At 70.7% G+C, this 57,671-nt stretch carries 44 protein-coding genes (2 of these 44 only partly in view); 37 read left to right on the top strand and 7 right to left on the bottom strand.

Annotation, left to right across the window (positions count from 1 at the left end; translation table 11 throughout):
• From fdhD to LXT23_RS07550, 11 genes are all read left to right on the top strand, one after another.
• Positions 1–1,159 carry the 3' portion of a formate dehydrogenase accessory sulfurtransferase FdhD gene (gene fdhD / locus LXT23_RS07600; protein WP_253979391.1) on the top strand. It extends 257 nt beyond the left edge of the window, so the window shows 1,159 of its 1,416 coding nt (coding positions 258–1,416); the start codon falls outside the window, past its left edge; the stop codon is at positions 1,157–1,159.
• Between the two features lie 312 nt (positions 1,160–1,471).
• A complete protein-coding gene (gene epsZ, locus LXT23_RS07595; protein WP_253979551.1) occupies positions 1,472–2,950 on the top strand; it encodes an exopolysaccharide biosynthesis polyisoprenyl-phosphate hexose-1-phosphate transferase EpsZ in 1,479 nt (492 codons plus the stop codon).
• A 110-nt stretch (positions 2,951–3,060) separates the two neighbouring features.
• A complete protein-coding gene (gene wzx, locus LXT23_RS07590; protein WP_253979390.1) occupies positions 3,061–4,611 on the top strand; it encodes an exopolysaccharide biosynthesis flippase in 1,551 nt (516 codons plus the stop codon).
• Positions 4,612–4,630: 19 nt separating this feature from the next.
• Entirely contained in the window at positions 4,631–5,269 is a 639-nt protein-coding gene (gene epsY, locus LXT23_RS07585) for an exopolysaccharide export protein EpsY (RefSeq protein ID WP_253979389.1), read from the top strand.
• Between the two features lie 3 nt (positions 5,270–5,272).
• Positions 5,273–6,517, top strand: a complete 1,245-nt coding sequence (gene epsX, locus LXT23_RS07580) for an exopolysaccharide export protein EpsX (RefSeq protein ID WP_253979388.1) — start codon at positions 5,273–5,275, stop codon at positions 6,515–6,517.
• 12 nt (positions 6,518–6,529) lie between these two features.
• Positions 6,530–6,706, top strand: a complete 177-nt coding sequence (locus LXT23_RS07575; RefSeq protein WP_253979387.1) for a hypothetical protein — start codon at positions 6,530–6,532, stop codon at positions 6,704–6,706.
• Between the two features lie 32 nt (positions 6,707–6,738).
• Complete coding sequence (gene epsW, locus LXT23_RS07570; RefSeq protein WP_253979386.1) at positions 6,739–7,143, top strand: exopolysaccharide biosynthesis response regulator EpsW; 405 nt, start codon at positions 6,739–6,741, stop codon at positions 7,141–7,143.
• Between the two features lie 2 nt (positions 7,144–7,145).
• Positions 7,146–8,657, top strand: coding sequence for a PCP family exopolysaccharide biosynthesis protein EpsV (epsV, locus tag LXT23_RS07565; protein ID WP_253979550.1), 1,512 nt, complete (start codon positions 7,146–7,148; stop codon positions 8,655–8,657).
• Between the two features lie 22 nt (positions 8,658–8,679).
• Positions 8,680–9,903: an exopolysaccharide biosynthesis GT2 family glycosyltransferase EpsU gene (gene epsU, locus LXT23_RS07560; RefSeq protein WP_253979385.1), complete on the top strand. Its 1,224-nt coding sequence runs from the start codon at positions 8,680–8,682 to the stop codon at positions 9,901–9,903.
• Positions 9,904–10,053: 150 nt separating this feature from the next.
• Positions 10,054–10,641: a carboxypeptidase-like regulatory domain-containing protein gene (locus tag LXT23_RS07555; protein ID WP_253979384.1), complete on the top strand. Its 588-nt coding sequence runs from the start codon at positions 10,054–10,056 to the stop codon at positions 10,639–10,641.
• 7 nt (positions 10,642–10,648) lie between these two features.
• Positions 10,649–11,059, top strand: a complete 411-nt coding sequence (locus tag LXT23_RS07550) for a carboxypeptidase-like regulatory domain-containing protein (protein ID WP_253979383.1) — start codon at positions 10,649–10,651, stop codon at positions 11,057–11,059.
• Between the two features lie 55 nt (positions 11,060–11,114).
• On the opposite strand, the gene epsH is transcribed toward LXT23_RS07550, so the two are convergent.
• Complete coding sequence (gene epsH / locus LXT23_RS07545; RefSeq protein WP_253979382.1) at positions 11,115–12,422, bottom strand: exopolysaccharide biosynthesis glycosyltransferase EpsH; 1,308 nt, start codon at positions 12,420–12,422, stop codon at positions 11,115–11,117.
• A gap of 53 nt (positions 12,423–12,475) precedes the next feature.
• Between epsH and wzy the strand changes: the two genes are divergently transcribed.
• A complete protein-coding gene (wzy, locus tag LXT23_RS07540) occupies positions 12,476–14,083 on the top strand; it encodes an exopolysaccharide repeat unit polymerase (RefSeq protein ID WP_253979381.1) in 1,608 nt (535 codons plus the stop codon).
• 7 nt (positions 14,084–14,090) lie between these two features.
• Here the strand turns inward: wzy and epsF are convergent, their stop codons facing one another.
• The gene (epsF, locus tag LXT23_RS07535; RefSeq protein ID WP_253979549.1) at positions 14,091–15,605 is read right to left on the bottom strand and encodes a response regulator EpsF; all 1,515 of its coding nucleotides are present in this window, start codon (positions 15,603–15,605) and stop codon (positions 14,091–14,093) included.
• A 295-nt stretch (positions 15,606–15,900) separates the two neighbouring features.
• Positions 15,901–17,136, bottom strand: coding sequence for an exopolysaccharide biosynthesis GT4 family glycosyltransferase EpsE (gene epsE / locus LXT23_RS07530; RefSeq protein WP_253979380.1), 1,236 nt, complete (start codon positions 17,134–17,136; stop codon positions 15,901–15,903).
• Positions 17,137–17,360: 224 nt separating this feature from the next.
• Between epsE and LXT23_RS07525 the strand changes: the two genes are divergently transcribed.
• The 9 genes from LXT23_RS07525 (at position 17,361) to LXT23_RS07485 (ending at position 28,069) form a co-directional block, all read left to right on the top strand.
• On the top strand, positions 17,361–17,762 hold the full coding sequence (locus tag LXT23_RS07525) for a hypothetical protein (protein ID WP_253979379.1): 402 nt from the start codon (positions 17,361–17,363) through the stop codon (positions 17,760–17,762).
• 16 nt (positions 17,763–17,778) lie between these two features.
• Positions 17,779–18,321 (top strand): hypothetical protein, encoded by a 543-nt coding sequence (locus tag LXT23_RS07520; protein WP_253979378.1) that lies wholly within the window; start codon positions 17,779–17,781, stop codon positions 18,319–18,321.
• Between the two features lie 136 nt (positions 18,322–18,457).
• Positions 18,458–18,985, top strand: a complete 528-nt coding sequence (locus LXT23_RS07515) for a hypothetical protein (protein ID WP_253979377.1) — start codon at positions 18,458–18,460, stop codon at positions 18,983–18,985.
• Positions 18,982–20,010, top strand: a complete 1,029-nt coding sequence (epsD, locus tag LXT23_RS07510) for an exopolysaccharide biosynthesis glycosyltransferase EpsD (protein ID WP_253979376.1) — start codon at positions 18,982–18,984, stop codon at positions 20,008–20,010. The genes LXT23_RS07515 and epsD overlap by 4 nt, the downstream gene beginning before the upstream one ends.
• Before the next feature lie 9 nt (positions 20,011–20,019).
• A complete protein-coding gene (gene epsC / locus LXT23_RS07505; RefSeq protein WP_253979375.1) occupies positions 20,020–20,574 on the top strand; it encodes a serine O-acetyltransferase EpsC in 555 nt (184 codons plus the stop codon).
• Between the two features lie 41 nt (positions 20,575–20,615).
• Positions 20,616–22,835: a GH44 family glycoside hydrolase EpsB gene (gene epsB / locus LXT23_RS07500; protein ID WP_253979374.1), complete on the top strand. Its 2,220-nt coding sequence runs from the start codon at positions 20,616–20,618 to the stop codon at positions 22,833–22,835.
• Positions 22,832–23,635: an exopolysaccharide biosynthesis glycosyltransferase EpsA gene (gene epsA / locus LXT23_RS07495; RefSeq protein WP_253979373.1), complete on the top strand. Its 804-nt coding sequence runs from the start codon at positions 22,832–22,834 to the stop codon at positions 23,633–23,635. The genes epsB and epsA overlap by 4 nt, the downstream gene beginning before the upstream one ends.
• Before the next feature lie 147 nt (positions 23,636–23,782).
• Complete coding sequence (locus LXT23_RS07490) at positions 23,783–25,756, top strand: serine/threonine-protein kinase (protein ID WP_253979372.1); 1,974 nt, start codon at positions 23,783–23,785, stop codon at positions 25,754–25,756.
• Positions 25,757–25,930: 174 nt separating this feature from the next.
• Positions 25,931–28,069 (top strand): serine/threonine-protein kinase, encoded by a 2,139-nt coding sequence (locus LXT23_RS07485; protein WP_253979371.1) that lies wholly within the window; start codon positions 25,931–25,933, stop codon positions 28,067–28,069.
• A 41-nt stretch (positions 28,070–28,110) separates the two neighbouring features.
• On the opposite strand, the gene LXT23_RS07480 is transcribed toward LXT23_RS07485, so the two are convergent.
• Both LXT23_RS07480 and LXT23_RS07475 read right to left on the bottom strand, forming a co-directional pair.
• Positions 28,111–28,677, bottom strand: coding sequence for an imm11 family protein (locus tag LXT23_RS07480; protein WP_253979370.1), 567 nt, complete (start codon positions 28,675–28,677; stop codon positions 28,111–28,113).
• 10 nt (positions 28,678–28,687) lie between these two features.
• Positions 28,688–30,031 carry an AHH domain-containing protein gene (locus tag LXT23_RS07475; RefSeq protein ID WP_253979369.1) on the bottom strand — a complete coding sequence of 448 codons (1,344 nt, stop codon included), beginning with the start codon at positions 30,029–30,031 and terminating at the stop codon, positions 28,688–28,690.
• A gap of 144 nt (positions 30,032–30,175) precedes the next feature.
• On the opposite strand from LXT23_RS07475, the gene LXT23_RS07470 reads away from it, so the two are divergent.
• The 9 genes from LXT23_RS07470 to LXT23_RS07430 all read left to right on the top strand — a co-directional run bounded on the left by LXT23_RS07470 (position 30,176) and on the right by LXT23_RS07430 (position 40,455).
• Positions 30,176–31,387, top strand: a complete 1,212-nt coding sequence (locus tag LXT23_RS07470) for a hypothetical protein (protein WP_253979368.1) — start codon at positions 30,176–30,178, stop codon at positions 31,385–31,387.
• A 149-nt stretch (positions 31,388–31,536) separates the two neighbouring features.
• Positions 31,537–32,100: an RNA polymerase sigma factor gene (locus LXT23_RS07465; RefSeq protein ID WP_253979367.1), complete on the top strand. Its 564-nt coding sequence runs from the start codon at positions 31,537–31,539 to the stop codon at positions 32,098–32,100.
• A complete protein-coding gene (locus LXT23_RS07460; protein WP_253979366.1) occupies positions 32,097–32,864 on the top strand; it encodes an anti-sigma factor in 768 nt (255 codons plus the stop codon). The genes LXT23_RS07465 and LXT23_RS07460 overlap by 4 nt, the downstream gene beginning before the upstream one ends.
• Entirely contained in the window at positions 32,861–34,408 is a 1,548-nt protein-coding gene (locus tag LXT23_RS07455) for a caspase family protein (protein WP_253979365.1), read from the top strand. Before LXT23_RS07460 ends, LXT23_RS07455 begins: the two co-directional genes overlap by 4 nt.
• Before the next feature lie 53 nt (positions 34,409–34,461).
• Positions 34,462–38,208 carry an FG-GAP-like repeat-containing protein gene (locus LXT23_RS07450; protein ID WP_253979364.1) on the top strand — a complete coding sequence of 1,249 codons (3,747 nt, stop codon included), beginning with the start codon at positions 34,462–34,464 and terminating at the stop codon, positions 38,206–38,208.
• 114 nt (positions 38,209–38,322) lie between these two features.
• Positions 38,323–39,006 carry a class I SAM-dependent methyltransferase gene (locus LXT23_RS07445; RefSeq protein ID WP_253979363.1) on the top strand — a complete coding sequence of 228 codons (684 nt, stop codon included), beginning with the start codon at positions 38,323–38,325 and terminating at the stop codon, positions 39,004–39,006.
• A 64-nt stretch (positions 39,007–39,070) separates the two neighbouring features.
• Entirely contained in the window at positions 39,071–39,658 is a 588-nt protein-coding gene (locus tag LXT23_RS07440) for a DUF7691 family protein (RefSeq protein WP_253979362.1), read from the top strand.
• A gap of 61 nt (positions 39,659–39,719) precedes the next feature.
• Positions 39,720–39,995 (top strand): hypothetical protein, encoded by a 276-nt coding sequence (locus LXT23_RS07435; RefSeq protein WP_253979361.1) that lies wholly within the window; start codon positions 39,720–39,722, stop codon positions 39,993–39,995.
• A 25-nt stretch (positions 39,996–40,020) separates the two neighbouring features.
• Positions 40,021–40,455, top strand: a complete 435-nt coding sequence (locus LXT23_RS07430) for a DUF4326 domain-containing protein (protein WP_253979360.1) — start codon at positions 40,021–40,023, stop codon at positions 40,453–40,455.
• Position 40,456: 1 nt separating this feature from the next.
• Here LXT23_RS07430 and LXT23_RS07425 read toward each other — a convergent pair whose 3' ends face one another.
• The gene (locus LXT23_RS07425) at positions 40,457–45,490 is read right to left on the bottom strand and encodes a C39 family peptidase (RefSeq protein WP_267146678.1); all 5,034 of its coding nucleotides are present in this window, start codon (positions 45,488–45,490) and stop codon (positions 40,457–40,459) included.
• 114 nt (positions 45,491–45,604) lie between these two features.
• Between LXT23_RS07425 and LXT23_RS07420 the strand changes: the two genes are divergently transcribed.
• Together LXT23_RS07420 and LXT23_RS07415 are read left to right on the top strand one after the other, a co-directional pair.
• On the top strand, positions 45,605–47,278 hold the full coding sequence (locus LXT23_RS07420) for a sigma 54-interacting transcriptional regulator (RefSeq protein ID WP_253979359.1): 1,674 nt from the start codon (positions 45,605–45,607) through the stop codon (positions 47,276–47,278).
• A gap of 105 nt (positions 47,279–47,383) precedes the next feature.
• Positions 47,384–47,899, top strand: coding sequence for a hypothetical protein (locus LXT23_RS07415; protein ID WP_253979358.1), 516 nt, complete (start codon positions 47,384–47,386; stop codon positions 47,897–47,899).
• Here LXT23_RS07415 and LXT23_RS07410 read toward each other — a convergent pair.
• The gene (locus LXT23_RS07410; protein WP_253979357.1) at positions 47,886–51,755 is read right to left on the bottom strand and encodes a serine/threonine-protein kinase; all 3,870 of its coding nucleotides are present in this window, start codon (positions 51,753–51,755) and stop codon (positions 47,886–47,888) included. The two genes, LXT23_RS07415 and LXT23_RS07410, sit on opposite strands and share 14 nt — an antisense overlap.
• 143 nt (positions 51,756–51,898) lie before the next feature.
• Between LXT23_RS07410 and LXT23_RS07405 the strand changes: the two genes are divergently transcribed.
• The 5 genes from LXT23_RS07405 to LXT23_RS07385 form a co-directional block, all read left to right on the top strand.
• Positions 51,899–52,354 carry a hypothetical protein gene (locus tag LXT23_RS07405; RefSeq protein WP_253979356.1) on the top strand — a complete coding sequence of 152 codons (456 nt, stop codon included), beginning with the start codon at positions 51,899–51,901 and terminating at the stop codon, positions 52,352–52,354.
• A gap of 4 nt (positions 52,355–52,358) precedes the next feature.
• Positions 52,359–52,733, top strand: coding sequence for a DUSAM domain-containing protein (locus LXT23_RS07400; protein WP_253979355.1), 375 nt, complete (start codon positions 52,359–52,361; stop codon positions 52,731–52,733).
• 44 nt (positions 52,734–52,777) lie between these two features.
• A complete protein-coding gene (locus LXT23_RS07395) occupies positions 52,778–53,737 on the top strand; it encodes an ornithine cyclodeaminase family protein (protein WP_253979354.1) in 960 nt (319 codons plus the stop codon).
• A 300-nt stretch (positions 53,738–54,037) separates the two neighbouring features.
• On the top strand, positions 54,038–56,884 hold the full coding sequence (locus tag LXT23_RS07390) for an Ig-like domain-containing protein (protein WP_253979353.1): 2,847 nt from the start codon (positions 54,038–54,040) through the stop codon (positions 56,882–56,884).
• A 303-nt stretch (positions 56,885–57,187) separates the two neighbouring features.
• Positions 57,188–57,671, top strand: the start of a protein-coding gene (locus LXT23_RS07385; RefSeq protein WP_253979547.1) for an Ig-like domain-containing protein. Its footprint extends 2,375 nt past the window's final position; 484 of the gene's 2,859 nt are visible here — the first part of the coding sequence; its start codon is at positions 57,188–57,190; its stop codon lies off the right edge, out of view.

Raw genomic sequence — 57,671 nt, 5'->3', positions numbered from 1 at the left:
CGCCCGCCTCGCCGGCACCGTGGACCTGGTGCTGGTGGAGGGCTGGAAGAACGGCCCGCTGCCCAAGCTGGAGGTATGGCGCGAGGGCCTGGGCCCGCCGCTCGCCTCCTCCCATCCCGAAGTCCTCGCCGTGCTCTGCGCCTCCCCCACGCTGCCGGCGGACTTCACGCGCGACATTCGCATCATCGACAGCTCGGACGTGCGCGCGGCGGCGGACCTCCTGCTCACCTTCGTGAAGCCCGGCAGGCGCGCCCCCCTGCCCCCGGCCGACGCGCGCGGCGTGGCGCGGCGCCCCGTGCAGCGGTGGGACGGCGCACGGCTGCTGCCCACGGAGGAGGACGACCTCGCCGTGGAGGAGCCGCTGGAGATTCGCGTCAGCGGCGACGCCGTGGCCACCACCATGCGCACGCCCGGACATGACCGCGAGCTGACCGCGGGCTTCCTCCTCGCCGAGGGCCTCATCCACGGCGTGGAGGACCTGGGCGGGCTGGCGCACTGCGGCCGGCCCGGTGAGGAAGGCTGGGGCAACGTCATCGAAGTCACCCCCGCGCCCGGCGCCATGCTGGACGTGGAGCGCCTGCGCGCCACCCGCCGCGGCACCCTCACCACCTCCGCGTGTGGCGTGTGTGGCCGCCGCAGCGTGGAGGACCTGCTCGCCGCCTGCCCGCCCCTGCCGCCCGGGCCCGTGCTGTCCCCGGACGCCGTGGCCCGCGCCACCGAGCGCCTGTGGGACGCGCAGCGCAACTTCGCCCGCACCGGCGGAGTCCACGCCGCCGTCGCGCTCGATGCGGACGGCCAAGTGCTCGCCTCATTCGAGGACGTGGGCCGCCACAACGCCGTGGACAAGGTGGTGGGCGCGCTCGTCCTCGCCGGCACCGTGCACGGCCCCCGAGTCAGCCGCACCCCACTGACGCGTCAGCCGGTGCTGCTCGGCGTCAGCGGACGCGTCAGCTTCGAAATCATCCAGAAGGCCGCCATGGCCGGCATCCCTGTAGTGGCTGGAGTTTCTGCAGCCAGCTCGCTCGCCGTGGACCTGGCTTTGCGTTCTGGAATGACGCTGGCTGCGTTCTCCAGAAACGGCCACTTCAACGTCTATTCAGGCCAGGAGCGCCTCGCGCGTCCCCAACCTCCTGGAACTTCATGCCCCCCGCTTTCATGACACCCCGCGTCCCAGCGCGACGCGCAATCCAACGTCAGACCGGCACCGTAGATGCACGCTGCAGGCGCGGCGCAAGGCCGAACCCGGCAAGGAGAAGTGACGCGTAGACGATTCGTGGGGCGGAATCGACCCGGAACTGGGTTGAAGGCGATCCCAAGAATTCACCTCGTGTCACGTCTTACTTGCGGAGCGGCGGTTGCAACGCGACGCACCATCAGCAAAAATGTAGTTCCTTCCGACTTGAAGATTTTTAGCCTCAACGGCATCCTCTGAACCGAACTGAGCGAAAGCATGCATTCGGCACAGAGGGGGGTGGAGACGATGAGCAGCGCAAGTGCAAGTGCGGCGGTCGGGGCTCCTGGGAATGCGTCCCCTCAGAGCGACAGCGTGGAAGAGGTCCAGGGGCCGAAGCTGGCGCCGGGGTTCGCGGCGAAGCTGAACCTGACGGTGGACCTGATCCTGATGACGGCGGTGCTGGGGACGGCCTCGTGGCTGGACGGCCAGCTGACCCCGGAGTCCGGCTGGGTCGTCCCCAGCCTCGTCCTCACGTCGCTGATGACGTGGATCATCACGGGCACGGCCCTGTGCCTCTATGACTCGCGCTTCGTCGAGCGCAGCAAGCTGGACCACGTGGCGCTCGTGTCGGTGGCGACGCTGGCGGTGGTGACGGTGCTGGCGCTGGTGAGCCTGGCGCTGCCAGAGCGGGTGACGGTGACGGGCGTGGCGCCGCTGCTCATCATCTTCTGGCCCGTGGCGCTGCTGTTGCGCCTGTTCGTCTTCCGTCCGGTGGCCGCGCAGGAGCGCCCCATGGACTCGGTGCTGATTGTCGGCACGGGCGCCATGGGCCGCTACACGGGCGAGGACCTGGTGCGCCGCGGGCGCCGCCAGGTGCTGGGCTACGTGCGCTTCCACGACGACACGGGCTCCATCGGCGAGCTGCCGGCGCGAATCATGGGCTCGGTGGAGGACCTGGAGCACATCCTGCGCAACACGGCGGTGGACGAGGTCTACATCGCGGGCAACACGCTGAAGCAGGGCGAGTCCATGCAGGGGGCCATCAAGCTGGCCGAGCGCTTCGGCGTGCCCTTCGCGCTGCCGGCGCACAGCTTCCGCCTGGACCGCGCGCGGCCCATCGAGCGGCGCGCGGTGTCCGACGGCTTCCTGCACTTCGCGGCGGTGAGCCCCAAGCCGCACCAGATGGCGATGAAGCGCCTGTTCGACATCTGCGTGTCCGCGGTGGCGCTGTGGATGCTGCTGCCCCTGCTCGCCTTCGTGGCGCTGGCGGTGAAGCTCACCTCCAAGGGCCCCATCTTCTTCAAGCAGCTGCGCGTGGGGCAGAACGGCAAGTCGTTCTACATGCTGAAGTTCCGCTCCATGGTGGTGAACGCCGAGGAGCTGAAGGCGAAGCTGGCCGCGCAGAACGAGATGTCCGGCCCGGTCTTCAAGATGAAGAACGACCCGCGCATCACCGGCATCGGCCGGTTCATCCGCAAGTTCTCCATCGACGAGCTGCCCCAGTTCATCAACGTGCTGCGCGGGGAGATGAGCATCGTCGGCCCGCGTCCGCCGGTGCCCAGCGAGGTGGCCAAGTACGAGACGTGGCAGCGCCGCCGGCTGTCCGTGCGGCCGGGCCTCACCTGCATCTGGCAGGTGTCCGGGCGCAACCAGATTTCGTTCGAGGAGTGGATGTACCTCGACATGCAGTACATCGACCACTGGAGCCTCACGAGCGACCTGACGCTCCTGTTGCAGACGGTGCCCGTGGTCCTCACGGGGCGCGGGGCCAGCTAGGCTTCCAGGCAACCTGACTTCCCGCGGGGGCGGCATTGACGTGCCGCCCCCGCTCGTCTTCTATGCACCCGGGCATGACCGGCCGGGGCCGGGGGGCGCCCGCTTCCACCGTGAACAGTCCCAGCCAATCCATTCCGCAGGACGCCCAGCAGCCCGAGGGTGCGCACGAGGCCATGGGCGCGGTCCGCAATGGGCTGCAGCTCGGCGGCTCGCTGCTCGTGACGTACGCCATCGCCATGGGCGTGCGGTTCCTCCTGCCGGCCTACCTCGGTCCGGAGAACCTGGGCCGCTTCAACTGGGGCGACAGCTTCTCCGCGGTGTTCTTCCTCGCCACGCAGCTGGGCCTGGAGATGTACATCCGCAAGGAAGTGGCTCGCCGGCCCGCCCACGCCAGCGACTTCTTCGGCACCACGCTGCTCTTGCGGCTGGGCCTCACGGTGGTGCTGATTGGCGTGCTGGCGCTCGTCATGGCCGGCCAGGGCGACCCGCCGGAGGTGCGGTACCTCGTCTACGTCTTCGCGGTGGCGCAGTCGCTCACCATCATCAACGCCTCCATGGCCGCGCTGCTGCACGCCAAGGGCAAGGTGGCGGGGCTGTCGGTCTCCAACGTCGTCACCAAGCTGGTGTGGGGCGGCGGGCTGCTCGCCGTGTGCCTGGCGCGCCTGCCGCTGCCGTGGCTGGCGGTGCCGCTGGTGGCGTCCGAGGCGGTGAAGCTCGCGGTGGGCTGGCGCCTGGCGCACCAGCACATCGGCCTCACCTTCCGCGTGGACGTGCCGGCGACCATGAAGGTCCTGAAGGCGAGCCTGCCCTTCTTCATCACCGGCGTGGCGCTGGGGGCCAACGGGCGCCTGGACGTGATGATTCTGGGCTTCACGGCCACCCATGAGGAGGTGGGCTTCTACGGCGCCGCGTGGAACATCGCGGGCCTGACCTTCTTCCTCAACCCCGTCTTCGGCTGGGTGCTGATGCCGCTGGCGTCCCGCGCGGCCGCGCGCTCCGAGGAGGAGCTCACCCGGCTCACCCGCCGCGCGCTGGAGGGCACGCTGGTCATCACGGTGCCGCTGATGATGCTCATCGTCCTGGGCGCGCCGCTGTGGGTGGGGCTGATGGGCGGGGAGTTCGCCCCGTCCGCCACGCCGCTGCGGCTGATGTCGCCGCTGTTCGTGCTGGCCTTCATCACCATGACGTCCGGCATGTGGCTGACCATGACCAACCGCGAGTGGTGGGTGACCATCACCAGCGTCGTCGGCAGCCTGGTGCTGATTCCCATCTTCAACCTGACGCTGATTCCGCTGCTGCACTCGGCCCTGGGGCCCGGCGGCGGCGCGGCGGGCACGGCGCTGTCCATCCTGCTGATGGAGGTCGCCGTCACCATCAGCCTGTTCGCCCGCATGGGCCGCGCCGCGTTCGACGCGCGCCTGCTCTCCATGGTGGGCAAGACGGCCGCGGTGTGCCTGGCCATCGCCGCGCTGGACCAGACCGTCCTTGCCCCGCTCGGCCCGTGGGTGCGGCTGGGAATCGAGGCGGCGCTGTACGTGGTTGGCGTGCTGGCCACCGGCGCGGTGCGCCCGGGTGAGGTGCTCCAGGTGGTGCGCCTGGCCCGCCGCCGCGGCAACCCCGAGCCCGAGGCCACGCCCGTCGCCGTGGCCCCCACCCCCTGAGATGAGACCCTTGCCGCTCATGCCGTCCCCGCTCCGTCATCGACAGCCCTCCTCGAGCCTCCCGCTCCGCGCGCTCGCCTGCGCCGCGCTGCTGCTGCTGGTCTCCGGCTGCCGCGGGCTGGGCAAGTACGTCTGGGTGGACGAGTACCAGGAGAAGCCGCCCCCGCCCGACGCCAGCTACCGCATCGCCGCGGGCGACCTGCTCAACATCCGCGTGTGGAACCAGGAGGCGCTCACCACGCAGGCCCGCGTGCGGGACGACGGGCGCATCAGCCTGCTCTTCCTGGACGACGTGGAGGCGGCCGGGCACTCGCCGGCCATCCTGTCCCAGCAAATCCAGACGCGGCTGAAGGACTACATCAACCACCCCGTCGTCACGGTGGCGCTGGAGCAGGCGAAGCCCATCAAGGTGACGATGGTGGGGGAAATCAACCGCGTGGGCCCGCTGGAAATCGAGCCCAACTCCACGCTGCTCCAGGTGCTCGCGGGAGCGGGCGGCTTCACGGAGTACGCCCACAAGGACCGCGTCTTCGTCATGCGTCAGGACGAGGGCGCCGCGCCGGTGCGCATCCGCTTCCGCTACGACGACCTCATCCACGCCGAGGGGCGCGCGCCGGCCTTCCGCCTGCGCTCCGGCGACGTGGTGGTGGTGGAGTAGTCCGTGCTGGGGGCCGCCCTCACCGCCGTGCTGCTGGAGGTGTCCTCCGCCGCCGTGACGTACGGCGTGGCGGCGCGCGTCGACTCGCGCGTGCGCTCCAACGAGGACCCCGCCGAGGACGCACCTTCCGTGGCTGGCGACACCGACGTCACCCCCACGCTGGGCCTGGAGGTGCGCGACGGCAACACGTCGCTGCAGGTGGAGTACGCCCCGCGCATCAGCCTGCGCGAAGTCACGGTGCAGCCGCGCACCGAAGTCCAGCACATGGCCCGGCTCGCGGGGAACTGGCGCCCCGAGCGCGGCCTGTCCTTCCGCCTGGGCGAGGAGCTGGTGCTGGGCAGCGTGGACCTGTTCACCACGGACGTGCTGCCCCTGCCGGACCCGGGCGGCGACGAGCCGGACGGCCCGCTGCGGCCTCCCGACGGCGGCGGCCCCCTGCAGCCGCTGCCGACGGAGGACACCGTCTACTTCCTGTCCTCCGCGACGACGCTCAACGTGGACACCGGCTGGCTGGGGCGGCGCTGGCAGCTGTCCGGCTCCACCGGCTTCTCCATCAGCGGCGGCCTGGACGGCCCGGCCCGCGAGGCGGTGCCCATGCAGTACGGGCCCCGCTTCGACGTGTCGCTGAGCCACGCGCTGTCGTCCCTGAGCGCCATCACCACGTCCGTGGCCGTGGCCCACTCGCGCTTCTCCACCGGCGCCAACAACACGGTGCTGACGCTGACGGAGGCCTGGGGCCAGCGGGTGGACCGGCGCACCTCGCTGGAGGCCGGGGTGGGCGTCAGCCTGGTGCGCGCCCTGGAGGCGCCCCCCGAGGAGCCCGTGGAGGGAGAGGCCGCCCCCGAGCCCCGCACGGAGCTCTTGCCCAACCTCACCTTCGCGGTGGGGCACCGGATTCCCTCGCGCACGGCGGACTTCAACGGGCGGGTGGGGGTGCGCGTCACCCCTTTCGTGGACCGGCTGACGGCACGGGTGTACCCGAGGGCGGATTTGACGCTGTCGGGCACCTGGGCGCTGGGGCCCCGCGTGCGGGTGTCCACCACGGCCGGCACCGCCTTCGCGGTGGGCGGGGCCAGCGGAGACCGGATTGTGTCCGGAGGCGTGACGGCTTCGTGGATTCTCACACGCTGGATGTCGGTGGACGCCGATACCCGGAGTACCTGGAGCCGCTCGCCCGAGCTCCCGACAGCCCGGCTGACCTGGGCCGCGTCGCTGGGGCTGTCCGTGCGCCAAACTGGTATCCTCTGAGGGGCTGGAGCCATGGCCAAGCTCATCCTGATGTCCGTCCTCATCCTCACCGTCGCCCTGCCCGCGAAGGCGGCGAGGGATCCGCACCCCGTGCGGGGGTTCAAGAAGGCCATCCTCTGGTTCTTCCTCTTCAACGCGGCATACACGTACGGCGTCCTCGTTTGGGTGCCGAGGCTCGGGTTCGGCTGAGCACAAGGTTCGAGAAGAAAGGCTGACGAAGGATGGAGCCCCAACTGCAGACCGTGTTCCTGGTGGAGGACGCCCCCTTCTTCCGGAAGATGCTGGGTGACTACCTGCGCGACATGGGTTTCGAACAGGTCATCGAGCTGCCCAGCGGGCGCGCGGCGCTCAAGCACATGGAGGGCGCCAGCGCTCCGGACCTCGTGTGTCTGGACCTGACGCTGCCGGACATCTCCGGCTATGACCTGTGCGAGCACATCCGCCGCTCGCAGACGATGAAGGACGTGCCGGTGCTGGTGGTGAGCGCGCGGGACTTGCCCGAGGACAAGGCACACGCCGAGGAGGCCGGCGCCAACGGCTACCTGGGCAAGCCCTTCACGCAGGAGGAGTTCACCCGCCGCGTGCAGCAGGTGATGAAGGACTACGGGCCGAGGAGGAAGTCGTGACGATGCCCGCGCCCGGCACTCCCGGGCCGCGCCCCCAGCCGGTGCCTCCCCCCCAGCCGCTGTTCGTCCCGGAGCGCGCGGAGACGAACGCGCCCGCGGACCTCATCGACTGGGGTCTGCTCATCGACGCCGTCTTCTTCGTGAAGAACGCGGTGGTGCGCCACTGGTTCCTCGCGTTGCTGGTGATGGGGACGGTGTCCGCCCTGGCGGTGGGCGTGAGCAAGATCATGCCGCGCAAGTACCGCGTGGAGACGCGGATGCTGACGCAGCGCAACTTCATCATCTCCTCGCTGGCCAACCCGGGGCGCTCCATCCCCGTGGACGCGGACCAGCCCACGCGCGCCGCGTGGGAGATGGTGATGAAGTACGACAACCTGAAGACCATCGTCGAGCAGGCCAAGCTCGTGGAGTACTGGGAGCTGGGCCGCTCGCCGATGAGCAAGCTGAAGCAGAAGCTGACGGGCAAGCCGCCGGCCCCCATGTCCGACGAGGACAAGCGCGACGCGCTCACCGCCATGCTGGAGCAGGCGATGATTGTCGGCGTGGAGGGCGGCACCGGCACGGTGTCCATCGGCGTGGAGTGGAGCGATCCGCAGCTGGCGCTGAACATCGTGCAGGCGGCGCAGCAGAACTTCCTCGACATGCGGCAGGCGGCGGAGATGGGCGCGGTGTCCGAGGCCATCACGATTCTGGAGAAGCAGGTGGTGGACGAGGGCGAGGGCATCAGGAAGGCCATCGCCGAGCTGGACGCGACGGTGAAGCGCATCGAGCTGCGCAAGCGCAAGGAAGAGGAGAAGGCGGGGCGCAAGGGCACGCCCACGGCGGCCGGGGGGATGATCAACACCGACCACCTGCTGGCGCAGATGCGCTTCATGATTCAGACGAAGCGCCGGGCCATTGGCGACGTGGAGGACTTCCGCGCGCGCCGGCTGACGGAGCTGCGCAACCAGCTGTCCGAGCAGCGCGTCATCTACTCGCCGCAGCACCCGGTGATTACCGACCTGGAGCAGCGCATCGTCGCGCTCCAGGAGGACTCGCCGCAGCTGGTGGCGCTGCGCTCGGAGCTGAACGAGCACATCAACGAGTACATGCGCAACGGCGGCAACCCGGGGGAGCTGGAGTCCGGCATCAGCACGGCGGGGCTGCCCACTGCCACGCTGGGCGGGCAGGCCACGTCGGACAACCCGGAGGTGTCGGTGGCGGCGGACCGGGTGCGCATGCTGGTGATGCGGCACCAGGAGAAGATGCGGCGGCTGGACCAGGCGCGCACGGAGCTGGAGATTTCGCGCGCTTCGATGAAGCACCGCTTCAGCGTGCTGTCGCCGCCCACCTTCCCGGAGAAGCCGTCCAAGCCGAAGGTGCAGCTCATCGTCGCGGCGGGAGTGATTGGCGGCATCGGCCTGGGCATCTTCGCGGCCGTGGCGCTGGACATCATCCGCCGGCGGATTCTGGAGAAGTGGCAGGTCGAGCGTTTGCTGAAGCTGCCGGTCCTCGCGCAGCTGGAGCGGCGCTGACGCGCCCTCGGGGGAGACAGTCGTGACGGTGTGGACCTGGGTGGATGTGGCGCTGTGCGTGGGGCTGCTGCCGGTGGTGGTGGCCTGCGGCTACCTGCTGCTCCTGACGTTGCTGTCGTGGCGGCGGACGGCACCGGTGCCTCCGGCGCCCGTGCGCAGGTTCGACGTGGTGATTCCCTCGCACAACGAGGAGCTGGGCATTGCCCGGACGGTGGCGAACCTGTCCGCGGTGGACTACCCGGCGGCGATGCGGCGCATCCTCGTGGTGGCGGACAACTGCTCGGACGCGACGGCGCAGAAGGCGCGCGAGGCGGGCGCCACGGTGCTGGAGCGCCACGACACCGAGAAGCGCGGCAAGGGGTACGCGCTGGCGTACGCCTTCGAGTTCAGCCAGAAGGACGGCTTCGCGGACGCGGTGGTGGTGGTGGACGCGGACACGGTGGTGACGCCCAACCTGCTGCACGCGTACGCGGCCCGGCTGGAGAAGGGCGCGCAGGCGGTGCAGGCGCACTACGGGGTGATGAACCCGAAGGCCTCCTGGCGCACGCGGCTGATGACGATTGCGCTGGGCATGTTCCACAAGGTGCGCTCGCTGGGGCGCGAGGCGCTGGGCGTGTCCTGCGGCCTGCGTGGCAACGGCATGTGCTTCACGCACGCGGTGCTGCGCGAGGTGCCGCACGACGCCTTCAGCGTGGTGGAGGACCTGGAGTACGGCATCCGCCTGGGCCGCAAGGGCCACCGCGTGCACTACGCGTGGGAGGCGGAGGTGCTCGGGGAGATGGTCTCCGCGGAGAAGCAGAGCCGCTCGCAGCGCCAGCGCTGGGAGGGGGGCCGCGCGCAGATGCGCAAGCTGCACGGGTGGCCGCTCTTGAAGGACGCGCTGAGCCAGCGCAGCGGGCTGCTGCTGGACTTGTCCATGGACGTGCTGGTGCCGCCGCTGGCCCAGCTGGTGCTGGCCACGGTGGCCGGCGCGGTGGCGGCGGCGGTGGTGGCGTGGCTGTCCGGGGGCACGGCGGTGCTGGCCTCGAGCCTGGCGGGCTTCGGCCTGGCGTCGCTGGGCGCGTACGTGCTGCGCGGGTGGTGGGTGTCCGGCGTGGGGCCTCGGGGCCTGTTGGACCTGGCCTGGGCGCCCGTCTACGTGGTGTGGAAGGTGTGGCTGATGCTGCGCGGCCCCGGCGCGGAGAAGCGCGGCGAGTGGGTGCGCACCACGCGCGAGGCGGAGGGCGGCGCGGACGCCCAGCGGTGACGGCGCGAGCTCCGAGGCCTGGAGAACGTCCGCGAGGCCGGTGACGTACCGGCCGTGATGAAACCATGATGAAGCGCTGAGCCCTCCATGCAGCATGTGGAGGGCCGTCTTCGGATGATGGCCACCTCCCGACGCACGGAGGTGGCACTGATGAAGCCTGTCGCTCGTGGCGTGCTGTGCGGTGTCCTGATGCTGCTGGCCGCTCCCACCGGGGCGCAGCCGGAGGCCGACACCGGTTCGAGCGTCCTCACCGGGACGGTCATCGACAGCGAGAGCCGGCTGCCCGTCCCCGAGGTCATGGTGGTGGCGACCTCGTCGGCGCTCCCGGAGGGACGGGGGGTGGTGACGGATGGGAGGGGGAACTATCGCCACTCGCGGCTGCCGCCGGGCCTCTACACGCTGCGGTTCGTGCGGGAGGAGTACGTGCCCCGCGTCCGGGCGGACCTCCGCTTGCGCGAGCGGCGCACGCTGCGTGTCACGGCGGAGCTGCTGCGTGGGGAGGGCCAGGCAATGGCCCGCGGGCCCATCACCGATGTAGGGGCCGCGAGCCCGAGCGTCAACGTGGACGCGGAGTTCCTCCGGCGCATCGCCATGGCCCGGCCCACTCGCGCGGACGATGAGCGGTGTCATGGCGGGTCCATCAGCGGTGTGGCCTCGGCCCCGGACGCGCCCACGGAGGAAGGCGGGGCTCCCCCCGGCCGCGACGCGGGCCGTGAGGAATTCATGATGAAGCGCTGAGTCCCGCATGAAGTTCGTGGGGCCGGCGTTCTGGATGATGGACCCCTCCTGCGTCACCGGAGGGCTCCCCATGCAGTTCACCGTCTTCCCGTACCTGCTATGCGTCCTGGTGGTGTTGCTGGCCTTCCCGGTGCTGGCGCGGCCGGAAGTGGCTGCGCGCCCCGGTACGCTCATCGGCACCATCATCGACGTCCGGGCCCAGCAACCCGCGGCGGGCGTGGTGGTGATTGCCACGTCCCCGACCCTCTCCGGCGAGCGGTCCGCGCGGACGGATGAGCAGGGCCACTACCGACTCCAGCGCCTGCCTCCGGGAACGTACACGCTGCGCTTCGAGCACCCGGACTACGAGGCCTGCGCGCGCGAGGAAATCCAGCTCCGCGCCGCGCGCACCGTCCGCCTGGAGGTGGAGCTGCTCTAGCAATGGCTGCCGCAGGCGCTCGCGGACCGGAAGAGAGGCCCCGGAGCGCCCGAAGTCAGTCCGCCAGCGGCATGCCCCAGTCGGGCTGGCCGCGCTCGCCCTGCAGCCAGCGGTACACCTCCAGCACCTGCTCCGCCTTCGCCTTCCAGGTGAAGTACTTGAAGACGCGCTCCCGGGCGCGCTCACCCATGGGGCGGATGACGGACGGGTCCGCCGCCAGCTTCGCCAGCACCTCGCGCACCCGCAGCACGATTTCTTCCGGCGTCCCCATCTGAATCGCGAAGCCCGTCGCCGGGCTCACGATTTCCCCCGGCCCGCCGTAGTCCATGACGATGGGCACCAGCCCCAGCGCCATCGCCTCGCACACCACCGCGCCGCCGAACTCGCGCACGCTGGGGAAGCCGAACACGTGGTTCTTCGCCAGCCGGCCCTGCAGCTCCTGGTGCTTCACCCACCCGGCGAACGTCACCCCGGCCTCAATCCCCTCCCGCGCCGCCTGCGCCTTGAGGTTGGGCATCTCCTGCCCGTCGCCGATGTACTCCAGCACCACCTTGCCCTCGCGGATGAGCGGCGCCGCCGCCTCCATCAGCATGGCCATGCCCTTGTACGGCACGAAGCGCCCCACGAAGGCCACTCGCAGCGGCAGCTCCACCGGGCCCTCCGACTTCGCCGAGCCGAAGCGCTTCGGGTCGATGGCGTTCTCCGGGATGTACACCGTCTTCGGCTGCCACCGCTCCGCCACCTGCCCCCGCGTCGCCCGCGAGCCCGTCAGGATGGCCGACGCGCTCTCCCGCGTGGACGTGTAGAAGGGCATCAGCTTGTACGCCTCGCGGATGTAGCTGAGCCACTCCTTCTCCCGCCGCCGCGCGCCGCCGAAGCCCTTGGGCCACGGCAGGCCGCCATTCAGCGGCCCCATCATGAAGGGCACCCCCGCCGCCTTGCAGCGCGCCGCCAGCGTGCTGGGTGTCGTCGGGCTGATGGGCGTGTAGCGGTGCACCAGGTCGAACTCGCGCGCCTTGATGCGCGCACCGAAGCGCTGCCAGAGCACCTCCTCGAAGTAGTAGTACGGCAGCGCGCTCAGCGCCGTGGCCGTCGTCCAGCCAACACCCGCGCTGCCGCGCAGCAGCGAGCCCACCTTGTCGAGCGGCTTCTCCACCGGCGTGGAGTCCAGCGCGGTGAACTGCGAGCCCTCCTGCACGCCCTGCTTGAGGATGTTCTCCCGGTTGCGCACGTGGGTGACCAGGTGCACGTCCGCCACCTCGGCCAGCGCCCGGTAGAGCGACCAGCCTTCCAGCGGGACGCTCACCCAGTCGGGGTTGCACAGCTCGGCAATCAGGAGGACACGAGGGCGGGAAGCAGGCATACGTGCCGCTCCATCTATCCCAACCTGACCTCCAGATGTAGCCTCCCCCCGCCGTGACGTACACGCCACCCCGGCCACCCTACCTGCGCTTTGCCGCGCTGCTCGGCTTCCTGGTGCTGGCCACCTTGGGGGGAGCCCTTCTGCACCCGGTGGTCGCCGTGGCCCCGGTGCTGGCCTTCACCGTGGTGTGGGTCGTCCTGAAGGTCCCCCTCCGCTACCCCGTCCTGGCGCTGACGTACCTGGTGCTGGCCGTGGACTACGTCGCCGAGCGGCCCCAGTCCGGCCTCTGGCCCTCTCCCCTGTTCCCCCTGGGAGAGCTGATGTTCGGCCAGCTCAGTCAAATCACCAAGATTGGGGCGCTGCGCTTCCCCCTGGTGGACGTGCTCATCATGAGCCTGCTGGGGCTGGGCATGTACCGGCGGGTGGTGAAGTCCACCATCGACCCGCCGACGCCGCCCATGCCCCGGCCGCTCGTCTTCGTGACGGCCCTGTCCCTCGTCGCCATCCTGTGGATGGAGGTGCGAGGCATTGCCCGGGGCGGGGACTTCAAGAACTCGCTGTGGCAGTGGCACCAGGGCGCGATGCTGCCGTTCATCGTGGCCATGTACCACTACGCGTTCCGGGGGCCCCAGGACTGGCCCGCGCTCGCGAAGACCATCGTCGCCGCCGGCATCACCAAGGCGCTCATCGGCTCCTACTTCGCCCTCGTCATCGTCCCGGCCCTGGGCGTGTTCGTCGAGTACACGACGTCCCACTCGGACTCGATGACGTTCATCTTCTGCATGCTGGTGGCCATGGTCCGCTTCATCGAGAAGCCCAAGGCCGCCCATGTGATTCGGGGCCTCGGCATCATGGCCATCATCCTCATGGGGATGGTGTTCAATGACAGGCGGCTGGCCTACGTCAGCCTCGGGGGCTGCCTGCTGGCCGTCTTCCTCATCAGCCCGTGGACGCCGCTCAAGCGCTTCGTGGTGCGCCTGGTGCCCTTCATGGCGCCCATCATCGCCGTCTACATCGCGATTGGCTGGAACCGGCCCACGGGCCCCTTCGCGCCGGTGGAGACCATCAAGTCGCTGATTGAGGGCCAGGGCGGCGAGGGCAACCTGGACTACCGGGACATCGAGAACCTGGACATGATTGCCACCTGGGCCCAGTTCCCCATCCTGGGCACGGGCTACGGGCACGAGTTCCTGGAGCCGATTCCGCTGCCGGACATCGCCTTCGTCTTTCCCACCTACCGCTTCCACCCGCACAACTCGCTGCTGGGGCTGTTCGCGTTCGGTGGGCTCATCGGCTACACGGGCGTGTGGATGTACCTGGCGGCCACCGTGTTCTTCGCGGTGCGCGCGTACCACCGCTCGAACGTCTCCGAGCACCGCGCCGCCGCGCTCATCATCGTCGGCATGGTGGCCACGTACATCAACCAGGTGTTCGGGGACATGGGCATCATCTCGTACCTCTGCACCTTCACCATGGCGGCGTCCGTGGCCATGGCGGGCAAGCTGGCCGTGTACACGGGCGCGTGGCCCGTGCCGAACAGCACGCTGATGAACCTGTCTCCGTCCGCGCCCGTGCCGCCGCCCGGCGCCATCTCCTATCCCAACGCGGACGGCGCAACAGCGCCGCTCCCCGCGCGGCAGGGCAACAACGCCACCGGCTGAGCACGCCTCACCCGGAGGCGGCGTCCGACTGCCGCGGCGCACCCGGCAGCACGACGTGGAAGGTGCTGCCCTGGCCCGCACGCCCGGGGGACTCCGCCCAGATGCGCCCGCCGTGCTGCTCGACGATGCCCCGGGAAATCGCCAGCCCCAGCCCCAGCCCGCCATAGGAGATGCCGTGCGCGCGGCTGAAGCGCTCGAAGACGTGCTCCAGCTGGCCCGGCGGAATCCCCAGCCCGCGGTCCGTCACCTCCACGTGCACCTGGCCCGCCTCCTCGCGCGCGGTGAGCCGCAGGTGCGCCTCCCCCGGCGAGTAGCGCAGCGCATTGGCCACCAGGTTGGTGAACACCTGGTCCAGCCTGTCCCTGTCCGCGTGGAGCACCAGCCCCCGCGGGACGTCCAGCTCGATGCGCTGCCCCTCCGTCAGGGGCTGGAAGTGCTCCACCACCTCGCGCAGCAGGGCGGTCAGGTCCACCTCGCCCGGCTCCAGGTGCAGCTCGCCACGCTGGAGCCGCCCCACGTCCATCAGGTTCTCCACCAGCCGCGCCATGCGATTCACGCTGCGGTGGACCCCTGTGAGGGCCCGCTCCAGCCCCGGCTCCACCTGCTCGCCGGCCTTCACCTTCGCCAGGTGCGCGTAGCTGCGCGCGGCCTGCAGCGGCGTGCGCAGCTCGTGCGCCGCCATGGTGAGGAACATGTCCTTGGCCTCGCTGGCCGCCTGCAGCGTCTCCACCGCCCGCCGCGCGTCGTCGATGTCCGTCGCCGTGGAAATCCAACCGACGATGCGGCCCTCCTCGTCCCGCTCCGGCAGCGTGCGGGCGAGGAACCAGCGGTACTCCCCGTCCCGCGCCCTGCGCAGCCGGTACTCCTGCTCCAGCGGGCGCCCGGTGTGCAGCGACGCGTCCCACGCCTTGCGGACGCGAGGCAGGTCCTCCGGATGGACGCAGCGCTGGTACTCCTCCCACCGGCGCCCCTGCTCGGGCGTCAGCCCCGCGTAGTCCAGCCACCCCCGGTTGGCGTAGCTGATGGTGCCGTCCACCAGCAGCGCCCAGACGAGCTGCGGCATGGAGTCCACCAGCCGCCGGAAGCGCAGCTCGCTCTGCCGCTCGAGGATGTGGCGCTCACGCTCCCACAGCGCGGCCTCCTGCTGCTGCAGGCGCTGCTGCTGGCGGTACAGCGCGACGAAGGCCTCCACCTTCCAGCGCAGCACGTCCGGGTGGAAGGGCTTCACCACGTAGTCCGCCGCGCCCATGGCATAGCCGTGCACCAGGTGCGCCTCGTCCCGGTTGGTGGCGGTGAGGAAGATGATGGGCGTGTAGCGGGTGCGCTGGCGCTGGCGGATGAGGCGCGCCGTCTCGAAGCCGTCCACCCCCGGCATCTGCACGTCCAGGAGGATGAGCGCGAAGTCCTCGCGCAGCAGCCAGCGCAGCGCCTCGGGCCCGGACGACGCCTTGACGAGCCGCTGACCGAGCGGCTCCAGGATGGCCTCCAGGGCGAGCAGGTTCGCCGGGTGGTCGTCCACCATGAGGATATTGGTGAGGGCCTCCGCCTCGACGGAAGCATGCGCGGTCACCTGCTGGGACGCTTCCACCGGCACGGCCTCCTTTCTCGCCTGTGACCCCACGCGGTAATCAACGCGAGGTCCCCTGACAACGGCCCCCCGAGGCTCCGGCCCGGCGGCGGCCGGGGCGGGGAGGACTGCCCGGTCAGGACACCCACATCATGGCGTCAGCCCCAAGCGCCAGCCAGTTCAGCAAGGGCGGGGCGTTCACCAGGGTGCAACCCGGGCCCCCGGACGCACAGGCAGAGTGGAAACGGCTTCACCCGGCGGCACGCTGGAGCATCTGCGCGAGCATGTCCGCGCTGCGCTCGCTGCTGAACGTCGTCTCCACCTTGCGCCGGCCGGCCTCGCCCAGGCGCGAAGCCTCCTTCGCGTCGCGCGCCACGGCCTCCAGCTTCTCGGCCAGCACCTGGGGCTGCTGCGGGGGGACGAGGACGCCGTCCACGCCGTCATCCACCAACTCCGGCACGCCGCCGGCGCCCGTCACCACCACCGGCACGCGCATGGCCATGGCCTCCATGATGGCCACGCCCAGCGGCTCCTGGAGGCTCGCCAGCGAGAAGATGTGTGCCTGCTCGATACCCGAGCGGACCTTGTCCTCGCTCACCGCGCCCAGCAGCGTCACCGCGTCGCCGAGCTTCGTCTCCGCCAGCTTCGCCTCCAGCACCTTGCGGTACGTGGTGCCGCCGGCCTCGTCCTCGCCGGCGATGGCCAGCCGCGCGTCGATGCCCTTCGCGCGGAGCAGTCCCACCGCGTCGATGAGGTCCGCGTGCCCCTTGCAGGGGTTGAGGCGGCCGCAGGAGAACAGGCGCAGGGGCCCCTCGCCCGTCCACGGCGTGTACGGCACGGAGCGGTTGAACTTGTGCAGCTCCACGCCCATGGGCGCCAGGCCGATGTCCTTCGGCAGCGCGCCGGCCAGCTCCTGGTTCACCTCATGGAGGAGCTTCTTGGTAATCACGAAGGCGAACTTCGCGTGGCGCCATTTCTCGCGCTGGTTGGGGCCGTAGTCGTCCAGGGGCCCGTGCAGCGTCAGGCTGTAGGAGAGGCCCGACAGGAGGTTGGCGAAGAGGGCCACGTGCGCGGCGTTGGCGCACGAGTGCACGTGGACGTGGGACCAGCCGCGCTCGCGGGCCAGGGCCGACAGGCGGCCGCCCATGACGGCGAAGGCGAGCAGCTGCGCGCGGCCCTTGGCGTCGAGCCCTTCCGCGCGGGCAATGGAGGCGAGGCACCGGGCCCAGCCGGTGGGCATGGCGCGGGCCACCTCGGCGGCGGCCCGGGCGAGGCCGAGGGCGCCCTTCGCGCCCGGGGGTGCGAGGTACTCGGTCCGCGACATGGCCTCGCGCGCCCAGCTATGCGAGATGATGCGCGCGGGCGGCGGACGCGTGGACACCAGCTCCGGCGTGACACCCTTCCCCGGCAGCGCCTGCAGCTCGCGCCAGAAGAAGATGTGCGTCTGTCCGGGGAACTCGGGAATCAGGTAGCCAATCTTCTGCACGCACTTCCCATAACACGGCTGGCCGTCACCGCATGCCTGCCTGCCCGATGTCACTGGAGACCCTCGCACCGGGACCGCTGAGCTGTCCCGATGTCGGACCCCGGAGGTAGGACCTCTGCTGCCCACCGTGCCGCCTCGGAGGGTGGGCAGCAAGCGCGCTCCGAGGCGTGGGCCCGGGGACTTGTGTTTGGACTCAGTCCAAACCAACATTGGGGGAGGGGAGGGTGCGGCGTCCATGGTTCGAGCTGGAGGAAGTACGACGGCTGGCGGAGGAGGACCGGTTCGAGCTGAATCAGGGGCCTGCCTGTGCCGGTGCGCTCAACGTCTACGTGCTCGCGGGGTTCGGCCACTACCGGACCTTTGCCCAGGCAGTGGTGCTGACGTTGAGGCTGGAGGACTTCTGGCGGACGCGCCGCTGGCCCGAGCCCGACGGAGCGCTGGCGGACGAGTACGGTCTGCGCCTGCCGCGCGCGCTGCTGGAGACGTACGAGGTGGGTGTGTCCACCTGGTACGTGAAGCTCTCCGTGCTGAGTGGCCGCCGGGGAGAACAGCTGTTCTTCCTGTCGCTGCATCCACTGGCCTTCGACATGGAGCGAAATGGAGGGCTGCTGCGCCCCGGGCACTAGAAGCGAGGACCTGCCCATGAAGGAGCTGGAGTTCGACTCGGTGGGGTACCCCTGCCCGTGCGGGCGTGGCGAAATCGAGGCCAGGGCCGTCCCGGGCCGCCGCATGGGCTACCTGCAGATACCCGACCTGGAAGTTCCCTCGGACCTGCCCATTCCCACCTGTCCCGCCTGTGGCGAAGCGTGGATGGGCGCCGTCACCACGCGCCGCCTGGAGGACGCGCTCCGTGCCGCTCATGGCTGTGAGCTCACCAGGAAGGCCGAGCGCGCCATCGAGACCCTCCGCGCGCACATCCCCCAGCGGAACCTGGAGCAGCTCATCGGGGTATCTGGCGGGTGGTTGTCCAAGGTGAAGAACGGGCACGAGCCCTCCGCCTCCCTCACCGCCCTGCTCATGCTGCTCGCCGCGGATCCACGCCGCGTGGAGGAGCTCCAGGCACTCTGGACCGCTCAGCCTCCGTCCTCCCGACGTGGCCGGGGTATGTCCACGGTGGCCCGCGCCGGCCCGCCACGCCGGCCGCCCTCCAGGTCCCGCTCCCAGCGAGGGCCAGCCGGGCGCTGAGCACCGCGCAGGCTCCGGCGCGAGGGGAGAACCCCGCGGAATCCCAGGGGGCAGGTCTGGGGACACCCGCTCCCCTGCCCGGCCGGGCAGGCCGGTGGGCCGGCGTCACGCGTTGCGCTATACCGGGCGCCGCCCCATGGCCGCCGACTCCAGCGCACCTCCCAATCCCGTGGAAGCCGCATCCGCCGACAGCACCTCCGTGCCGTCGCCGGAGCTGCAACGGCTGTGGTTCGCGCTCGAGCGCCGCGCCTGGGCCTTCCTCACCGTCGTCCCCGCCCACCCCGGCGCCCCCGCCCTGGAGACCGCCACCGCCATCCTCGAGGCCGGCGCTCCCTACGCGTACTCGCAGAAAATCCACCTCCAGGACGCCACCGGCATCACCCCCGCCGACGCCCCGCGCCTCGTGCTGGAGCTGCGCGAGCGCGTTGCCCGGGGCGAGCGCGTCGTCGTCGTCCTCGACTCCCTCCTCACCCACCCCGCAAGCCTCCCCCTGGCGCTCGCCGCCGACGGCGTCCTCCTGTCCGTCGCGCTCGGGGAGACGGACTTCGGCTCCGCCCGCAAGACGCTGGAGTACGTGGGCCCCGAGCGCTTCGTGGGCAGCGTCATCTTCCCCAAGCAGAAGAAGAAGGCCCGGGCCCCGAAGGACAAGAAGAAGAAGCCATGAGCTCCGCCACCCGCCCCGACGCCCCCACACCCCGCATCAGCGTCGTCATCGCCACCTACAACCGGCTGCCCCTCATCACCCGCCTGGTGTGGCAGCTCGCCGGCCAGACGCTGCCGCCCGAGGACTTCGAGGTCGTCGTCGTCGACGACGGCTCCAAGGAGCCCGTGCGCGAGCCGCTGCTCGCCCAGAAGGTGCCCTACACCCTGCGCGTCGAAGTCCAGCAGAACGCCGGCGCCGCCGCCGCCCGCCACCGGGGCGTGCTCGCCGCCCGGGGCGAGGTGGTGCTCGTCACCGATGACGACATGCAGGTGGCCCCGGACTTCCTCGAGCGGCACCTGGCCCACCACCCGCCCGGCTCGCGCAACGTGGCGCTCGGCCGCATCCGCCCGGACCCGTCCATTGGCGACATGCCGCTGTTCGAGCGCTGGTACGCCTACCTCAACAACCGCATGGCCGAGGAGCTGTCCGTCCCCGGCGCCCGCGCCCGCGGCAACCACCTGTACACCGGCAACGTGTCCTTCCCCCGCGCCGACTACGTGGGCGTGGGCGGCTTCGACAAGTCGCTGGGCCAGTCCGAGGACGTGGAGCTGGGCGTCCGCCTGGAGAAGGCCGGCTGCACCTTCGTCTTCGCCAGCGACGCGTACGTGCTGCACGGCAGCGACCACGTGTCCTTCGAGCGCTGGCTCAAGCGCGCCAACCGCTACGGCATGTTCGACACGCACGTGGCCCGCAAGCACCCGGACGTGAAGGACCTGAACCCGTGGCGCCTGCTGTTCGTCACCAACCCGCTGGCCCGCCCGCTGCTCGCCGCCTCCGTCGTCGCCCCCGAGGCCACGCGCAGGCTGACAAACACGGTGATGAACGTGGCCAAGGCCGCGGACAGGCTCGGCCTGGAGAAGGCCGCCTTCGCCGGCACCTCCGTGGTGTACGGCATGGAGTACCTGCGCGGCGCCCGCAACGAGGCCGGTGGCTGGACGGGCATCGCCCGCGAGGTCGCCCGCTACCTGCAGGGCCGGGGTGAATAGGTGGACTCCATGAAGCCGAGGACCTCCATGATTGGCTCGCTCATCACCGACGCGCTGGAGCTGGCGAAGGCCGCCAATGGCACCACGGACGCGAAGTCCATCGCCAAGGTGGTCCTCACCAGCGACTCGTACCGCATCACCGCACTCAACCGCGCGCGCGAGGCGGCGCTCGCCTTCCGCATTCCGCTGGTGAACCACGTGCTGCGCGTGACGCAGACGGCGGTGATGGGGATTGAAATCGGCAAGGACGTGACGCTCGGCAGCGGCGTGTACTTCGTGCACAGCCTGGGCGTCGTCATCGGCGGTGACTCGAGGATTGGGGACCGCGTCCGCTTCTACGGCAACAACACCGTGGGCACCGCCAAGGACAACGGCTACCCCGTCATCGAGGATGACGTGTGGATTGGCGCGGGGGCCCGCATCCTCGGACCGGTGCGGATTGGCGCGCGCTCGCGCATCGGCGCGAATGCGGTGGTGCTCCAGGACGTTCCTCCCGACAGCGTGGCCGTGGGCATTCCCGCCCGCATCTTCCCGCGCAAGGACAAGGACGACGTGGTGCTCTGAGGCACCCGCGCTCACACGTGTCACCGGGGGAGACGAAGCTCATGGAGGATGGTGTGAAGCGTGCGCGGATGAAGGCTGGCGCGGCCGTGCTGTCGTGCGCCCTGCTGGCGGGCGGCTCGGTGGCGGTGGCGCGGGCCACCGGCCTGGCGGGGACGGGCGGCTCGGGCGAGGCGGGGCAGGACGGCGCGGCGGCTCCCGGCACGGCGGCTCCGGCCGCTCCGGCGGGTGAGAAGGCCGCGGCCTCCACGGCGCCGGTGATGCTCTACGACGGGGGCCTGGCGCCGGACTGGAAGGACATCGGCTGGGCGCAGCGCGAGCTGCCGAAGGGCGCGCCCGCGCGGATGCGCCTGTTCAACTACGCCGGCTGGATTCTCTACAAGCCCAAGCTGGAGGGCAGCTTCGGCGCGCTCTCGTTCCGCTTCAGCGCCCCGGAGTCCTTCGGCGAGTTCCTGGAAGCCCGCCTGGACGCGCACGGCGCCGTCTCCTTCCCGCGCATCCCGATTACCTCCGAGCTCCAGGTCCGCAAGGACGGCGAGTGGACGGAGGTGCTCATCCCCATGGAGCTGCTCAACCCGCGCGGCGAGCCGTTCGACCGCGTGGTGCTGCGCGCGTCCAAGGGCGTGGCCCGCGACTGGGTGCTCTTCGACAAGGTGGCGCTCGTCCCGCTGCCGCCCGACGTCGCCGCCGCGCTGGCCGCCGGTGGAGGCCGCTCGGGCAAGGGCAGCGGCCGCGAGGCGCGCATGTCCATCGACTGCACCGCGCCCGGCCACCGCATCAGCCCGCTCATCTACGGCATCGCCTTCGACGGCCTGCGCGAGAAGCAGGACAAGCACCAGTACAAGCTGGGCGCCACCACGCGCCGCTGGGGCGGCAACCCCACCTCCCGCTTCAACTGGAAGCTGGGCAGCACGTGGAACACCGCCAACGACTGGTTCTACCGGAACGTGGACATCGGCTTCAGCGCCGATGACTTCCTCGATGCCAACCGGAAGAACGGCATGCAGTCCGCCCTCACCGTGCCCATCCTGGGCTGGGTGGCCAAGGACTCGACGTCCTACGGCTTCCCGGTGTCCCGCTTCGGCCCGCAGCAGGGCGAGGACAACGGCGCCGGCAACGGCAACGCGCGCGACGGCACCCCGCTGAAGCCCGGCCCGCCGACGCAGACGAGCATCGAGGCCCCGCCCGAGTTCGTCGCCGAGTGGGTCCGTAGCATCCGCGAGAAGGACCAGAGCCGCGGCGCTCGCAGCGTCCAGATGTACATCCTGGACAACGAGCCCATGCTCTGGAACTCCACGCACCGCGACGTGCACCCGGAGCCGCTGTCGTACGACGGGCTGATGCAGCGCACGATTGCGTACGGCACCGCGGTGCGGAAGGCGGACCCCGAGGCCGTCATCGCCGGCCCCGCCGAGTGGGGCTGGACGAACTACCTCTGGTCCGCCGCCGACTTCGCGCCGGGGAAGATGAACCACTCGGACCGGCGCGCGCACGGCGACCTGCCGCTGATTGCCTGGTACCTGCGGCAGCTGCGAGAGCACGAGAAGAAGACGGGCGTGCGCATCCTCGACGTGGTGGACCTGCACTTCTACCCGCAGAGCAACGTGGGCGTGGGGCTGGAGGGCAACACGGACCCGGAGACGAACGCGCGCCGCATCCGTTCAGTCCGAGGGCTGTGGGACCCGACGTACAAGGACGAGTCCTGGATTGGCGAGCCGGTGCGCCTCATTCCCCGCATGAAGGAATGGATTGCGGAGAACTACCCCGGGCGGGGCATCTCCATCGGCGAGTACAACTTCGGCGCCTTCCGGCACATGAGCGGCGGCCTGGCACAGGCCGAGGCGCTGGGCCGCTTCGCGCAGGAGAACATCCTCGCTGCGTTCTTCTGGCAGTACCCCACGGACGGCTCGCCGGTGTACTGGGCGTTCCGCGCGTTCCGGAACTTCGACGGCAAGGGCGGGCGCTTCCAGGACACCTGGGTGCCGGCGAAGGCCTCGGAGAACACCAGCCTGTTCGCCTCGAGGGATGACTCGGGGAAGAAGCTGGTGGCGGTGGTGCTCAACCTGGACCCTGACCAGGCGGCGCAGGCGCAGATAGAGCTGAAGGGCTGCGGTACGCTCGACAGCGTGCGCGTGCTGGGCTACTCGGGCGCGCCGGGGGGGTTCACCGAGCAGACTCCCGGTGCGAAGGCGGCTGGCACGCTGACCCAGCGGCTGCCGCCCTATTCCATGACAGTGCTCGACTTGACGGTGACGAAGCCATGAGCGCCGCTGCTCCCTCGACGTCTTCCTTTTCCACCGGCCGCCCGCGCCTGCGCATCGGCCAGCTCTCCATCGACCAGCTCACCTTCGAGGACGCCATCCGTGAGATTGGACGGCTGGTGGACCTGCACCAGGGTGGCTACGTCTTCACCGCCAACGTGGACCATGTCGTCCTGGCCGAGGACAACGCGCAGTTCCGCGAGGCGTACTCGCGCGCCACGATTTCGGTGGTGGATGGGATGCCCATCGTCTGGGCGTCGAAGGCGATGGATGTGGCGCTGCCCGAGCGGATTGCGGGCTCGGACCTGATTCTTCCGCTGATGCAGCTGGGGGCGGAGCGCAAGTGGCGCGTGTACCTGATGGGCGCGGGGCCGGGAGTGGCGGAGAAGGTGGCGAAGCTCGTCGGCGAGAAGTACGGCGTGGAGGTGGTGGGCTGGGACTCGCCGATGGTGCGCACGGATGCCGGGGACGCCCAGAACGACCCGATTGTGGCGAAGATTCGCGAGAAGGACCCGCACCTGCTGTTCGTGGCGCTGGGGAGCCCGAAGCAGGAGGTGTGGATTTCGCAGGTGGCGCACAAGCTCGGGCCTACTGTGGCGATTGGCGTGGGCGCGGGGTTCGACTTCATCGCCGGCACGGCGAAGCGGGCACCGCAGTGGATTTCGCGCGCAGGGTTCGAGTGGCTGTACCGGCTCGTCAATGAGCCGAAGCGGCTGTGGCGGCGGTACATCCTGAATGACTCGCGCTTCGCCACGATTCTGCTGCGCGAGTTCTGGCAGCGGACGGGTGGGAAGCCGGAGTAGCGGCAGGGGTCAGGCGGTACCCGCCGAGCAACCCGGCTGAAGAGGCGATATAGACGCGCCATCCGCGATTGAGGGCTTACGAGAAGCCCCATCGGCAAGACGATGAGCGCCAGAGAAAAGATGACGAGGGAGGCAGCCGGTCCGCCCGTGGACCCGCTGCTATCGACGCGAATTGGCGAGTTCATCGTCGAGGAACGCATCGGCTCGGGAGGGATGGGCGTCGTCTACCGCGCCACCCACCCGCTGATTGGCAAGCAGGTGGCCATCAAGGTGCTGCGCGCGGAGCTCGTCTCCCCGCAGCAGGTGGAGCGGCTGCTCATCGAGGCCCGCGCGGTGAATGCCATCCGTCACCCGGGCATCATCGACATCTTCGGGTTTGGAGACCTGCCCGACGGCCGCCCCTACATCATCATGGAGCTGCTTCGGGGGGATTCCCTGTCGACGCGCATCCGCCAGCAGGGGCGGCTCGATGTCGGCACCTGCCTCTGGATTCTCGACCAGATGCTCGCGGCGCTCGGGGCCGCTCACCGCTCGGGCGTGGTTCACCGGGACCTGAAGCCCGGCAACGTGTTCATCGCCGAGGGCATGGACGGAACACACTCGGTCAAGCTGGTGGACTTTGGCATCGCCAAGCTGGTGCGCTCGCATGACGGGCCCACCACGGTGGATGGCTCCATCCTCGGGACGCCGGAGTTCATGGCTCCCGAGCAGATTCGCGGAGCGCCTGTCAGTCCTTCGATGGACCTCTACGCGGTCGGCATCATCGCGTTCCAGATGCTCACTGGCTCGCGCCCGTTCAACGGCGAGCCGTACCAGGTGATGTTCGCTCACATCGAGCAGGTACCGCCCCTTCCCTCGTCGCGGGTACCGGGCATTCCTCCCGAGCTCGATACGCTCGTGCTCCAGCTCCTGGCGAAGCAGCCGGAGCTGCGCCCCGAGTCCGCGGAGGCCGTGCGCCAGGCGCTGAAGCGTGTTCCCGCCCCGGGTCCTCATCAGACGAGGCCAGCTCCCGCGCATCCCGTCGCGAGTGCTCCGGAAGAGCAGACGCGAACCACCCGGGTGTACCCGGTGGCAGCGCCGCCTCCGGCGTCACGCCGTGACTGGCGATGGGGGGTGGGAGCGGTGCTGCTCGCGGCGGCAACTGGAGGGACCCTTCTCCTCTGGCCTTCGCAGTCGGATGGCGTTTCCGAGTCGCCTCCCGCAGCCGAGCCGACGAAGCCGGCAGCCATCGCGATGCCGGTTCCGGAGAGGCCTGCTGCGCCCGAAGAGAAACCGCAGGGGCAGGAGACCGTAGCTTCCGGCGAGGTCGTCGCCTTCGAGCAGCCCTTGCAGGGTGAGCCGCCAACACAGCCGGAGGAGGAAGCCTCCAGCGATCGTCCCTCTGAACACCCGGCCGCACCACCGAAGGCGTCGCGACCGAAGCCCAGGAACAAACGCAGCCCGGAGCCGGAAGAAAGGAACCAACGACCTGAGGATGCTCAGGTCCAGACGCCTGACGAGGCACCGGCCGCGAATAGCAACACAGCCGCGGGCCTGACACGACCGCAGGCGTCGGCACCAGTTCCCACGACAGCGCCAGTTCAGCCAACTCCGCAGGCACCGAGCACGGCTGCCGCGAACACGACTGGGTTGGCACAAAGCAGTGCCTCTCCCTTGAGAACACCCGAGGACCTGCAGCTTGATCTGCTCGCCGAAATCGATACGTCTGCGAAATGGTTGCGCGACAATGCGCGCATCAACGTCGCCAACTCAGATGCCATGGCCAGGCTCGAAATTTTGCGGCTGAGCGCCAAGAACGTGACCGCCGCCGACGAGTACGCCCTTATCCGCAAGGAGCTTGCCCAATGGAAGGAAAAGCTTGAGGGACGAGCAGAAGCAACCTCTCCCGTCAGTCAGGAAGTCTCCCTCGACAACCTACTCTCAGCCATCGAAAAGGCCGAAGCTTGGTGGATCACGAAAACGCATGCCCGCTTCAAGAACTCAACGCGGCAGCACTATCTCAATGACCTGCGCCGGCAAGCCCGGGAAGCAACCACGCCCACGCAGCGCAAGAACCTCCGAGATAAGCTTGACGCTTGGCAGCGGAAGAATGAGCAACAAGCCTCAGACGCGGCACAGTAAGGCAGGCATACGTCGCTCCGGCGGGGCAGCGCCTCCTCATCACGTACGCCTCCGTATTTTGGGTGCGGCAACACACAGGCGCTATAAGCAGCGCAACGCAGTTCTCTTTGAGAGTTCAGTGACGAGGCGATGAGCGCTAGGGAAAAAACGCTGAGGGACACAGCCGGCCTGTCCATGGACCCACTGCTGTCGGAGCCGGTGGGCGACTTCGTCATCCAGGAGCGCATCGGCTCGGGGGGCATGGGCGTCGTCTATCGCGCCACCCATCGGCTCATTGGCAAGCAGGCAGCCATCAAGGTCCTGCGCGCGGAGCTCGTCTCTCAGCAACAGGTGGAGCGACTGCTCATCGAGGCCCGTGCGGTCAACGCCATCCGCCATCCGGGCATCATCGACATCTTCGGGTTCGGGGACCTGCCCGACGGTCGCCCCTACATCATCATGGAGCTGCTCCAGGGGCAGTCGCTCTCGGAGCTCATCCGCCAGCAGCGCCGAATCGATGTCAACGCGACGGTCTGGATTCTCGACCAGATGCTCGCCGCGCTCGGAGCCGCCCACCGGGCGGGTGTGGTCCACCGGGACCTGAAGCCCGGCAATGTGTTCATGGCCGAAGGCCTGGATGGCACCCGCTCCGTCAAGCTGGTCGACTTTGGCATTGCCAAGCTGGTGATGTCCCATGACGGCCCCACCACGGTGGACGGCTCCATCCTCGGGACACCGGAGTTCATGGCCCCCGAGCAGATTCGCGGGGCATCCGTCAGCCCCTCCACGGACCTGTACGCGGTGGGCATCATCGCGTTCCAGATGCTCACGGGCTCGCGCCCGTTCAACGGCGAGCCGTTCCAGGTGATGTTCGCTCACGTCGAGCAACTGCCCCCTCTTCCTTCGTCACGCGCGCCGGGCATTCCTCCTGAGCTCGACACACTCGTGCTCCAGCTGCTGGCGAAGCAGCCGGAGCTGCGCCCCGAATCCGCGGAGGCCGTGCGCCAGGCACTGAAGCGCATTCCTCTGATGGGGCTTGCGTCGGCCCCTTCGAGCAGGCCATCCCCCGCGCCCGCGAGCGTCCGGGAAGAGCAGACGCGGACCACCACGCTTCCCGGGCTGACGCCGCGTCCATCGGTGGCGAAGCGTGCGCCTCGGTGGATTGCCGGGGCGGCCCTCATCGCGGGGGTGACGGGTGGAGCCTTCCTCTTCTGGCCATCGCAGCCCCACAGCCCTCCGGCAACGACTCCCGTCACCGAGAAGGCACCAACCGCAGCCAACTCCATCGCAGAGAGCCCCAAGGCCGAGCCGCCTGCGCCCACCGAGGCTTCGTCCGGAGAGGGGATTGTTCCTGCCACGGCAGCGCAGGAGCCTGCGCTGCCGGAGACTGCACCCGCACCGTCCAAGGAGACTCTCGCCGCCGAGCAACCGGTTCCGACCGCGATGCCAATCCGCCCCGCTCCGTCGAAGCTCCGCGGGAAGGAGAAAACGCCGGGCACCCCTTCGGGCCATCTACCCGAGCAGTCCCAGGGCGTATCGATCACAGAGATAGGGACCCTGTTGGAAAAGCGCCGAGAGGCCCAGCCAACTCCGAGCCCGCGCGACTCTTCGCAACCACCCACGTCGCCCATCCCAGGGAAGCAGGGCTCGCCGGAGTTGCAACAAGCTCCTGCTCCACAGCTGGAGGCTCCGCCCCCAAAGGCTCAACCAGTTCCGCCAGAGCGTCGAACGCCCATCCTTCCCCGTACGGGCCCTCAGCCTGCGGACCCCAACATTGCAGCGCGGCTGCGCAATGCCGAAGCGCTGTATCTGGAACGACCCGCGGGAAGTCCTCGCAGGCGCAAGGTGGAGCGGGAGCTGCTAAGGCTTCATGGGCTCGCGGTGGAGGCTGACACTGCGGACAAGCGTTCGAAAGTGCTGGTGGAGCTCTATAAATTGGAGCAACGCATCAAGTCGCCCGCGTCCTCATATATCGACGAGAACTCCGAGAACGATACGGAGATTCCTGACGAACCCGAATCGGTCTCCCCTCAGCCTCTCAAGACCGACGAGCGCACCGAGAACGAGGCGGAGACCCCAGACGAATCCATATCGTTCTCTACACAGATCGACGACCGCGTGAAGAAGCTCATGGATGACTTGCGCGAGGAGATCAACGAGGCCGAGCGACAGTATCGCGCTGAGGCTGGTGCCTCTACCCCGGCACCTGATCCACTCGAGGAACTTTCCCGTCTTCGGCAACGCGCTCAAAAGACCCCGAGGGCCGCAGCGCGAGAAACCCTCAAGAAGGACATCCTCAACTGGAAGAAGAAGTTCTTGAACCGCAACAAGTAACCTGGCCTCCAGTGGTGTGGCATCGGCACGACTTGCCAGGGCTACACCTCCGTGAACTTCACGCCGGTGGCCTTCACACGCTCCAGGCCCAGCTTGATGTCCTCGGAGACGATGAGGGCCCCCGTCCAGCCCTCGGGCCGGAGCACCCTCGCATCGCCGACCTTCGCCTTGTCGATTCGCAGGTCGCGCACGGAGGCGTAGCGCCCCACCATCTCTGGCACGCCGTCCTCATGCGTCCAGAGCTGGATGCGGGACGCCTTCTCGTCGATGCAGCGGATGAGGCAGGTCGCCACCAGCAGGAGGTACTGGTCCGGATGGCCCTCGATGTCCACCGGGATGATCTGCACGTTTCCTGGAGCCAGTTCCCTGAAGAGCTCCGCCACCTTGAGGTGAACGATGGGGATGCGCAGCCCCGCTTCCGTGAAGTCCAGCGGTCGGCCGGGCTCTTCGATGGGAATCCTCAGGCGCCCCTTTACCTGCACGGGAGTGCCCTGCCTGAATCGGTCGGGGTCACGCACCTCTCGGCCTCTGCTATCGACAGGCGTATCCAGGTGCCAACGGCCGGGGACCTGGACATCGTCGTGCAATTCGAAGAAGCGCCGGGTCATGAGCGAGAACCTATGGCGTTGCTCCACGGGTGACGAGCAGGTTCAGCTCCGTGCCGCGCGTAGTGATTTCCTTCGCCAACCGTCTGAGTGCTGAACTCAGGGATGCGCGGCATGCAGTGACTGCCCGACAGTGGGCCGTCGCGGCATCCAGCTCCGCGAAGACCAGCTCATGGTACCGCTGGGGATGCGGTCCCTTGTGTCCCTCCACGGGCACGATGTTCTCCGGGTCCTTCAGCTCCATTCCGGCCTTCTTGAAGATCTTCCTGAACCTTGGCGTCCAGGGCCCGCCGCGCGCGGTGGAGACACTGTTCTTGTCGGTGGCGAGGTGGTGGTCCCTGGTCCGACCGCCGCGCATGCCTCGGGCCGCCATGGCCACCGCGTTGGGCGCCAGCGCGACAGTGAAGCCTTCGGCGGTCATCGCCACCGACTGCACGCCGCCAATGGCGACGTACTGGAAGCCCGCCTGGGACTCGACGGCGAGCGACGCCTGCGCTGAGCCAGGCAGCTTCGGTGCCTTCGCCGCCAGCCCCGCCGTGTTACCGATGGCTGCAGTCGCCAGCATGACGAAGATGCGGGCGGCGTTCTCTCCCATCACTTCGCCGTACGCCTCGCCAGCCTCGCGGAGCTGCTCGAATGAGGTGGCCCGGTCCACCTTCCTCACCAGCGTCACCCACCCATCCAGCAGGCGCCACACGGTATCCACGCCCAGGTAGGCAATGGCTGAGGCCGTCAGCAGAGCGGCCAGGCCCTTGCTCACAGGCTCGGGTAGCGACCAGAGGAGCAGGTACATGCTGACGGAGGCTGACACTGTCGCCAGCAGCGCCTGCGGGTCGGCCATGTCCTCCAACGCCTCGGCGGTCTCCTCCCAGACCGAGTCCATGGCGATGGCCATGGCTAGCGTGTACTTGCCATCGCTCGCCAGCAGGGGCCCCTCAGCCAGGAGGCGCAGGCAGTCTCCGGGCTGCTCCTTGCGCTCGCACCAGCGGACATAGGAACGCGTCAGCTCCTCGTCTGCGTACGACTCCAGCAGGCGTGGGCCGTCACTCTCCTCCTCTTGGGGGAGCAGCCGTGGGCCACGGGACTCGTACCAGTACACGCCACTCCGCTCCGGAATGCCGAAGAGCAGTCGGGCTTCTCGCAGCGGATTGGCGAAGGGCCGTACATCGTGAGCGAGCTCGACCAGGGCCTTCGTGAACTCGGCCTCGTCCAGCTCCACCGTCTCGGCGTCCTCCTCCTCACGTGGCACATGGACGATGGGGAACTCAGTCCCTGTGTCCAGACGCACCACGCGGGTCGTCGAACAGCCCACTCCGACCCAGAACAGGAGCAACGCCGCAACGCAACGGAGCGTCATTCAGCTTCCTTCGCAATGGCCTGCTCATTCATCGCGTATTTGCGGACGCCATCGCCAGGGGTTTCCGCAGTGTGTCACTCCTTGCTCGGTGATGGCCTATTCATCCAGACCACGCCTGTCACTACCGTCACCAAGGAGTTTTCCATGAAGCCATTATCAAACACCCGCTTGAGCGCCCTCGCGGCGTCGGCGCTGCTGCTCGGCCTCTCCGCCTGCGCCGGGCCGGACGCCACCGAGCCCCTGTCCCCGGAACCCGCCCAGCAGCAGGCCTCGCTCGTCTGTGGACGGCTGGACCCCGGCCAGTCCCTGGGACGTGGCCAGTCCGTCCAGTCCTGTAACGGTGCGCTCAACCTCGTCCACCAGACGGACGGCAACGTCGTTGCCTACGACAGCCAGGGCGCTCTCTGGTCCACCGGCACCAACGGCCCCACCACGTCCTTCGTCATGCAGTACGACGGCAACCTCGTCGTCTACAACGGCGGCACGGCCCGCTGGAGCTCGAACACCTCCAACAACCCTGGCGCCTATCTGGCCATCCAGGACGACTGCAACCTCGTCATCTACAAGGGCTCGCAGGTCCTCTGGGCCTCGTACACGTTCTGCCGTACCCCGCCTCCCGCTCGCATCGACCCGCTGGCCTACATGCTCAACACCAGCGGCCAGACGATGCAGGACACCCGCGCCGGCTTCGGGCAGATGCAGCGCACCCTCCACGACTCCGCAGGGAAGAACTTCTACTACCTGAAGAACCCCTACGAGCCCCACCGCTGGGAGCTGTACTTCTATAACGACTCGAAAGTCTGGCTGTACCGCGACACCACCCTGCCCATCGGCGAGGGCCCCGGGTCCGCCTACGAGGTCGAGCCTTGGGACGCCATGTGGATTCCCCGCTCCTGGGCGCAAGGTGAAGAGCGCTCCTTCAGCGCCACCATCCGGTACTTCAACCACCTCAACAGCCCCTGCCCCAACCTCACCCAGTCCACACCCTGGCCCCACGGACGCCACATGCTCCGCTTCGTGGGCCGCATCGACGTGGGCGGCGCGCTTGGTGAGCAGGACGTCATCGTCGTCGACCGCTACCACGACGTCAGCGTCAACCACTGGAACCCCCGTGGCGCAGAGCGCTTCTGGTACGCCAAGGGGCTCGGCTGGGTCCGCTGGGAGTACTGGCCCGACTCACTCCGCAACCCCGACGGCAGCCCTCGCGGCAATGATGGCCAGGTCGACCGCTTCGAGGACTCGAAGTTCCACTCCAGCAACCCCGCCGACCTCAAGGCCACCTCGCCCCTCCGGCGCGTCATGATGAACCAGCGGACCGGCGCCAACCCCGGCCTCCAGGGCCTGACCTGCCGCTGACCTGAAGCACCGGGGGCTCGGGCTGACGGCTCGGGCCCCACACCCACGAAAAAAGATTCGTCCACCTCCGCCGCTCCGTTCGTTGAGGAGCTGATGCGGTGGTGGATGATTCCATGGGTGAACCCGGCAGTTTCTCCGAGTGTGGACGCATGAGCGACGACGCCCCGGCCGGGGATGGCCCGTGGCTCGCCCGCTTCCATGCCGGGGAGGCCAGCGTCCTCAATGCCTGCTACCGCGAGCACTTCGACGCCGTGTACCGCTCCGCGTCCCGCGTCCTGTCCGGGGTGGACGCCGAGACTGTCGTCCACGACGTCTTCCTGCGCCTGGTCTCCGATGAGGCGGTGCGCCGCTCCTTCCAGGGGGGGTCGCTCGCCGCCTGGCTCAACACCCTCGCGCGCAACCTCGCCGTGGACGTCGTGCGGCGCCGGCAGCGCGAGCGGACCGCCCTGGACCGGCTCGCCGAGGAGCCTCGCTTCGACGAGGAGCCCTCCGCGCCCGAGCCCTCGCTCGACGCCATCCTCCTGCTGGAGCGCTTCCGCCGCGAGCGGCTTCCCCCCAAGTGGGCCCCCGTCTTCGAGGCCCGCTTCGTCCGCCAGCTCAGTCAGCGCGAGGCCGCCGCCGCCCTCGGCATCCGCCGCACCACCCTGGCCTACCAGGAGCTGCGCGTCCGCCAGCTCCTCAAGAAGTTCCTCCTCTCCCCGGAGGCCCGATGACTTCCACCTGCTCCCTCCATCCCCTCGTCGACCGCCACTTCTCCGGCAGCATCCGCCCGCGAGACGAACAGCGCATGCGCGAGCACCTTCCGGGCTGCCCCACCTGTCGCGAGCGCTATGAGCGGCAGCTGCTCCTCTCGCGGCTGGACCCGCGTGCGATGGATGCGCGCACCCGGCTGGCCCGGGGCCTCGGCTTCGAGGCGCGGGAGCCGGTGTCTCCCTGGCGCCTGGCGCTCGTCCCCGTCGCGGTTGCCTGCCTGGCGCTCCTGATGGTCCGCATCCCCTGGAGCGGCACCCGCACCGGTGAGGAGGGCTTCACGGCTCGGGGTGCCGGCACTGCCGTGACGGACGCGCGGCTCCTCGTCTACGCGGTGGAGCCCGGTGGGGGCACGTCGCTGCTCGGCCCCTCGCTCCGGCCCGAGCAGGAGCTGGCCTTCGCCTTCCGCAACCCCGACGCGCACCGCTTCCTCATGGTGTTCGCTCGCGACGCCGCGGGCCGCGTCTACTGGTACCACCCGAGCTGGACCGACCCGGCCACCAACCCGGAGGCCATCGCCATCCCGCCTGGCAGCACGCTCCGCGAGCTGCCGGAGGCCATCTCCCATCCGCTGGAGCCCGGCCCCCTCACCCTTCACGCCGTGTTCCTGGATGCGCCGCTCACCGTGCGGCAAATGGAGACACTGCTGTCGGAAGAGCGGCCTCTCGAGGACGTGCTCCCCTCCGGCGCGGACTCCACCGCGCTCCAGCTCCAGGTCGCCCCATGAGCTCCGCACTCCTGCTCCTCGCCCTGCTCACCTCGGGCGTCGCGGGCGCCAACCCTCCGACGCCGCAAGCCACCCCGGCCGCGTCACGCACCGCCTCCTTCGCCCTCATCATCGGCGTCAATCGCAGCCACGAGCAGGACCTGCCCGTGCTGCGCTACGCGGACGATGATGCCGCGCGGTACCTCGACCTGTTCCGCCTGCTCGGCGCTCGCACGTACCTGCTCGCGCGGCTGGACGACAACACCCGCCGCCTCCACCCCCAGGCCGCCGCCGAGGCCATGGACCCGAAGCACGCCGAGCTGGACACCGCCGTGAAGCGCCTGTCCGAGGACATCGCCCTCGCTCGCAGCCGTGGCGTCGAGACAGTCGCCTACGTCGTCTACGCAGGCCACGGCAACGTGCGCAACGGCGAGGGCTATGTGTCCCTCGAGGACGGCCCCCTCACCGCGCCCATGCTCTCCGACCAGGTGGTGGGCGCGCTCGGCGCCGGCCGTGTCCACCTCATCGTCGACGCGTGCTACTCGTACTTCCTCGCCTACAGCCGCGGCCCCGGCGGACAGCGCCGCCCGCTTCCCGAGGGCTTCACCCGCGCCGTCGGACTCGCGCAGGCCGACAACGTGGGGCTCCTGCTGTCCACGTCCTCCGCTCGCGAGAGCCATGAGTGGGAGGCCTTCCAGGCCGGCGTCTTCAACCACGAGGTCCGCTCCGGCCTCTTCGGCGCGGCCGATGCCGACGGTGACGGGCAGGTGAGCTACCGCGAAATCGCCGCCTTCGTGGAGCGCGCCAACGCCGCCATCCCCAATGACCGCTTCCGCCCCCAGGTCCACGCCCGCCCTCCCAAGGGCTCCGAGCAGCTCGTCGACCTGCGCCCGGGACTGGAGCGCCGCCTCGAAGTCGAGGGCTCGAAGGGCGCGCACTACGTGCTCGAGGACGCCAACGGTGTGCGCCTCGCCGAGTTCCACAATGCCCCCAGCCAGTCCCTCCGGCTGCTGCGGCCTCCTCCGCGCGGCCCCGTCTTCCTGTGGCGCGTGGGGGATGCCACCGAGTTCCCCATCCCCGCCGGCCCGGATGTCGTCACGCTGGAGTCGTTGTCCGCCGAGCCCGTGCGCGTCGCCTCTCGCGGCGCCGCCCACGCGGCCTTCCAGCACATCTTCACCCTGCCCTTCGGCCGCGAGTCCGTCACCGGCTTCCAGTTCCCCTCCGTTCCCCTCCCTCCCCCGGAGCCCGGGTTCTGGGGCTCGCGCAAGTCCTTCGGCTGGAGCGGCCTGGCGCTGGGTGCGGCCTCTGGCGGCGTCGGCCTGTGGAACACGCTGAAGGCTCGCGACATCCGCGACGGCGTCACCCCGGACCTTCCGCAACAGGAGGCGGCGGCTCGCAACAGCCGCATCCGGCGCCTCAACACCACCAGTGGCGTGCTCTACGGCCTGGGCGGAGCGGCGGTCCTTGGCGGGGCGCTCCTGCTGCTGTGGCCCGAGGCCGACACGCTGCCCATGGCCTCCGTGGGTGCGGAGGGCGCCGCACTCGGCGTCTCGGGCGCATTCTGATTCGTCCACTCCGCCCCTCCGCGACGTTGAAGCGGTGGAGGCTGAAGAATTCAATGACACACACGAAGTCCCCTTCCCGCGCCCTGCTGCTGCTGCTCGGCGCACTGCTTGCCACCGCCTGCGTCAATCCCGTCAGCGAGGGCGAGCGTCCCTGTCCCTGCGCCGAAGGCTGGACGTGCTGCCCCGACGTGCAGGTCTGCGTCGCCAACGCGTCCCAGTGCGAGCGCCTGCGTCCTCCGCCCGTGGACCCTCCCGTCCACACCGCGCCCTCCGCGCCGCGCTCGGTGACGGCCTCCACGGAGCCTGACGCAGCCGTGCTGTCCTGGTTCGAGCCGGAGAGCAACGGCGGCACCGCCCTCACCGGCTACACCGTCGAGAGCGAGCCTCGTGAGGACGGCATGACGGTGGTCATCGACGGCCGCACCGCCCGCGTGACGGGCCTGCGCCGGGGCGGCATGTACCGCTTCTCCGTGACGGCTCGGAACGCCGTGGGCCCAGGCCCCGCTGGCAGCGCGGAGCCCGTGCGGCTTCCCGACGTTCCGGCGTCGCCCCTCAACCTCTCCGCGAAGCGCGGTGATGGCCAGGCGAGCGTCACCTGGGAGGCGCCTGTCTCCGACGGCGGCCTGCCCGTGCTCCGCTATGTCGTGACGGCGAACCCGCGCGGCCTCCGCGTCGAGACGACCGGTCCGGAGCTGTCCGCCGTGGTCTCCTCACTGACCAACGGCGAGGCCACCACCTTCACCGTGCGCGCCGTCAACGCCGTGGGCGAGAGCCCCGACTCGACTGCCTCCGAGTCCGTGGTGCCCGCCGGCCTGCCCGCCGCGCCCGCCTCCGTGGCTGCCACTCCCGCCGTACGCGCGGTGTCCGTCTCGTGGCAGGTGCCTGAGGACACCGGCGGCCTGCCGCTCTCCGGCTACGTGGTGACAGCCTCACCGGGCGGTGCCAGGCAAGAGGTGGACGGCGCGACGACCTCCGCGTCCTTCACCGGCCTGGAGAATGACACCGCCTATACCTTCGCCGTCTCCGCGCGGAACGACGTGGGCCTGGGGCCCGACACCGGCTCCGCTCCCGCGCTCACGCCCGCGCTGCCTGGTGCGCCTACCCGCGTGGAGGCGACGCCGGACGTGCGCTCCCTCACCGTGGCATGGGAGCCTCCGGCGTCGGACGGACGCGAGCCGCTCACCGGCTACACGGTGGTGGCGCAGCCCTCGGGCGTCCGCGTGGACGTGGGCCCGGACGCGCGCGGCGCCACGCTGGAAGCCGTGCCCAGCACCCGGCCGCAGACCGTGAGCGTCACCGCTCGCAGCGCGGTGGGCGAGGGCCCCGTGGCCTCGGCGTCCCAGCCGGTGCGCACGCGCCCCGCGCCCGTGGAGCTGACTTCGCTGGAGGTCCCCTCGGAGGCAGGCGGCTGCCTGTCGGTGTCCTATGGCCTGAAGCAGGTGGATGGGGAGCGCGTGGACGTGTTGGTGGAGGTGGATGCCGACGGGGATGGCACTTTCACTCGCGCCACCCAGGCGGGCAGTGACACGCACTCCGGCCTGGTGGCACTGGCCACGTCCGCCGAGGGCACCGCACATGCCTTCCGCTGGAACCGCGCGCGCGACGTCCCCGCCGCCGCGCCGTCCGCCCGGGTGCGCATCACCGCCACCGTGCCCGGCGCCGTCCCGGCGACGCGCTCGGTTGCTGTCGCACTGGCCGCGGAGACGCTGCGCTGCGAGCTGGACGTCGACTCCTTCCTGGTGCAATCGCTGGACGTGACCTGGTCGCCGAGCTGGAACACCGTGACCAGCGGTGACTTCGACCGGGACGGCAAACACGACCTCGGCGTCGTCAACGCCAGTGGCACCAGCGTGCTGCGCGGGCGGGGCAATGGCCGCTTCCATCGCCCGTATCCCGCCGTCATCCCGATGTGGGGCAGCAGCCTCGTCTCCGCGGACCTGGATGGCGATGGCGTGCTCGACCTGCTGGCGCTCGACGCTTCCAACCTCCGCGTCGCACGCGGCCGGGGCGACAGCACCTTCCAGGCGCCGGTGAGCACGTTCCTCTCCTCCTCGGGGAGCTCCACCCTGGGCTACGCGCCCCTGGTGCGGGACATGGACGGGGATGGCGCACCGGAGGTCATCGTGTCCCAGGGCGGCCTGCTCGATGTGCTTCGCCACACTGGCGGAGGGGCACTCTCAAAGGCGTTCACGACCTCGCTCTTCGGCACGGCCCCCGTGGTCGCCGGTGACTTCGACCGGGATGGACGGGAGGACCTCGTCATCGTCGGTGCATACCTCACGGCCATCCTCGGCCAGGGACGCCTCGCCTTCTCGTTCGAGCAGCTCCGGCACGTGGGCGGCACCGTCCATTCCGCCGTGGCCGCCGACTTCAACGGCGATGGCGCCCTGGACCTCGCGGACGCGAGGGAGGGTTTCTCAGACATGGGCGTCAACGTGTTCCTCAACGACGGCACGGGCCACTTCGGGGCCCGCGTGGAGCTGCTCCGTCACTCCAAGTTCTGGGGCCAGAAAATCCAGCTCACCGTGGGCGACCTGGATGGGGACGGCACGCAGGACCTGGCCTACGTGCACGAGGAGCGCGAGGTGCTCACCCTGCTGCGCGGACGGGGCGACGGCACCTTCGAGACGCACGAGCTCCCGAATGGACGCGAACCCCAGCAGGTGACGGTCGCGGACTTCGACGCCAGTGGGAAGCCCGACCTGCTGGTGCTGTCACGAGGGCTGGAGGTGCGCGTGATGAGGGACCTGGAAGCGCCCCGGCGCCTGGCCCCGGGCCTTGGCTTCGTCACCGCGGACTTCGACGGCGACGGCTGGGATGATGTGGCCTCGATAGTGCCGAGCCTGGACGGCATCCAGGTGCAGCTCACCCGGCCCACGGGAGAGCTCGTGGCTCGGGGGCCTTCGCCCACGGGCCCTCGCACCTGGTGGCTGCTGCCGGGCCGCTTCGACGCGGGTCCGACGGTGGACCTGCTCGCGATGTCCGACCACGAGAGTCCGTCCACGCTCATGCTGCTACGCGGCAACGGGGATGGAACCTTCTCCGCCGGCGAGCCGCTGGTTCCCGAGCTGAACCCGGAGTGGCCCACCGCCGGAGACGTGGACGGGGATGGGGACCTGGACCTGGCCTTCACCGACCGGCGCCAGGACGGCGCGTTCTTCCTCTTCGACGTGCGGCTGCTGCTCAACCAGGGAGATGGCACCTTCGTGACCGGCGGCGTGCTCGCGACGCATGCGTCACTGAACGGCCTGGCCCTCGCCGACCTGAACAAGGATGGCCGTGCGGACCTGGTGGTGCTCCGAAGCGTGTCTCCCAGCTTCGAGCTGGGCATCTTCGAGAGCCGTGCCGACAACACCCTGGTCAAGGTGCGGGAGTATTCCCCCATCATGGACCCCTGCAATCTCAGTGAGATGCTGCTCGAGGACCTCAACCGGGACGGGTTCATGGATGTCGCCGTGTCGTGCTCGGGGGGCCAGCCGGGCGTGCTCCCGATGTTCGGCGGGAGCAACTTCTGGTTCTTCGAGCGGGACTTCCTCCGCATCCCGAGCGGCGCGAGCGGGCTCTCCACACGCGACCTGGACGGCGATGGCTGGCGGGAGCTGCTGGCAGGCAGCCCGGGCAACGATTCCGCCTGCATCCTCCGCGCCCAGGGACACGGCGCCTACGGACCCGCGGCCTGCTTCGGGGCGCTGCCCGTCGCGTACGACATGGTGCCCCTGGACGTGGAGCACGACGGCGTGCCCGAGCTGCTCGTGGGCGGCAAGCTCTCCAGCAGCGCCACCCTGCTGCGCCTGCGGTGAGGTGAGGCACCGAGAGGGGTGGGTGCTATCCTCCATGGCCTCGAAGCCATGACGGACCCGGCGCCCACCCCCTCAGGCAGCGGAAGACGCGGTGGGGCACCGGACGACTTCGCGGTGTCCCTGCCGCGGCTCATCTTCATCCGCGTGTGCGTGGCGTTCCTCGAGCTGCTCACGCGCTTCGCGGACCTGCTCGTGCTGCTGTGCCGGCCGTGGCTGCTGTCGCCGTACCTGGGGCTGTGGCTGCGAGAGGGGCTCGCTTCGCCCTACCGGGTGCGGCGCTCCTTCGAGCTGGCCCGCCTGCTCAACACCACCGGGCAGCACTTCAACGAGCTGATGTATGGCGAGACGCCCGTCTTCACCGGGGTGTGGCTCTTCCGGAAGGCGGGGCTCGGCAAGGGCGGGCGGCTGGTGGACCTGGGCGCGGGGCGCGGGCGCACGCTGCTCGCGGCGCGGTGGTTGGGAGCAGGAGCACGCGGCGTGGAGCTGCTTCCGGGCCATGTGCTGCTCGCCTCGGGCCCGGTGGCGAAGGCCGGCGCGGAGCTCGTCGTCGGCGACGCGATGCACGCGGACCTCCAGGACGCCACCCACGTCTTCACCAACTGGACGGCCCTGACGCCGGAGACGCGCGTCCGGCTGGTGGAGCGCTTCCGCACCTGCCGCCCGGGTACCCGCGTCCTCACCGTGACGCGGCCCGTGGAAGCGGAAGGCTTCACCGTCCTCTCACGGCACCGGCTGCTCTTCACCTGGGGGATGGAGCACGTCTGGATTCACGAGTACCGCCCCCCGGCCCCCACCTGAGTTGCTTGCCACGGGCGGGCCTCGGTGGCTTATTCCGGCCAGCTCGGACGTGGGAGGGGACGTCATGGGGTACGGCTTCATGGTGTGGGCAGTGGATACGAACAAGCTCCGGCAGTCGGCCGGCTCCAAGGACGAGAAGCTCCGGCGCATGATTGGCGGGCGCTTCAAGCGCGACCTCGCCAGCCTGGACGAGCTCTTCGAGGACTCCATCTCCGGCGGCGGGCCGAACACCTACGAGGCGCTGCGGCAGCTCATCGACGGCACCGTGCCCGAGGGCGCTCGCGGTGGCATCTACCGCTATGCCTTCAAGCTGGTCGTCGAGCACTTCGGACGCTTCCTCGACAACAGCGCCGTGTGCCCGTGGAGCTCGCCCGACTTCGGGCCGGTGAATGCCGCGCTCAAGCAGATGAACGTGCCGTTCGAGCTCGACGACCTCCACGGGAACCGGCTTCCCGTCAAGCTCCCCTACCCCGACGACTTTCCTTTGACCGGGTGGGTCGACGAGGCCGAGGTGAAGAAAATCGCCGCCGCCTTCGAGGGCGCGAAGTACACGGGCAAGGATGCCCAGGTGCGCGACATCCTCGAGTGCGTCCGGGGCTGGTTCCGCGAGGCCTCCGCCCAGGGGCGTGGGCTCGTCAGCTATTATCACTGAGTGACTGAAGCTTCCGGGCCCGCGACTCCGCGGGCCCCGAGACAAGGCAGGAGTGAGGCACATGAAGGCATGGATGGCCGTGGTGGCGCTGGCGGTGGTTCCCCTCGTCGGCTGTGGTTCCTCGCGCGAGATGAACAAGGCGAAGATCGAGGCGAACACGCTCCGCAAGGACGCGGACACGCTGCGCGCGGAGAACGCCGCCCTGAAGACCAAGGTGAGCGAGCTGGAGGGTGAGCTGGCCCTGGTGTCCAAGGAGCGCGACGAGCTGAAGACCGCCGCCGCCGAGCAGCCCGCCCCCGCGGCCGTTCCCGCCGGTGGCAAGAAGCGCAAGAAGTAGGCTCGGAGCCCTGACGATGTCCGGGATGCGCACCACGGCGGTCCATGTCCACGACGGCTGCGACGTGTATGTGGGCCGCGCCTTCCGCGCCTATGCGAAGCCGAGCCCCATCAACCCGGTGCCCGGCCGCTTCGGCAATCCCTTCAAGCCCGGGGGCGTGCGCACCCCGGGCGCCATGCTGCGCACGTACTTCGCGCCGTGGCTCGCCGCCCTGCCAGAAGACGAGCAGGCCCGCGTCCGTGACGAGGCCCTGCGCCGCATGGGGCCAGACGTGGACCCGTTCGAGTCCTTCCGCTGGTACCTGGAGCTGCGCACCCGGCACGACGCGGACTACCTCGACGCCGTGCGGGGACTGCGCGGCAAGCGGCTCGGCTGCTGGTGCAAGCCCGGCCCCTGCCACGCGGACGTGCTCGCCGCCTGGCTGGACTCCCCGCCCGTGAAGGCGAAGGGCCGCAAGTAGCTCAGCCCCGCAGCCACCACCCCAGCCACGTGCGCCAGCCCACCGCCCGGCGCACCTGCGCCTCGGCCTCGCGGTACGCACGCGAGCCGAGGGCGTGCTCACGGAAGTCCGGCATGGCCAGCCGCGCGCGCACGAGCGCGGTCCGGGCGTCGTCGCCGCCGGACTCGTGCGCGACCCGCACCGCCTGCGCCAGCCGGTGGACGAACCTCAGCAACGGCTGGGTGGGCTCCGGGCCCGCGTCCTCCAGCGCCCTTCGCGCCTGCGCGTCCTCGCCCCGCAGCGCGGTGAAGAAGGCATGCCACACCCGCAGGTGCGTGCGCGTGTGGTCCTCGGGCAGGGCCAGCCCCTGCGCGACCGCCTCCGCCGCATCGTCCTTACGGCCCGTGGAGTACGCCGCCAGGGACACGTTGCTCAGCATCCACGGCTTCAGCTCGGCGGCGCGCTCGCGCCAGTCGCGCTGCCACCGGTGGCCCCAGGCCATGCGCCCCAGCTTCAGCAGCGCATAGCCCACCGCGCCCCAGAGCTCCGTGTGGCGCCGCAGCGTGCCGCGGTGCAGGCGGACGAAGCACCACAGCACGAAGCTCCTCTGCTTCTCGCCCAGGCCCTCCACGTACGCCGTCCAGGCCACCCGGCGCCCGGGCGCCGTCGCCCCGTCCACCGCATTCACCAGCGCGCGCAGCCGCTTCCAGGCGAGCCACGTGGCCCACCGCTCCGCCTTCAGGTGGCCCCACGCGCGGCCCAGCACCTCCGGCGGCTGCTCGAGTCGCTGCATCGCCGCATCCAGCACGCGCTCCACGGCCGCGTCCCAGCCCCGCGCCCGCATGGCCCCCATCGCCGTGTCCAGCGGCCAGGAGCCTTCCGAGAGCACCTCCACCGTCCGCGCCAGGTGGCGCTCCGCCGCGACGGCGTCACCGCGAAGGGCGGCGAGCCGCGCCTCCCGCGCCGTCACCTGGCCCTCCGGGCAGTGGCCCCGGGCCCGCGCCACGGCACGCTCCGCCTCTTCCAGGCGCCCCAGCTCCAGCAGCGTGTCGGAGTAGCGGCAGGCCACATAGGCATTGTCCGGCTCCAGCTCCTGCGCGCGCGCCCAGGCGGCGCAGGAGCCCTTCGCGTCCCCGGCCATCAACCGCGCGTCAGCGAGGCTCCCGTGCGCCGAGGCCAGCTCCGGCCTCAGCCGCACCATCGCCTCCGCCGCGCGCAGGAAGACCGGCGCGTCCTCGGCCTGCTCCGCCCACTCCGACAGGTTGTGCCAGCCCCAGCCGTAGTCCGGCGACTCCTCCAGCAGCGCCTGCATGGCCGCCATCGCCTCGCGGAGCTCTCCCCGCCGGGCACGCACCCACGCCGCGCGGCCGCGCAGGAACAGGGGCGGGCTTCCGCCGTACACCGCGGGCGCGCACGCCTCCAGCGCCGCGTCGTGGCGCCCGGCCAGCGCCAGCATCCGCGCCCGCGTGTCGTGCACGTCCTCCAGGCGCGGCGCCGCCTCCCGCGCGGCGTCCAGCAGCGCCAGCCGCTCCTCCAGCGTGGACTCGCCCTCCGGCTCCAGCAGCTCCGCGAGCCGCCACCGGACCATCGGCGGCGGATTCGGCCGTCCGGCCAGCTCCCGCGCCAGGGCCACCGCGTCCTCGCGCCGGTCCGCCACCTCGGCCCACTCCCCCACGCGCTCCCAGGCCCAGCCATAGGCGGGGTCCAGCCGGAGCGCCTTGAAGAGGCGCTCCAGCGCCTCGTCGCGCTCCCCCGCGCGCCAGCGCAGGTCCGCCACGTAGCCCTGCACCACGGCGTCCAGCGGACACTCGCGGCCGATGCGCTCCAGCACCGCGCGGGCCTCGTCCACCGCGCCCGTGCGCTCCAGCAGGTCCGACAGCTCACACGCCGGCCGCACCCAGCCGGGCCGCAGCCGGCGCGCCGCCTCCAGCGCCTCGCGCTCCGCCGCCAGCTCGCCGCGCGCCCGGTGCACCAGCGCCCGCTCCAGCCACGCCTCTCCCAGCAGCGGGAAGCGCGCGGTGGCGCCCTCCGCCGCCTTCAGCGCCTCGTCCAGGCGCTTGTCCCGCAGCAGGAAGCGCGTCTGCGACACCCACGTCGCCCAGTCCTCCGGGTGGCGCTCGCGCAGCTCCGCCAGGAAGCCCCCCAGCGCCTCGGAGGTGAGCACGCCCCGGGCCACGGACTCGAAGGCGAGCAGCGAGTCCCCCGGAGTCGAGACGCCGCGCAGCACCTCCTGGACGAAGGCGCACGCCTCGCCGCGCGCGGCGGGCGTCGTCGCCAGTCCCAGCAGCGCGACGACGGTGGAGGGCGCCGGGAAGAGCTTCAGCGACTCGCGATACGCGGCCGCCGCCTCCTCCGTGCGCCCCGCCGACTCCAGCACCAGCCCCTGGTAGTGGAAGAAGGCCGCGCTGCGCGGCTCCAGCACCCGCGAGCGCTCCAGCTCCGCCAGCGCCTCCTCGCGGCGGCCCTGCTGGCACAGCACCCAGGCGTGCTCACGCAGGGCCCAGGTGTCCTCGGGGTGGCTCGCCAGCAGCGCCTCCAGCGCGGCCGGCAGCACCGCGGCGTCGTGCTCACGCGCCCACCGCGCGCGCAGGCGCAGCAGGCCCTGGTGGTGCGGGAAGCGCGCGCACGCCGCCTCCAGGTGCGCACCCGCCTCCGGCACGCCCTTCAGCGCGGTGAGCAGCGACACCCGCTCCGAGTGCGCGTCCAGGGCCAGCGGCTCGCGGGCGAGCACCGCCTCCCAGTGGCCGAGCGTCACCTCCAGCGCCCCTCGCGCGGCGGCCACGGCGGCGGCCGCGCGGAACCAGGCACCGTCGCGCACCCGGCCCTCCGCCGCCGCCAGGTGCCGCTCCGCCTCCTCCGTCTGCCCCAGGCCCGCGTGCGCCCGCGCGGCGAAGAGGGACAGCTCTCCGTCCTCGGGACGCAGGGCCCGCGCGCGCTGCAGCACGCCAAAGGCCTCCGGGCCCCGCTCCAGCGCCTCCAGCGCCTGGAAGAGCGTGTTCGCCGGACCGCCGCTGCTCGCGCCGAAGCGGCGGAAGCGGTCGCCCAGGAAGGACAGCGCCCTCGCGGTGTCGCCCGTCTCCCGGGCCGCGTGGAAGTAGTTCCAGGCGTTCGACTCGTCCTTGTCCTCCAGGCACGCCGCGGCCCGGAACAGGCGCAGCGCCTCGTCGCGGCGGAGCTGGGACCAGCGCAGCTGCGCCAGCGTCCGGTAGGTGGGCGCGAAGGCCGGGTTCGAGCGCAGCGTGCGCGTCAGGAGCCGCTCCACCTCGGCCTCCTCGCGCGCGTCGTCCAGCAGCTCGGCCGCCAGCGCGTGCCACGCCATCGGATGGGCCTTGGCGCCCCGCACGCGCTCGCGCAGCAGGCGCACCCGCTCCTCGCGCCGGCCCAGCTCGGCCAGGCAGCCCAGGAACGAGAGCAGCAGGTTGAGGTCGTCCGGGAAGGCGGCGCGCAGTCCCTCCAGCGCGGCCAGCGCGTCCGCGGTGCTGTCGTCGTAGCCCGCCAGCCGGCGCCGCGCCTGCAGCGTGAGCCGGTGGCCGGGCGCGGCGCGCTCCAGGTCCTCCACCACGGCCCTCGCCGCCCCCCGGTCGTTCGCCACCAGCGCGGCCTCCAGCCGGTGGAGCCCGTCGTACAGCTCCGCCTCGGGCAGCTCCACGGCGTCCAGCCGCGCGGCCTCCGCCACGGGCACCAGCGCCATGCCTCGCGGCCCGCACGAGGCGTAGTGCGCCAGCGCGCCTTCCGCGTCGAACTCCACCTGGTAGCGGGTGGACGGGTCCCTCACCAGCAGCGTGCCGCGACGCTCGTCGTAGCCCACCACCGCCTGGAGGTGGGCGCTGCCCGGCTCCTGGGTGGTGAGGGTGAAGGCGATGCCCCGGTCCAGCAGCGCCCGCGCGCTGTCCCACGTGACGCGGAACTCGCGCACGTGCCAGCCGGTGGTGGCCGCCCAGTGGCGCTCCTGGTACGCGGGCGTCCCGTCGTAGCAGATGGCCGCCGCCACCTGGAGGTGCTCCACCGGCACGCCCCACAGCGCCGCCACCGACGTCAGCGTCGCGGGCGCACACGTCTTGTGGTGCTGCTGCACGAAGCGCACGGGCAGCACCACGCGCCGGCCCTCCGGACGCGACTCCAGCCGCTCCGCCACGCGCGCGTGGAAGCCCGAGCCGCTCAGGTGCGACAGGGCCACCGCCAGCTCCAGGTCCCCGCGCAGGTACGCCGTGTCCGCACGCGCCGCGGCGAGCACCGCGAAGGGCGCCTCCTCCAGCTTCGGGCAGAGCGCGAGCGCCCGCTCCAGGTTCGCCCAGGCCGCGTCGTGCTCGCCCAGCTCCTCCTGGAGGCGCGCGAGCTGCAGCGTGACGCTGGCCGACTCCAGCCGCTCCGAGGCCTCGGTCAGCAGCACCAGCGCGTCCGCGTCGCGGCCCAGCAGCGTGCACAGGTTGGCGACGGCCTGCACCGCCGGGCGGTAGAAGGGGCGCAGCGAGAGGGCATACCGGGCCTCTTCGAGCGCTTCCTCGCGCCGGTCCTGCAGCTCCAGGAGGTGAGCGCGCAGCACATGCGCCCAGGAGCGGCCGGGAGTGAGGGCGAGCGCCTCCTGGAGCCAGCGGTCGGCATCCTCGAAGTCACGCAGCCCGGCCAGGGCCTGCGCGCGGGCGAGCAGCAGGTCGCTCCGGATGTCGATGGGAGCGGACTCCAGGTCCACCGGCCCGTCGAGGAAGTCCAGCGTCGCCAGCGGGCCCTTCCGCTGGAGGATGAGCTGCGACTGGTAGTAGCGCACCTCCGCGTCGCGCGGGAACTCACGGAAGGCGCGGACGAACTGGAGGCGGGATGCACGCGGCGCTCCCAGGTGGGACAGCAGCCGCCCCGCGAACAGCCGCCCCTGCAGCCCCGTCCATTGCGCCAGCGGCAGGTGGCGCTCGGCGTGGTGGCACGCCTGGAGGTAGAGCCCCCGCTCATAGAGGCCATGGACCTCCGCGAGCAGCGCGGGCGAGACGGTTGGGGCGAACGAAGTGGGAGCGAGCACGATGGAAGGGGACGCAGTGACGGCCGGCACCTGGGCGGAGAGCATGGCCTGGAGCAGGACGTCTTGGGGAGGAGGGCCTGACAAGGCACCCGGATCATGCCCGGAGCCGGAGTAGACTGGGGCCCCTGGCTCCCTTTGGGTGCATCGCCAGAGGACTCCATGGCCTCCACGCTCGCCGACGTCTCCACCGCCGCCATCCCGAACCGGAGCGGCGGTCCCCAGGGGCCTCGCGCCGTCCCGGCGCTCACCGTCATCTCCCATCCCCTGCCCCGGCGCGTCGGCGAGCGGCTGCTCCTCGACGCCATCACCGCCGGCAGGGAGGTGGCCCTGTCCCGCAACGGCCCGGACTTCACACGCCCCGGCTCCGCGCTGGGCCAGCCCCTGTCCGACCCGTTCCTCAGCCGCAAGCCGCTGCTCTTCGCCCCCGGCTCTATGCCCGGCGGTGTGCGACTGACCAACAGTGACGGAGGCACCCAGGTCCACGTCGCCGGCTCGCTGCTGCAGGGCCCCTGGGAGCTGTCGCGGGAGGAGCTCGCGGATGGAGTCCCGCTGGAGCTGGGCGGCCGCGTGGTGGTGCTGCTGCACCTGGCCGAGTCGGGTGCGGAGACGCCGGGCGCGGACACCCTGGGCATGGTGGGCGAGAGCACCCACCTGCTGCGCCTGCGCCGCCACATCGAGCGGGTGGCGGACCTGGACGTGCCGGTGCTCATCCGCGGCGAGACGGGCACGGGCAAGGAGCGCGTGGCCCAGGCCATCCACCAGCGCAGCCGCCGCCGGGACGAGAAGTTCGTCAGCGTGAACCTGGGCGCCATTCCGAAGGAGCTGGCCGCCGCCGAGCTGTTCGGCACGCACAAGGGCGCGTACACCGGCGCCACGCAGAGCCGCGAGGGCTTCTTCCGCGCGGCCCACGGCGGCACCCTGTTCCTCGACGAGGTGGGCGAGGCCCCGCCCGAGGTGCAGGTGATGCTCCTGCGCGTGCTGGAGACGGGCGAGCTGTACCCCGTGGGCGGCAGCAGCCCCGTCACCGTGGACGTGCGCCTGCTGGCCGCGACGGACGCCAACCTGGAGGAGCAGATTCGCGAGGGCCGCTTCAAGGCCCCGCTGATGCACCGGCTCGCCGGCTACGACCTCCACGTGTCTCCGCTGCGCGAGCGGCGCGAGGACATCGGCCGCCTCTTCCTCCACTTCGCCCGCGAGGAGCTGGAGACGATTGGCGAGGCGCACCGGCTGGACAATGACGACGCGTACGCGGAGCCGTGGCTGCCGGCGCCGCTGGCCGTGCGGCTGGTCCGCTTCTCGTGGCCCGGCAACATCCGCCAGCTGCGCAACCTGGCGCGGCAGCTCGTCATCGGCAGCCGGGGCCAGCCTCGCCTGCTGGTGGACCCACGGCTGGAGCAGGAGCTGGAGGCAGCCGCCGGGAAGATGCCGGGCAGCGCCGCACGCGCCGGCACTCCGGCGGGCACCGCGTCCCCGTTGCCGGAAGCCAAGGCGTCCCCGGGCGGAAGGCCCGCGGAGCCCACGCCCGAGAAGGCGGCGCCGCGCCGGAAGGCGTCACAGCTCACGGAGCAGGAGCTGCTCGCGGCGCTGCGGGAGAACGACTGGGACCTCAAGGCCACGGCGGAGGCGCTCGGCATCGCGCGGCCCTCGCTCTATGACCTCATCGACAAGAGCCCGAACCTGCGCACCGCGGGTGACCTCAGCGCGGAGGAGATCACCCGCTGCTTCGAGGCGTGTGACGGCGACCTGGATGCCATGGTGCGCAAGCTGGAGGTGTCCCGGCGAGCGCTGGGCCGGCGGTTGAAAGAGCTGGGCCTCACGCCTCGGCCGGGCTGAGGCACACGACGAACCCTCCGGTTCGTGAGCACCCGACTTTCGCGCCCGTCCCACGACGGGCCCTGTAGGCTGGCGGCCTCATTTCCGAACCCGGAGGTCTCTCACATGCACAAGGGATACATCGCAGTGGCGCTCGTGGCCGTGACCTGGGGGAGCGCCTGCGCGTCGCGGTCCAAGGGCGCGGAGGCCGGCGAGCCGGGGGCCGTCACCACCATGGAGGCCGAGGGAAGCACCGCGAAGCCCATGCTGGACTGCTCCAGCGAGGTGAAGCTGCAGGTGGACGCGGAGGGCTCGCACAAGTCCTTCAAGAAGCCGGCCCCGTGGACGCTCTGCAGCACCGGCACGCTCAAGGTGACCAACACGCTGGCGACTCCCGTCTGTGTCGTCATCACCGACAGCAGCGGCGGCACGTATGCGACGCACAGCCTGGCTGCGTCGACTGGCGAGTGGACGCCCCCCTCCCTCTCCCAGGGGGACTACACGGTGGGCGTCTGCAACCAGAAGGAGGGGGCCGACTGCTCGCAGGGGTGCAAGAACCTGACGGACTCCGCCTCGGCGGCTGGAGAGCCCGGCATGGGCGACACCATCAAGGGCAACCTGGTCGTCGTCACCTCGGGGTAGTGCCCGCCAGCCTCGCCTGCTCACGCGCCCACGTGTGCCGCAGGTGCGCGTTGTCCGCCAGCGCCCGGGTCAGCTCCTCGCGGGCCTGGGTGCGCTGCTGCTGCTTGTGTCCTGATGCGTTGGTGCCCGGCAGCTCCGCCAGCGCGAGCAGCAGGCCGCCGCGCACGGCCCGCGCCTCCGCCCAGGCGGCTCGGGCCGCCAGCGCCGCGTCCGCCAGCGCCAGTCCCCGCTCCAGCACCGGCGTGGCGTCCCTTCCCGCCTGCCGCCGCCAGTCGCCCCACCCGAGCTGGAAGCGGGCGAAGGCCACGCGGTGCTCCGGACGCGCGGGCTCCAGGTCCACCGCCTTCTGGAAGGACAGGGCCGCCGCGTCGAAGTCCTCGTCGCGAGCCCGCCCCTTCGCCGCCCGCCAGCGTGCGTCCAGCGCCAGCGTCTCGCCCTGCAGCAGCCACGCCTGGGCCAGCCCCGGGTTGAGCGCGAGCGCGCGGCGCAGCGCCTCCGTGGACTGCTTCAGCGCCGGGCCCGCGTCCCTTCCCTGCTCCAGCGCGAAGGCGGCCTCCACGCGGTACACCGCGCCCAGCCACGTCCTCGGCTGCGGCAGGTCCGGCAGCAGCGCCACCGCCTGCTGGAGCACCGCCTCCGCCGCGCGCACGGCCGGCAGCGGTGACTCTCCGCGCGCCAGCAGCGAGGCCGCGTGCCAGGCGTGCACCTCGCCCGCGTTGTTGTGGGCGAAGCCCTGCGCGGGCGCGACCTCGATGGCTCGCGCGAAGGCCTCCTGCGCCTGGAGCAGCAGCGGCTCCGGCGCCGCTCCCCGGTCCCAGGCCTCCTTCGCCTGCTCGAAGAGGATGGTGCCCACGCCGTTGTGCAGCGGCGGCAGCTTCGGGCTGATGGCGGCGCCCTTGCGATAGGCCTCCAGCGCGCGGGCGAGCTCCGGCCGCGCATCCCCTCCCGAGTCCCGCAGTCGCCGGGCCCGCGCCTCGTGCACCTCGCCCGCGTAGAACCACGAAGACACGAGCCCCGGGTTGAGGGTGCATGCCCGCTCCATCGCGTCCGCCGCCCGGGTGAGGTCGCCGTCGGCATCCGGTGCGCGCGGATGCGAGGCCCGCGCGACGTACGCCTGCCCCAGGTTCGTCCACGCCTCGGCGCGACGCGCGTCCAGCTCCACGGCGGTGCGGAAGGCGTCGACGCCCCGGTCCCTGTGCGGCAGCGCGTCTCCTCCCACGCTGTCCTCGTGGTCCGCCCACACCTTGTAGACGAGGCCCAGGTTGATGTGGAAGTCGAAGTCCCGGCCCTCGGCGGGGATGCGCTCGAAGGTGGCGGCGGCGTCGCGCAGCAGCTCGCTCGCGTCCTGGCCCTTCTCCTGGCGCAGGATGGCGCGCTGCCACGACACCAGCGCCAGCTCCGTCAGCGAGCGAGGTTCCGAGGGCGCGAGCGCGACGGCCTCCTTCGCCGACGCCTGCGCCGCATCCAGCAGCGGCTCCACCTCACCGCCCTGCCGGGCGCGGTGCTCGGCGAGGCGACGGTGCAGCGCGGCCTCCAGCACATGGGCCTGGGTGTCGTCGCGCGCGGCCGTGAGCGCACGCTTCACCGCCTCCACGCCCCGGGAGTACGGAGGCAGCACTTCGCCCTTCCCGTACACCTCCATGATGAGCGCCTCGTACTCGAGCCGCGTCAGCGCCCGGTGTACCGCGGGCACGCTGCGGCCGATGCTGGCGGCCTCGGCGTAGGCCCGGCGGCCGGCGTCGAAGTCCGCGGTCGCGCCTTCGCGGTCCCCGGAGCTCCAGCGCCGCACGGCGCGCGCCAGGTGGATGTCTCCGCGCAGTTGGGGCGCCTCGTGGAACCAGGGCAGCCGAGCGCCGAGCGCATCCAGCTTCGCGAGCGCCTCGTCGGGCCGGTCCTCGTGGAAGGCGAGCAGCGCCGCGACGTACTCGGGGGCGGGCACCTCCGCGCCCTCACTGCGGCGCAGGAAGTCCAGGGCCGGGTCCCGGTAGCGCTCCGACACCTCGCGCAGCCGGGTCTCGCGCGCCTTCGCGTCGCGCAGCCGCTCCGCTTCCAGGCGGCGCTCCTGGTAGAGGTGGCCGAGCACCAGGGCCAGCGCATAGGCGACGCGGGGCTCCTGGTAGCCCTGCTTCCATGCGGTCTCCAGGTGCTCGCGGGCCTTCGCCTCGTCCCCCAGCGCGAGGAAGCCACGGCCCAGGGCGTAGTGCCCCGGCCCCTCGGCGAGGGAGCCCGCGTTGCGCATGGCGGACTCGATGTCGCGCATCCTCGCGCGCAGGGCCTCGCGGTCCGCGCGCGTGTCGTGCAGGGGCGCGGTGCCGGAGTAGCGGGCCTGGGCCTCGAGGCGCTCCACGCCTTCCGTGAAGCGGCGGGCCAGCGTCTCGCGCTGCGTGACTTCGCGGCGGGCCAGGACGGCCTGCCCCAGCGCGAGCGCCACCACGAGCGACACCGCCGAGACGACGGCCACGACGCGGCGGTGCTTCCGCAGCCAGCGGGTCGCGCGGTAGCCGGGGCCAGGGCGCGCGAGCACGGGCGCTCCGTCGAGGAAGCGGCCCAGGTCGTCGGCGAGTTCGCGCGCCGAGCCATAACGGGCGGAGCGGTCCTTCTCCAGACACTTGAGGGTGATGGCCTCCACGTCCGCGGGGATGTCGCGGTCCACCGCGCGCGGCGGCCGTGGCTCCACGGTGGCGATGTTGCTGAGCACCTCCAATCCGTTGTCACCGGGGATAGGGGATTGGCCGGTGAGCAGCGCGTAGAGCGTGGCGCCGAGGCTGTAGACGTCGGCGCGGCGGTCCAGCCGCGTCACCTCGCCCCGGGCCTGCTCGGGGGACATGTAGTGCGGCGTGCCGAGCACCGTGCCGGTGGCGGTGACGCCCTCCTTCCAGTCGCGGGCGAGGCCGAAGTCCATGACATAGGGACGGAGGGCACCTTCGGCGGTGCGCTCCACCAGCACGTTGGAGGGCTTGATGTCCCGGTGGACGAGCCCCGCGCGGTGGGCAGCGTGGACGCCCTCGGCGGCTTCGCGCAGGAGCATGACCTTCTGCTCGACGGTGAGCTCGCCCGCGAGCGCGTTGAGGGGCCGGCCGTCCACGTACTGCATGGCGATGTAGACCTTCCCCTGGACCTCGCCGACCTCGTACACGCGGCACACGCGCTCGTGGTCGACGCGGGCCTGGGCGCGGGCCTCGGAGACGAAGCGGCGGGCGAGCTCGGGGTCGTCGTCACGGACGAACTTGAGCGCCACGTCGCGGCGCAGCCGGGGGTCCCACGCGAGGAACACGCGCCCCATGCCGCCCTGCCCGAGGAAGCGCCTGGGCTGGTAGCGGTCCCAGCTCGCTATCGGGAAGGCGGGCTCGTCGGGGCGGGAGGGAGGCGCGGAGTCCTGCTCGCGGCCCGTGGGCGATTCGGGAGAGACGGCGGCCGTGCCTGGCTGGAGTGTGTCGTCCGAGCGGGGAGCGGCAGACCGCTCGGGAGGGGCGGCGGCGCCGGGCGTGAGTGGGGCTTCGGAGCGTGGCGCCGGGGGGCCGTCGGCGGGGGGGGCGGAAGGAACGTTCCTTCCAGCCGAGGGCGCGAAGTCCGGCCCCTGCCCCACGGCACGCGCCGCGGGCTGCCCGGAAGGAACGTTCATTCCAGGCGCGAGCGTGCAGTCCGAGCCGGCCATGGGTGCCTCAACCCTCTCGGCCGAGGCCTCCCGACGAAGCAGGAGGAAGGTGTCCTCGGAGAGGCGTCCCTGCTCCCGAAGCAACTCCAGCGGAGATCGCCCCAGGCGCATGACCCGAGCGCGCAGGTCCTCCACTTCTTCCCGAGAGACCAGACCCTCCGCGAGCGCATGGCGCAGCTCGGCTTCGTATCGCTCGCTCACGGCAGGATGCTCCTCGTCTCCATGCCGGCGGAGTCAGCGGCTGGCATGTCGGATCTTCAAAGCGGAAGCGTACCGGAGCGCCTCGGGCCCGTCGAAGGGGCGAGCCGGCTCGGCCCCCCGGTGGTCTGTTAGCCTCCCGTGGCATGAGAACCGTGGAGCACCCACCGCGCGCGCTCTACCTCTTCCTGCTGGCGGGGATGCTGGGAGCGGGCTGTGCCTCGGGGCCTCCCTATGCGTCCAAGTCACTGGCCGTGGACTGCAGGCCTGGAGACTCCTCGGTGGTCTGTTGCATCAAGAAGTACCCCGCAACAGCCGCGCAGAGCTGCGCGGCCACCGCCACAGAAGTGGCCGAAGTCCTCAACGGCCTCCGGGTGCTCAACGAGGTCGCCGATGCAGCGGATGAGGAGTTGGACGAGGAGAGCATCGACGACTTCATCAACAACGCCGACCTTCCCGAGTGGAAGCAGGAGTGCATCCGGCTCTACGTGAACTGCAAGAACGAGGGCTGGACCGGGAGCTGCTACGACTGCATCCGTTACTGTGAGGGGCAGCACGACTGGCCTTTCCGGACGTGCAGCCCCCGAAAGAAGCGGGAGTAGCGAGATGGACCTGGAAGAAGGCGATTGGCACACGATACGGATGCTGGAGAGTCAGGTCCAACGAGGTGAGGTACTGGAGCTCACGCCCGACGTGCGCGAACTCCTCCTCCGCACTGCCCCCACGGTCGCCATCAACGAAGCTGACGTGGACCTCTCCAGCGTCGACAGTGCCACCGCGCTGCTTCATGTCATCCGGCGTCGCATCTCGGATGGCTCACACCGGCTGGCTGCTGCCCTGAACCGGATGTACCGCCTTCGTGACGCGGGCCGCCTGGACGAAGCACGGCAACAGCTGCGCGACCTGCTCGCCGTCGAGGTCGTCCCCCTCTACCGGGACATCGCGGAGGGTGAGATAGAGAAGCTGAACAGGCGTGGGTAGCAGTCCCTGGGACGAGCCCCCACTGAGCGCTATATAGCGCCGCCATGCCCACCCTCATTCTCACCGCGAAGGACCTGCGCGGCCTGTACACCGTCCAGCTCGGCCTCGAAGCCGTCGAGCGCGCCTTCCTCGCCCACGGCCGTGGCGAGGCGCTCATGCCTCCCAAGGTCTACCTGTCCCTCCCCAAGTACGAAGGCGACTTCCGCGCCATGCCCGCCTTCCTCGACGGCGCCGCCGGCGTGAAGTGGGTCAACGCCCATCCCCGCAACCCCGAGAAGCACGGCCTGCCCACCGTCCGCGCCCTCTACATCCTCAGCGACCCGGACACCGCGTCCCCCCTCGCCATCCTCGACGGTACCCTCCTCACCGCCTGGCGCACCGGCGCCGCCGGGGGTGTCGCGTCCAAGTTCCTCGCGAAGAAGGCACCGCGCACCCTCGGCCTCGTCGGCTGCGGCGTGCAGGCCCGCGTCCTCATCGACGCCCACCGCGCCATCTTCGGCGAGCTGGAGCTGCTCCTCGCCGACGCCTCCGAGGCCGCCGCCAAGGCCCTCCAGGCGGAGAAGGGCGGCCGCGTCGTCAGCCTCCAGGAGGCCTCCGGCGCCGACATCGTCTGCACCTCCACGCCCGTGCGCGCCCCCGTGGTGAAGCGCGAGTGGATAAAGCCCGGTGCCCACATCAACGCCATGGGCGCCGACGCCCCCGGCAAGCAGGAGCTGGACCCGCGCATCCTCACCGAGGGCCGCGTCTTCATCGACGACACCGAGCAGGCCCTCCACTCCGGCGAGGTCAACGTCCCCCTGCACGACGGACTCCTCAAGGCGGAGCAGATCGCCGGCAACCTGGGCGAGGTCCTCGCCGGCAAGAAGCCCGGCCGCACCGGAGACGAAATCACCGTCTTCGACTCCACCGGCCTCGCCCTCCAGGACGTGGCCCTGGCCCGCGCCCTCTACGACGTGGCCCTCGCCCGCGGCGTCGGCCAGTCGCTCGACATCGTCGGAGGCTGAGCTCCCTCCACACGGACGCGCAATGCCTGTCACAGACAGGTAGCGGAAAACCGAGGGTGCCCCCAAACCCACGAGCATCCAGGGAAGTGTCCGAAAGCCGACTACTGGACACTTCCAGTCTGTCTGGAGTATTCCATTCATTAGCGCTGTCCGTGGGGGAATCCTTTCCATTCGCATGACTGTCCCCGTGGGCTGGAGGCCGCCGCTCCAGCCGCGAGGGCCGTCCTGCGTCCGAAGGCTCCCCGAAGGTCCGGCGCGCGGCGTCAATCCCTGACGCCGGCCGTACCTCCTTGGAGAGTCATGTTCCCCCATCCCCTCCGGCAGCCCGCGCGGCGCCGCCATGCCCTCCTCGGGCTGGTGGCGCTGGCGATGTCTGTCCTTGCCATTCCCGCTTCCGCCCAGACGCAGACCAACACCCAGGCCACCCAGCGCGCCATCAACTTCCTCAGCGCGGACGTGGCCCACTGGACCACGGAGAACAACTGCGTGGCCTGCCACCGCCAGGGCGCCGTGGTGTACGGCATGGCGAACGCCCGGGCCAACGGCTACGACATGAACTTCGTCGCGGCCAACGGGCGCACCAACCTCCAGAACCTGGAGTTCCTCGCCCAGCGCATCCGGGTGGACCAGCAAGCCAACGGCTCGTGGCTGCACACCGGCAACGCCTTCCGCAACGAGAAGACGTCCTTCTCCACCTTCGGCCTGGCCGGGTATGACCAGAACGTCTCCACGCAGTACAGCGCGTCGCTCGTCTCCGCCGCGAGCTGGGCGCTGACCACGCAGGAGGCCGGTGGCCGGTGGCCGTCGGACCACGCCCTCTTCCCGGTGGATTACGGCAGCGTGCCCACCACCGCGCGCATCATGACGGGCATTGCCCAGGCGAAGCAGCGCGTGGACCCGGCCCGCGCCGCCCAGTACCAGGCCGCGCTGGACCGCGCCGCCACCTACCTGCGCAACAACCTCAACAACGCCGACACTTCCGCTCCGGGCAACGGCATGCCCTACACCTTCCAGGTGGCGTGGGCCATCGTGGGCCTGAAGGCCGCGGGCCCCGGGCCGAACAACGAGAACACCGCCGCCATCAACACCCTGGCGGACCGGCTCAGCACGCGCACCTCGCCCGGCAGCCCCGGCTGGGGCAACTCCGCCAACGAGGCGGCCAATGACTTCGCCACCGGCAGCGCCATCTATGGCCTGTGCCTTGCCGGCCGCGAGCCCGCCACGGACCCGCGCCTGCGCACTGCGATTGAGTGGATGAAGACGCGCCAGTCCGCCGACGGCAGCTGGCGCACCGGCGCCGCCACCTTCGACATCCCCACCACCTTCGCGGCCCTGGGCCTGTCCTGCTTCGGCGACTTCAGCGTGCGGGTGACTGTCGTCGGCTCCCACCGGCAGGAGCTGCTCATCGACCACGCCGCGCCGCAGACGGCCACCTTCACCTTCACCGTGCGAAACCACGGCTACCAGGCGGACACGTACACGCTGAGCACCCAGGGCGGCCTGCCCGGGTGGACGTCCTCGGTGAGCCAGCCCACCCTGTTCCTCGCCTCCGGAGCGGAGGCGAACGTCACCGTCACCATCACCGCGCCACCGGGCCTGTACCCGGCGCTCACCTCGGAGTTCACGCTCATCGCCGCCTCGGTCGGCGCCCCGGGCGTGTCGGGCTCCGCGCGCGTCAACGCGTACACCCCGCCCCTGCCCCCCGTGACGGGCCGCCCCACCGTCACCGCCATCCAGACGCCCGCCGCCAACGCCAGCGTCACCATTGGCCAGGGCATCACGCTGTCCGCGCGCGTGACGGACGCCGGCGCCCCCGTCAGGGGTCCGGGCCGCGGCGTCGTCACGTTCTACGTCGCGGGCGTGCCTGTGGGCGCGGACGCGGACGCGGATGCGGACGGCCTTTACTCCACCCCGTGGATGCCGGCCGTGGACAGCTGGACGGTGACGGGCCCGCAGGACTACCGCGCGGTGTACTCCGGCGTGGAGCTGTTGCCGCCCCTGGCCAACCTGCTGGGCAGCACCGACTCGCGCACGCTCAACATCCTCGCCTTCCCGCACACCACGCCGCTGGTCACCATCGGCAACCCGCCGGCCTTCACCCGTGAGACGTCCCTGGAAATCTGGGGCTACGCCACGCCGCGCGCCCCCGGCGCCGTCGTCACCTACGCGGCCTTCATCGTCAACGGCGGTGCGCCCATCGTCCTCACGCCCGGCAACGGCGGCCTCGTCTTCACCACCGTCACCCTGGAGGAAGGGCCCAACATCATCCAGCTGACCGCGCGGGACAGCTTCGGCGGCATCACCACGAAGCAGGTCAACCTCACAGTGGACCGCGTGGCCCCCATCCTCACCATCCAGTCGCCCGCCGAGGGCGCGGCCCTGGGCACGCCGGTGGTGACGGTGACGTCGTCGGTGCAGGACCAGACGCCGGTGCGCGTGGAGACGCAGTGGGCGAACGTGTCGCTGCTGGAGTTCGGCAACGGCACCGTCAGCCACAACGTGCCGCTGAGCTATGGCAACCAGGGCATCATGGTGCGCGCCACGGACAGCGCGGGCAACGTCACCGAGAAGGGCGTCGTCGTGTGGGTGGACTCGGGCGCGCCGGTGCTCAGCACCAACTTCGCGGAGGGTCAGCTCTTCGGGCCCATGCCGGACCACACCTTCGGCTACGCCATCAACGTGCAGACGGTCTCCGCCTCCACCGTGCGCGTCAACGGCGGCCCGGCCTTCACGCTGCCCCGGGGCGGCGGTCAAATCCAGACGACGGCCACGCTGGTGCCGGGCGTCAACACGCTCAACATCTCCGTGACGAGCGAGACGGGCATCACCAGCACGCTCGTGCGCCGGGTGAACTACGACACGCAGGCGCCCGTCGCCACGCTGCTCGCCCCCACCGCGGGCAGCACCGTCAGCGGCGTCATCACCCTGCGCGCCCGCGTCACCGACAACTACGGGCCGGTGACGAACGTGGGCTTCAGCCGAGACAGGTCCGGCATCCGCGCCGGCACCCAGCAGGCGGACGGCACCTGGACGGCGGAGCTCGACACCCGCGAGCTGTTCGACGGCGCGCACACCGTCGACCTGTGGATGAATGACGGCGTCGGGAACTTCACCATCCAGAGCTTCAACTTCTTCGTCGACAACTGACCCCGCCGGACGCATGACGGGACGCCGCGGCCGGAACATGGGCTCGCGGCGCCCCGTAACACCGCGAAGGCCGAGTTAAAGACGTACAACCGGAACACGCGGTGTGTCAGCACCAAAGCCTGACATGACAGTGTCATCCGGGCCTCGCTCGGGTGCGGATGGACCCGTGGCGCGGAGAGAGAGGGTTCAAACCCGAGCAGGCAGGCGTTCTTGTGAGGAGCTGGGTTTTGCTCTCACCCGTACCCTCGACGGTATCCTTTCCTCGCAGGCGCTCCGGCCTTCGGCGGTGCCTTCCGCGTGTCCATGCCCATCCGCTCTGGTGTTCGTCTCCCGTCCCGCTCCACGCCCGCGTCCGGCTGGGTCTTTGGCATTGCACTGCTCGCGCTGTGGTTCACCCCGTCCGCGCGCGCGGCCACCAACGCGGAGGCCGCGCAGCGGGCCATCAACTTCCTCAGCGCGGACGCGGCGAACTGGAACGTGCGCTTCGGCTGCACGTCGTGTCACCGGCACGGCGCGGCGGTGTTCGGCCTCGCCACCGCGCGCACCACCGGCTACGACCTGGACGCGCTCACGTACAACGGGCGCACCAACCGGCAGAACCTGGAGTTCGTCACCGAGCGCATCCAGTCCGAGCAGCGCGCCGACGGCTCGTGGATTCACGAGGGCCACTGGTACCCGATGTCCAAGACGAGCTACTCCGCCTTCGGGCTGGCGGGCTACGACGCGAACATGGGCACGCGCTTCTCCGAGCCGCTGGTGCGCGCCGCGGACTGGGCCGTGAGCCAGC

Origin of the sequence: Pyxidicoccus xibeiensis (genome assembly GCF_024198175.1) — a bacterium.
GTDB lineage: Bacteria > Myxococcota > Myxococcia > Myxococcales > Myxococcaceae > Myxococcus > Myxococcus xibeiensis.
The sequence above is the reverse complement of the archived record's forward strand: the minus strand, read 5'-3'. Positions and strand labels throughout refer to the sequence as shown.

Excerpts from the sequence above, each read along its gene's own strand:
- LXT23_RS07520 (WP_253979378.1), top strand. The coding sequence starts at position 17,779 with ATGAAGGAGCTGGAGTTCGACTCGGTGGGGTACCCCTGCCCGTGCGGG.
- LXT23_RS07420 (WP_253979359.1), top strand. The coding sequence starts at position 45,605 with ATGGCCTCCACGCTCGCCGACGTCTCCACCGCCGCCATCCCGAACCGG.
- LXT23_RS07455 (WP_253979365.1), top strand. The coding sequence starts at position 32,861 with ATGAGCTCCGCACTCCTGCTCCTCGCCCTGCTCACCTCGGGCGTCGCG.
- LXT23_RS07405 (WP_253979356.1), top strand. The coding sequence starts at position 51,899 with ATGAGAACCGTGGAGCACCCACCGCGCGCGCTCTACCTCTTCCTGCTG.
- LXT23_RS07515 (WP_253979377.1), top strand. The coding sequence starts at position 18,458 with ATGGCCGCCGACTCCAGCGCACCTCCCAATCCCGTGGAAGCCGCATCC.
- LXT23_RS07400 (WP_253979355.1), top strand. The coding sequence starts at position 52,359 with ATGGACCTGGAAGAAGGCGATTGGCACACGATACGGATGCTGGAGAGT.
- epsW (WP_253979386.1), top strand. The coding sequence starts at position 6,739 with ATGGAGCCCCAACTGCAGACCGTGTTCCTGGTGGAGGACGCCCCCTTC.
- LXT23_RS07470 (WP_253979368.1), top strand. The coding sequence starts at position 30,176 with ATGAAGCCATTATCAAACACCCGCTTGAGCGCCCTCGCGGCGTCGGCG.
- LXT23_RS07575 (WP_253979387.1), top strand. The coding sequence starts at position 6,530 with ATGGCCAAGCTCATCCTGATGTCCGTCCTCATCCTCACCGTCGCCCTG.
- epsC (WP_253979375.1), top strand. The coding sequence starts at position 20,020 with ATGAAGCCGAGGACCTCCATGATTGGCTCGCTCATCACCGACGCGCTG.
- LXT23_RS07430 (WP_253979360.1), top strand. The coding sequence starts at position 40,021 with ATGCGCACCACGGCGGTCCATGTCCACGACGGCTGCGACGTGTATGTG.
- LXT23_RS07390 (WP_253979353.1), top strand. The coding sequence starts at position 54,038 with ATGTTCCCCCATCCCCTCCGGCAGCCCGCGCGGCGCCGCCATGCCCTC.
- epsY (WP_253979389.1), top strand. The coding sequence starts at position 4,631 with ATGCCGTCCCCGCTCCGTCATCGACAGCCCTCCTCGAGCCTCCCGCTC.
- LXT23_RS07475 (WP_253979369.1), bottom strand. The coding sequence starts at position 30,031 with ATGACGCTCCGTTGCGTTGCGGCGTTGCTCCTGTTCTGGGTCGGAGTG.
- epsB (WP_253979374.1), top strand. The coding sequence starts at position 20,616 with ATGGAGGATGGTGTGAAGCGTGCGCGGATGAAGGCTGGCGCGGCCGTG.
- LXT23_RS07460 (WP_253979366.1), top strand. The coding sequence starts at position 32,097 with ATGACTTCCACCTGCTCCCTCCATCCCCTCGTCGACCGCCACTTCTCC.
- epsF (WP_253979549.1), bottom strand. The coding sequence starts at position 15,605 with ATGGTGGACGACCACCCGGCGAACCTGCTCGCCCTGGAGGCCATCCTG.
- epsD (WP_253979376.1), top strand. The coding sequence starts at position 18,982 with ATGAGCTCCGCCACCCGCCCCGACGCCCCCACACCCCGCATCAGCGTC.
- LXT23_RS07450 (WP_253979364.1), top strand. The coding sequence starts at position 34,462 with ATGACACACACGAAGTCCCCTTCCCGCGCCCTGCTGCTGCTGCTCGGC.
- LXT23_RS07480 (WP_253979370.1), bottom strand. The coding sequence starts at position 28,677 with ATGACCCGGCGCTTCTTCGAATTGCACGACGATGTCCAGGTCCCCGGC.
- LXT23_RS07555 (WP_253979384.1), top strand. The coding sequence starts at position 10,054 with ATGAAGCCTGTCGCTCGTGGCGTGCTGTGCGGTGTCCTGATGCTGCTG.
- LXT23_RS07440 (WP_253979362.1), top strand. The coding sequence starts at position 39,071 with ATGGGGTACGGCTTCATGGTGTGGGCAGTGGATACGAACAAGCTCCGG.
- LXT23_RS07550 (WP_253979383.1), top strand. The coding sequence starts at position 10,649 with ATGAAGTTCGTGGGGCCGGCGTTCTGGATGATGGACCCCTCCTGCGTC.
- LXT23_RS07395 (WP_253979354.1), top strand. The coding sequence starts at position 52,778 with ATGCCCACCCTCATTCTCACCGCGAAGGACCTGCGCGGCCTGTACACC.
- LXT23_RS07465 (WP_253979367.1), top strand. The coding sequence starts at position 31,537 with ATGAGCGACGACGCCCCGGCCGGGGATGGCCCGTGGCTCGCCCGCTTC.
- LXT23_RS07435 (WP_253979361.1), top strand. The coding sequence starts at position 39,720 with ATGAAGGCATGGATGGCCGTGGTGGCGCTGGCGGTGGTTCCCCTCGTC.
- epsH (WP_253979382.1), bottom strand. The coding sequence starts at position 12,422 with ATGCCTGCTTCCCGCCCTCGTGTCCTCCTGATTGCCGAGCTGTGCAAC.
- LXT23_RS07415 (WP_253979358.1), top strand. The coding sequence starts at position 47,384 with ATGCACAAGGGATACATCGCAGTGGCGCTCGTGGCCGTGACCTGGGGG.
- epsA (WP_253979373.1), top strand. The coding sequence starts at position 22,832 with ATGAGCGCCGCTGCTCCCTCGACGTCTTCCTTTTCCACCGGCCGCCCG.
- epsV (WP_253979550.1), top strand. The coding sequence starts at position 7,146 with ATGCCCGCGCCCGGCACTCCCGGGCCGCGCCCCCAGCCGGTGCCTCCC.
- LXT23_RS07485 (WP_253979371.1), top strand. The coding sequence starts at position 25,931 with ATGGACCCACTGCTGTCGGAGCCGGTGGGCGACTTCGTCATCCAGGAG.
- LXT23_RS07425 (WP_267146678.1), bottom strand. The coding sequence starts at position 45,490 with ATGCTCTCCGCCCAGGTGCCGGCCGTCACTGCGTCCCCTTCCATCGTG.